The organism is Petrotoga sp. 9PW.55.5.1, assembly GCF_003265365.1.
Taxonomy (GTDB): Bacteria; Thermotogota; Thermotogae; order Petrotogales; family Petrotogaceae; genus Petrotoga.
On the sequence record NZ_AUPM01000047.1, the window covers coordinates 1 to 51,260 of the forward strand.

46 protein-coding genes, 2 tRNA genes and 1 pseudogene are annotated in these 51,260 nt (G+C 31.9%); 25 read left to right on the forward strand and 24 right to left on the reverse strand.

Annotated features, from left to right (window positions below):
• Positions 1-93: 93 nt before the first annotated feature.
• Genes speE through PW5551_RS07310 form a run of 3 tightly spaced genes read right to left on the reverse strand, consistent with a single transcriptional unit; the run spans position 94 to position 1,912 of the window.
• The gene (speE, locus tag PW5551_RS07300) at positions 94-963 is read right to left on the reverse strand and encodes a polyamine aminopropyltransferase (RefSeq protein ID WP_113075138.1); all 870 of its coding nucleotides are present in this window, start codon (positions 961-963) and stop codon (positions 94-96) included.
• A complete protein-coding gene (speD, locus tag PW5551_RS07305; protein ID WP_113075139.1) occupies positions 960-1,361 on the reverse strand; it encodes an adenosylmethionine decarboxylase in 402 nt (133 codons plus the stop codon). Before speD ends, speE begins: the two co-directional genes overlap by 4 nt.
• A 14-nt stretch (positions 1,362-1,375) precedes the next feature.
• Positions 1,376-1,912: a helix-turn-helix domain-containing protein gene (locus PW5551_RS07310; RefSeq protein ID WP_113075140.1), complete on the reverse strand. Its 537-nt coding sequence runs from the start codon at positions 1,910-1,912 to the stop codon at positions 1,376-1,378.
• 271 nt (positions 1,913-2,183) lie between these two features.
• Between PW5551_RS07310 and PW5551_RS07315 the strand changes: the two genes are divergently transcribed.
• The 4 genes from PW5551_RS07315 (at position 2,184) to PW5551_RS07335 (ending at position 7,294) form a co-directional block, all read left to right on the forward strand.
• Positions 2,184-3,203, forward strand: coding sequence for a rod shape-determining protein (locus PW5551_RS07315; protein WP_113075141.1), 1,020 nt, complete (start codon positions 2,184-2,186; stop codon positions 3,201-3,203).
• Complete coding sequence (locus PW5551_RS07320) at positions 3,196-3,876, forward strand: hypothetical protein (protein ID WP_146738342.1); 681 nt, start codon at positions 3,196-3,198, stop codon at positions 3,874-3,876. The genes PW5551_RS07315 and PW5551_RS07320 overlap by 8 nt, the downstream gene beginning before the upstream one ends.
• Before the next feature lie 451 nt (positions 3,877-4,327).
• Entirely contained in the window at positions 4,328-6,037 is a 1,710-nt protein-coding gene (locus tag PW5551_RS07330; protein ID WP_113075144.1) for a penicillin-binding transpeptidase domain-containing protein, read from the forward strand.
• An 18-nt stretch (positions 6,038-6,055) separates the two neighbouring features.
• Positions 6,056-7,294 carry a hypothetical protein gene (locus tag PW5551_RS07335; RefSeq protein ID WP_113075145.1) on the forward strand — a complete coding sequence of 413 codons (1,239 nt, stop codon included), beginning with the start codon at positions 6,056-6,058 and terminating at the stop codon, positions 7,292-7,294.
• On the opposite strand, the gene PW5551_RS07340 is transcribed toward PW5551_RS07335, so the two are convergent.
• Positions 7,269-7,682, reverse strand: coding sequence for a DUF123 domain-containing protein (locus PW5551_RS07340; RefSeq protein ID WP_113075146.1), 414 nt, complete (start codon positions 7,680-7,682; stop codon positions 7,269-7,271). The two genes, PW5551_RS07335 and PW5551_RS07340, sit on opposite strands and share 26 nt — an antisense overlap.
• Before the next feature lie 26 nt (positions 7,683-7,708).
• Between PW5551_RS07340 and PW5551_RS07345 the strand changes: the two genes are divergently transcribed.
• Entirely contained in the window at positions 7,709-8,254 is a 546-nt protein-coding gene (locus PW5551_RS07345) for a hypothetical protein (protein ID WP_113075147.1), read from the forward strand.
• Here PW5551_RS07345 and PW5551_RS07350 read toward each other — a convergent pair.
• A complete protein-coding gene (locus PW5551_RS07350) occupies positions 8,237-9,205 on the reverse strand; it encodes an alpha/beta fold hydrolase (RefSeq protein WP_113075148.1) in 969 nt (322 codons plus the stop codon). The genes PW5551_RS07345 and PW5551_RS07350 overlap by 18 nt on opposite strands.
• Positions 9,206-9,385: 180 nt before the next feature.
• Here PW5551_RS07350 and PW5551_RS07355 point away from each other — a divergent pair, with 180 nt between their 5' ends.
• Complete coding sequence (locus PW5551_RS07355) at positions 9,386-9,628, forward strand: glutaredoxin family protein (RefSeq protein WP_113075149.1); 243 nt, start codon at positions 9,386-9,388, stop codon at positions 9,626-9,628.
• 193 nt (positions 9,629-9,821) lie between these two features.
• Here the strand turns inward: PW5551_RS07355 and hpf are convergent, their stop codons facing one another.
• The 6 genes from hpf to PW5551_RS07385 form a co-directional block, all read right to left on the reverse strand.
• On the reverse strand, positions 9,822-10,415 hold the full coding sequence (hpf, locus tag PW5551_RS07360; protein ID WP_113075150.1) for a ribosome hibernation-promoting factor, HPF/YfiA family: 594 nt from the start codon (positions 10,413-10,415) through the stop codon (positions 9,822-9,824).
• A 64-nt stretch (positions 10,416-10,479) separates the two neighbouring features.
• Positions 10,480-12,774 (reverse strand): primosomal protein N', encoded by a 2,295-nt coding sequence (priA, locus tag PW5551_RS07365; protein WP_113075151.1) that lies wholly within the window; start codon positions 12,772-12,774, stop codon positions 10,480-10,482.
• A 15-nt stretch (positions 12,775-12,789) separates the two neighbouring features.
• Positions 12,790-14,781: an alpha-amylase family glycosyl hydrolase gene (locus tag PW5551_RS07370; protein ID WP_233488472.1), complete on the reverse strand. Its 1,992-nt coding sequence runs from the start codon at positions 14,779-14,781 to the stop codon at positions 12,790-12,792.
• A gap of 49 nt (positions 14,782-14,830) precedes the next feature.
• A complete protein-coding gene (locus tag PW5551_RS07375; protein ID WP_113075152.1) occupies positions 14,831-15,640 on the reverse strand; it encodes an Mrp/NBP35 family ATP-binding protein in 810 nt (269 codons plus the stop codon).
• Between the two features lie 73 nt (positions 15,641-15,713).
• Positions 15,714-16,130, reverse strand: coding sequence for an OsmC family protein (locus PW5551_RS07380; RefSeq protein ID WP_113075153.1), 417 nt, complete (start codon positions 16,128-16,130; stop codon positions 15,714-15,716).
• A gap of 132 nt (positions 16,131-16,262) precedes the next feature.
• Positions 16,263-17,645: a tryptophanase gene (locus PW5551_RS07385; RefSeq protein ID WP_113075154.1), complete on the reverse strand. Its 1,383-nt coding sequence runs from the start codon at positions 17,643-17,645 to the stop codon at positions 16,263-16,265.
• Between the two features lie 117 nt (positions 17,646-17,762).
• Here PW5551_RS07385 and PW5551_RS07390 point away from each other — a divergent pair.
• The 3 genes from PW5551_RS07390 to PW5551_RS07400 all read left to right on the forward strand — a co-directional run bounded on the left by PW5551_RS07390 (position 17,763) and on the right by PW5551_RS07400 (position 19,645).
• Positions 17,763-17,839 (forward strand) — tRNA-Thr (locus tag PW5551_RS07390).
• Positions 17,840-17,860: 21 nt separating this feature from the next.
• A tRNA-Gly gene (locus tag PW5551_RS07395) sits at positions 17,861-17,935 on the forward strand.
• A gap of 48 nt (positions 17,936-17,983) precedes the next feature.
• Entirely contained in the window at positions 17,984-19,645 is a 1,662-nt protein-coding gene (locus tag PW5551_RS07400) for a nucleoside kinase (RefSeq protein WP_113075155.1), read from the forward strand.
• 43 nt (positions 19,646-19,688) lie between these two features.
• Here the strand turns inward: PW5551_RS07400 and PW5551_RS07405 are convergent, their stop codons facing one another.
• From PW5551_RS07405 to PW5551_RS07430, 6 genes and pseudogenes are all read right to left on the reverse strand, one after another.
• A complete protein-coding gene (locus tag PW5551_RS07405) occupies positions 19,689-22,301 on the reverse strand; it encodes an ABC transporter permease subunit (protein ID WP_113075156.1) in 2,613 nt (870 codons plus the stop codon).
• Complete coding sequence (locus PW5551_RS07410; RefSeq protein WP_113075157.1) at positions 22,301-24,055, reverse strand: ABC transporter permease subunit; 1,755 nt, start codon at positions 24,053-24,055, stop codon at positions 22,301-22,303. The genes PW5551_RS07405 and PW5551_RS07410 overlap by 1 nt, the downstream gene beginning before the upstream one ends.
• A gap of 164 nt (positions 24,056-24,219) precedes the next feature.
• Entirely contained in the window at positions 24,220-25,422 is a 1,203-nt protein-coding gene (locus tag PW5551_RS07415; RefSeq protein WP_113075158.1) for a maltose ABC transporter substrate-binding protein, read from the reverse strand.
• A gap of 212 nt (positions 25,423-25,634) precedes the next feature.
• Positions 25,635-27,022, reverse strand: a pseudogene (locus PW5551_RS10855) (pyruvate carboxylase subunit B).
• A 5-nt stretch (positions 27,023-27,027) separates the two neighbouring features.
• Entirely contained in the window at positions 27,028-27,516 is a 489-nt protein-coding gene (locus PW5551_RS07425) for a QueT transporter family protein (protein WP_113075159.1), read from the reverse strand.
• 69 nt (positions 27,517-27,585) lie between these two features.
• Positions 27,586-29,262: a peptidylprolyl isomerase gene (locus PW5551_RS07430; protein ID WP_113075160.1), complete on the reverse strand. Its 1,677-nt coding sequence runs from the start codon at positions 29,260-29,262 to the stop codon at positions 27,586-27,588.
• Between the two features lie 175 nt (positions 29,263-29,437).
• Here PW5551_RS07430 and PW5551_RS07435 point away from each other — a divergent pair, with 175 nt between their 5' ends.
• Entirely contained in the window at positions 29,438-29,761 is a 324-nt protein-coding gene (locus tag PW5551_RS07435; RefSeq protein ID WP_113075161.1) for a hypothetical protein, read from the forward strand.
• A gap of 9 nt (positions 29,762-29,770) precedes the next feature.
• Here the strand turns inward: PW5551_RS07435 and PW5551_RS07440 are convergent, their stop codons facing one another.
• The 5 genes from PW5551_RS07440 to PW5551_RS07460 all read right to left on the reverse strand — a co-directional run bounded on the left by PW5551_RS07440 (position 29,771) and on the right by PW5551_RS07460 (position 34,276).
• Entirely contained in the window at positions 29,771-30,616 is an 846-nt protein-coding gene (locus tag PW5551_RS07440) for an N-acetyltransferase (RefSeq protein ID WP_113075162.1), read from the reverse strand.
• A 117-nt stretch (positions 30,617-30,733) separates the two neighbouring features.
• Positions 30,734-31,465 carry a triose-phosphate isomerase gene (gene tpiA / locus PW5551_RS10735; protein WP_113075163.1) on the reverse strand — a complete coding sequence of 244 codons (732 nt, stop codon included), beginning with the start codon at positions 31,463-31,465 and terminating at the stop codon, positions 30,734-30,736.
• A gap of 35 nt (positions 31,466-31,500) precedes the next feature.
• The gene (pgk, locus tag PW5551_RS10740; protein WP_113075164.1) at positions 31,501-32,700 is read right to left on the reverse strand and encodes a phosphoglycerate kinase; all 1,200 of its coding nucleotides are present in this window, start codon (positions 32,698-32,700) and stop codon (positions 31,501-31,503) included.
• An 80-nt stretch (positions 32,701-32,780) separates the two neighbouring features.
• Positions 32,781-33,785 (reverse strand): type I glyceraldehyde-3-phosphate dehydrogenase, encoded by a 1,005-nt coding sequence (gap, locus tag PW5551_RS07455; protein WP_113075165.1) that lies wholly within the window; start codon positions 33,783-33,785, stop codon positions 32,781-32,783.
• A 104-nt stretch (positions 33,786-33,889) separates the two neighbouring features.
• Positions 33,890-34,276: a YbaB/EbfC family nucleoid-associated protein gene (locus PW5551_RS07460; protein WP_113075166.1), complete on the reverse strand. Its 387-nt coding sequence runs from the start codon at positions 34,274-34,276 to the stop codon at positions 33,890-33,892.
• 181 nt (positions 34,277-34,457) lie between these two features.
• On the opposite strand from PW5551_RS07460, the gene PW5551_RS07465 reads away from it, so the two are divergent.
• From PW5551_RS07465 to trpA, 15 genes are all read left to right on the forward strand, one after another.
• Positions 34,458-35,189: a basic amino acid ABC transporter substrate-binding protein gene (locus PW5551_RS07465; RefSeq protein WP_113075167.1), complete on the forward strand. Its 732-nt coding sequence runs from the start codon at positions 34,458-34,460 to the stop codon at positions 35,187-35,189.
• A 52-nt stretch (positions 35,190-35,241) separates the two neighbouring features.
• On the forward strand, positions 35,242-35,913 hold the full coding sequence (locus PW5551_RS07470) for an amino acid ABC transporter permease (protein WP_113075168.1): 672 nt from the start codon (positions 35,242-35,244) through the stop codon (positions 35,911-35,913).
• Between the two features lie 2 nt (positions 35,914-35,915).
• The gene (locus tag PW5551_RS07475) at positions 35,916-36,683 is read left to right on the forward strand and encodes an amino acid ABC transporter ATP-binding protein (protein ID WP_113075169.1); all 768 of its coding nucleotides are present in this window, start codon (positions 35,916-35,918) and stop codon (positions 36,681-36,683) included.
• Complete coding sequence (locus tag PW5551_RS07480; RefSeq protein ID WP_233488475.1) at positions 36,680-37,354, forward strand: amino acid ABC transporter permease; 675 nt, start codon at positions 36,680-36,682, stop codon at positions 37,352-37,354. Before PW5551_RS07475 ends, PW5551_RS07480 begins: the two co-directional genes overlap by 4 nt.
• 19 nt (positions 37,355-37,373) lie before the next feature.
• A complete protein-coding gene (gene argS / locus PW5551_RS07485) occupies positions 37,374-39,029 on the forward strand; it encodes an arginine--tRNA ligase (protein ID WP_113075170.1) in 1,656 nt (551 codons plus the stop codon).
• Between the two features lie 13 nt (positions 39,030-39,042).
• Positions 39,043-40,392, forward strand: coding sequence for a 23S rRNA (uracil(1939)-C(5))-methyltransferase RlmD (gene rlmD / locus PW5551_RS07490; protein WP_113075171.1), 1,350 nt, complete (start codon positions 39,043-39,045; stop codon positions 40,390-40,392).
• Between the two features lie 20 nt (positions 40,393-40,412).
• Positions 40,413-41,570 (forward strand): aspartate aminotransferase, encoded by a 1,158-nt coding sequence (gene aspC / locus PW5551_RS07495; protein ID WP_113075172.1) that lies wholly within the window; start codon positions 40,413-40,415, stop codon positions 41,568-41,570.
• Complete coding sequence (locus PW5551_RS07500; protein ID WP_113075173.1) at positions 41,567-42,925, forward strand: GlmL-related ornithine degradation protein; 1,359 nt, start codon at positions 41,567-41,569, stop codon at positions 42,923-42,925. Before aspC ends, PW5551_RS07500 begins: the two co-directional genes overlap by 4 nt.
• Before the next feature lie 377 nt (positions 42,926-43,302).
• A complete protein-coding gene (locus PW5551_RS07505; RefSeq protein ID WP_113075174.1) occupies positions 43,303-44,802 on the forward strand; it encodes an anthranilate synthase component I family protein in 1,500 nt (499 codons plus the stop codon).
• The gene (locus tag PW5551_RS07510; RefSeq protein ID WP_199562251.1) at positions 44,783-45,382 is read left to right on the forward strand and encodes an aminodeoxychorismate/anthranilate synthase component II; all 600 of its coding nucleotides are present in this window, start codon (positions 44,783-44,785) and stop codon (positions 45,380-45,382) included. The genes PW5551_RS07505 and PW5551_RS07510 overlap by 20 nt, the downstream gene beginning before the upstream one ends.
• Positions 45,375-46,412, forward strand: a complete 1,038-nt coding sequence (trpD, locus tag PW5551_RS07515) for an anthranilate phosphoribosyltransferase (protein ID WP_113075176.1) — start codon at positions 45,375-45,377, stop codon at positions 46,410-46,412. Before PW5551_RS07510 ends, trpD begins: the two co-directional genes overlap by 8 nt.
• A gap of 27 nt (positions 46,413-46,439) precedes the next feature.
• Complete coding sequence (trpC, locus tag PW5551_RS07520) at positions 46,440-47,204, forward strand: indole-3-glycerol phosphate synthase TrpC (protein WP_113075177.1); 765 nt, start codon at positions 46,440-46,442, stop codon at positions 47,202-47,204.
• Positions 47,197-47,817 (forward strand): phosphoribosylanthranilate isomerase, encoded by a 621-nt coding sequence (locus PW5551_RS07525; protein WP_113075178.1) that lies wholly within the window; start codon positions 47,197-47,199, stop codon positions 47,815-47,817. The genes trpC and PW5551_RS07525 overlap by 8 nt, the downstream gene beginning before the upstream one ends.
• Positions 47,818-47,822: 5 nt before the next feature.
• The gene (gene trpB, locus PW5551_RS07530; RefSeq protein ID WP_113075179.1) at positions 47,823-49,001 is read left to right on the forward strand and encodes a tryptophan synthase subunit beta; all 1,179 of its coding nucleotides are present in this window, start codon (positions 47,823-47,825) and stop codon (positions 48,999-49,001) included.
• Positions 48,998-49,774 (forward strand): tryptophan synthase subunit alpha, encoded by a 777-nt coding sequence (trpA, locus tag PW5551_RS07535; RefSeq protein ID WP_113075180.1) that lies wholly within the window; start codon positions 48,998-49,000, stop codon positions 49,772-49,774. The genes trpB and trpA overlap by 4 nt, the downstream gene beginning before the upstream one ends.
• Positions 49,775-49,822: 48 nt before the next feature.
• On the opposite strand, the gene PW5551_RS07540 is transcribed toward trpA, so the two are convergent.
• Positions 49,823-50,092, reverse strand: a complete 270-nt coding sequence (locus PW5551_RS07540) for an acylphosphatase (protein ID WP_113075181.1) — start codon at positions 50,090-50,092, stop codon at positions 49,823-49,825.
• A 9-nt stretch (positions 50,093-50,101) separates the two neighbouring features.
• A complete protein-coding gene (locus tag PW5551_RS07545; protein WP_113075182.1) occupies positions 50,102-50,773 on the reverse strand; it encodes a zinc metallopeptidase in 672 nt (223 codons plus the stop codon).
• Between the last annotated feature and the right edge of the window lie 487 nt (positions 50,774-51,260).

Sequence of the window (51,260 nt, forward strand, 5' to 3'; positions counted from 1 at the left end):
GACAAAAAGCGTCACAGCCACCCCTTCAAAAAGGGGAATAAAAACAAACACCCCTCTCAAGAGGGGAATTAAAGCCAATTTTTGGGCTTTGGATTATTTTTCTATCATCTTTTTTACAAAGTTTGGAAGAGAAAAAGAAGCAACGTGAATCTCTTCGTTGTAATATTTAAGTTCTCTATCAAAATCTCTAACCTTTTCAGAATCAAAATCTTTGATGGGATCAATATTTTTAGAAGCAAATGTCCACGTCCAAACTCCTGGCAAGTATTGAGGAACATACCCCATATACAACCGTGCTAAGTTAAAAACGTTACTAATACGCTTATAAGCCCTTAACATCCATTCTTTTTTTAAGAAAGGTTCTTCTGTTTGAGCAGAAAAAACACCATTTCCAGTCAAAGCATCAAAACAATTCTTATAAAAGTCTTCAGTAAAGAGTAATCCCCCTTCACCTTCAGTTGGATCAGTTGAATCTATTATTATTACATCAAACTCATTTTTGAATTTTGAAACAAACTTACTTCCATCTTCATATACAATATCTACTTTAGAATTATTCAGTTCATAAGATATATTTGGTAAATACTTTAAAGAGGCTTCAACTACTTTTTCATCCAACTCACACAAAACGACCTTTTCTATTGAATCATGCTTTAAAACTTCTCTAACTGTGCCCCCATCTCCACCTCCAATGACTAATACTTTCTTTGGGCGTTCATGCAAAAACAAAGGAACGTGAGAAATCATTTCATGATAAACAAACTCATCGTAATCACGTGTCATAATAAATCCATCCAAGGCAAATAATCTTCCATAAGCAGGGGTTTCGTATATATCAATTATTTGATACGGGGTTTTTTCTGTGTATATAAGTTTATCTACCGCTGTGTATACCCCTGTCATATGAGATTTATCGAACTCATGAAAAAGGTGGTGAGGGAAAGAATGTTTATTTGAACTCATCCTTTCACCTCAACTTTATGTTTAGAGTTTTCTGGAACTCCTATTGATTCATATAAACCTCTTTTATATTCTTCTGTCTCTTGCCTTTTGGATCTAAAAACTTCTTTCAAATAATCAAATGCCATCCATGGATCTACTGAATCCCCGCAAGTATATATATCCAAAGATGCATAATTATATTCAGGCCAAGTGTGAATAGCTAAATGTGATTCGGAAATTATTATAGCCCCACTAACGCCATGTGGCAAAAATCTATGAAATGTAGATGTAACTATTGTTGCTCCACATTCTATTGCAGCTTTTTTCATATGATACTCTATCATTTGAACGTCATTCAAAATTTCTTCATCACATTCATACAATTCTGCTATTAGATGCCTTCCTAGGGATCTTGCCATTTCTCAATCCTCCTTTAATATATTTCTAACCAGAGTATTTTGGATCTACTTTTGCTACTTGGGTTTTTAATGAAATGTCTTTTATTAGCCAAATAGTAAAAACACTCTTCCTTTCTAACCAAATAAATTTCTTTATTGAGGTTTAATTCAATTTCTCCTTCTATAACATACCCAAACTCCATGCCTTCATGAGGTTTTTCCACGCTAGTTATGCTATTCGGTTCTAAAACAACTAAAGATGGCTCTAAATTCTTAGGGGTAGTGATAGTTAATAAAAGCTCTTCTTTTACCCCTTTTGGTGTGTCGTAAATAGGGATTCTATCTTCTTTGGTGAAAATTACTTTTTCTTTATTACCTAAATTCGAGAAAAAATCTTTCAAATCAGTTCCCAAAGCCCTTAAAATCATTTCTAAATTTTCAAGTGTTGGAGAGGTCAGATCCCTTTCAACTTGTGAAATAAAACCTCTTGTTAAATCAGAACGCGTTGCTAACTCTTCTTGAGTCATGTTTCTCATGATTCTTAAACTCTTTATCTTTTCTCCAATCCTCATAAAGCTCCTCCGAAGTTTTAAATGAACACTTAATTAAACAAGACGTTTAATATTATAAATTTTTATTTTATATTTGTCAATTACAATTATTTAAATTTATGTTTCTTAAACATCAAAAATTAACGTGATGTGTTATACTAATAGTTGGTAGTCAAGGTATGATTTAACAAAATACTTTGAAAAAACAATGCATTAAAGTAAAGCATTTACCCTCTAAAATTTTTATTTAAAAAATTCGAATTAGGAAGACGCTTAAGGAGGAAAGTTTCTTATGAAATCCTATCTAAGATCGTATCTCGGAATCGATTTGGGTACAGCAAACACTCTAGTATATATGAAGAACAAAGGAATAATTTTAAATGAACCCTCTGTCATTGCTATTAATAAAGATACCTCTGAATTATTGAAGGTTGGAAAAGAAGCAAAAAAAATGATCGGAAAAACTCCTTCAAACATTGTAGCGATTAGACCCTTAAAAGAAGGCGTTATAGCAGATTATAATGTAGCAATGACAATGTTAAAGTATTTCATCAATTCTTCTATCGGTGGTGTAAGCTTCTTAAAACCTGTAGTTGTTGTAGGAATTCCAACAGATGCCTCCCAGGTTGAAAGAAACGCTTTAAAAGAAGCAGCTTTAGATGCAGGAGCTAATAGAGCGTTTTTAATAGAAGAAGCTATGGCTACCGCAATAGGCGCCGGTTTAGATGTTGAAGAACCATCTGGTAATATGATCGTTGATATAGGAGGAGGGACTACTGAAATTGCAGTAATTTCATTAGGCAATATAGTTGTTTCTAAATCTATCAGAGTTGCGGGAGATATGATTGATCAAGAGATTGTCAACTATATGAAATCTAGGTATAACATGATTATAGGAGAAAAAACAGCTGAAAAAATAAAAATAGAAATTGGAAATGCCTTTGATAGCCCTGAATACAATGAATTATCTATGGAAGTAATAGGCTTGGATGTTTTAACAGGACTTCCTAGATCTTTAATCATTAGTGGTTCTGAAATTAGAAATGCCATTAAAACTCCTATCAATAGAATTGTTGAAAATATAAAATCAGCAATCGAAGAAACTCCTCCCGAACTGTTGTATGATATTGTCAATAGGGGCATCTTTCTAGCAGGCGGAGGTGCAATGATTAAAGGAATAAAAGATCTTCTTGAAAAAGAAACTCTCATAAGGGTTGTAGTTGCAGATGATCCTATAACTTGTGTAGCTAGAGGAGCTGGAATGGTTATTGATAAAATAAATCTGTTAAAAACCATTTCTAACCATGGATAAAATGAAAGAATCAGCAATATTATACTTAGTAATTTTAATTTTTTTCTCAGTTTTTACCAATCTTTTTCAAGGCTTAGAAAATTTCTTGATTACTCTAACGTATCCTTTTGATATAGCGTTTTCCCAATTGCATGCTAAAATAGAATCGAGAAATTTCAACGAAGAATCTTTGAATAATATATTGGATAACTTAGATAAAAAGCCTATTTTTATTGTTGAGAGTAAAAATATCGATAATATAAATCTTAAAGTACCCTATGGAATAATTCTTACTGAAACTAATCGCAATTTCACTGTACTTTCTAATGACAATGATATAAAAAAAGATTGGTTAGTAGTTTCAGAAGATGGTACTCTTTTAGGATTTGTAGAAAATTCTTATTCAAATAAAATTATTGTTAAAAAATTAGGTTGGGGGAATCAAGAGTTTTTTGGAAAAACCGGAAATGTAGATGTTTTAGTTAAGGAATATAACGGAAACCTGTTGGTCGAATTACCAGAAGATTTTCATTTAACTGATAGTTTTTTAGAAATAGATTTTCCATTTTATATAAAAGCTTTAGAAGATAATAACGCCCTTATAACTGGAGAAATAGTATCAAAATTTGGGGATTTTTATCTTTTTAATACAATGAAAAATGAAAATTTCTTAGTATATTTTTTCCCTTTTTAAGAATATAAGTTTAGAATATATCTAAGAAATCCCTCAAAGGTGAGTTGTATAATGTATTTTTTATATTTTGTATATTTTCTTTTATCGCTTGCAACAGCATCTTTTGATATATGGCTTGGAGAAACCTTATTTTTTGTTTTCCCCATAGTTTTACTTTATATCTATAATATTGAGAAAAATGAAAATAGAATTTTCTTTTATGTCCTGTTGTATACTATTTTTTATTTCGTTGCAAGATTTAGTTTAAATTTTTTAGGCATAATCTTCTTCATTTTATTCTTACTTATTCATTTTATTTTAAATCATATGAAATTCTCATTAATTAAAGCAATAATATTTGCGGGAGTAATTAGTTTTTACCTAAGTTTTATAACGTCCTCTTATTCTTCTTTCATTGTAGATCTAATATTAGTAACAGCCTTATATTTCATTAATATGAGGGTGGTCTTTTATGAAAGAAAAGAGAGTTAAATTACTTTTTGCCTTATTTTTTCTAGGGATGGTAGTTCTTTTTTCTCGATCTTTTCATTTGCAAATATTAGATCACCACAAATATACTTCAGAAGTTCAAAATTTAGCAACAAGAATAATTCGAATTTCACCCAAAAGGGGTAATATTTATGATAGAAATGGTAAGTTATTAGCTTGGAATCAACGAATTTATAGAATTACTAACCTTGGAAGCACTTTAGATCAAGAAATAGAAGATGAATTATATTATATATTGAAAGATTTCGTAGATAACCCTTATACAGTTATAGATAGATTGAATTTTCAAAAAAGAGTAAATCTAGAAATTAACTCAATTGCTGCACAAAAAATAGCTAATTTAGATAAGAATCTTATAGTTGAAGAAAGATACGTGAGAAAATACGCTCATGAGTCTTTGTACCATTTATTAGGATACGTCGATAACGAAGGAACTGCGAGATCTGGGCTAGAATTGGTTTTTGATAAACAATTAAGAGGTTCTCCAGGATTTAGTATGATCAATACAGCATTCAATAAATCTCTGAATCCCTCTTTACAAAATGTTCCACCAATAAATGGTAACAACATATTTTTAACCATAGATTTGGATTTACAAATCAAAGCATACGAGTATTTAAATGAAAAAGAATATAAAGGAACAGTTATCCTATCTAATCCTAATAACGGAGAAATATTAGTCTTTGTTAGTGCCCCTTCGCCTGATCCTAATGCCTTTTCTCAAGGTATGACTAATTTAGAGTTTCAAAATATTTTAAACAACAGTAATAAACCTTTATTGAATAGAGTAACTTCATCCTTGTATCCCCCAGGTTCTATATTAAAACCTTTTGTAGCTTACGGTGCTCTTGAAGCAGGTATATCTCCAGAAGCCACAATATTATCTACAGGAAAATATTATTTAAGAAATTCTCAAGGAACTATTATAGGTTCTTATTCAGATTGGAAAAACGCTGGGCATGGTGAAACTAATCTCGTAAAATCTTTAAGGGCTTCAGTTAACTCTTACTACTATTGGTTAGGGGAGGAGTTAGGTATAGAACACCTTAAAGTAATTGCAGATAAGTTTGAAATTGATAAAAAAACAGGAATAATTGTTCCAAACGAAAAAAGTGGGATTTTCCCTGATCCAGAATGGAAAAGGGCAAATTTCAACACTATTTGGTATCCAGGAGAAACTTTATTAACCTATATAGGACAAGGTTATGTTACTCTTACTCCGCTTCAGGTATTAAGAATATATAATATCTTTGCAACAAAAGGAGATTATTATCAGTTTGATTTGTTTTTAAAAGAAGAAAACATTTTCGGCGAGACAGTCAAAAAAAGAGAAAGTATATTACAAGATTCATACCCGATGAATGAAGAATATTTGGAGTACATATATCAGGGAATGATAGAAGTAACAACTTTTAGAGGAAGCCAAGTAGAGGATGCTGGAACTGCTTACAATTCTTTTTATGATTTCCCTTATGTTGTAGCAGGAAAAACTGGAACTGCAGAAGTATCTGGTGGAAAATTATCACATTCTTGGTTTGCAGGGTTTTTACCAGCTGATGATCCTCAATATTCTATTGTTGTTTTGATTGAAAACGGCGGGCAAGGCTCAACTGCTGCTGCTCCGATAGCAAGAAAGATACTTGATGATCTAGCTAGCAAGTATCTAAATTAAATTTTGGAGATGATCGCTATGAAAAAAGCAACTTTATTTGTTTTCTTGTTAATTAGTTTTTTTGCTTGGTCACAGAATTATACATTTATCTTTAAAGATACTCAATTACATTATGTAACCACGAATGAAAATTCTTTTACCATTCCAGAAAGGTTTCAAGTTTTATGGGTTAGTAACGCTGATTCTTGGAAATTAGATAAGGTATATAAAACCTTCCCCTTTAGAATTATTTCGCTAGAAGACTATAATCAAAAGTATATACAAGAAATTGGAGAAAATATTTACAAAGTTTTAAATACCAATGAAGTTATATTTTATAACTCTCAAATAGGCGAATGGTGTGTTACAAACGAACAAAACTTGGATAAAATCGCCCCCACCACCAAAGTGCAATTAGAAAATCCAAAGAACGCAGTTATTGCTTTAATGTCTGAAGGATCCTGGAAAATAGTGTACGAAATGAGAAAAGATGGAACTTTCATCAAAAACGTTGAAATTAAAGCTACTCCCGTTGGTTTGACAAACTTATATTTAGTTAACGAGTATCTAAATTTATCTTTTAGAAATTATATTGAAAGTACAAAAGTTCTTAGCAGCACAAGAATGGAGGATACAAGTAGCTTTCAAATTGTAGCAGAAGAAGCAATACTAAGTCAGACTTATACTATGAATTTTGGGAAAATAGATCTTAATTCCAATTTATTTAATTTCAGAATCTCTCAAAACGATATATTATCTTATGAAGACAGAAACGTCATAAATTTTTCTCTCAATTCCAACACAAAGAACTTTTTAAAAACCAATATAATTAGGTATGTTGAAAACGATAAATACAACGGAATGGGAATAGAGCTTCCTTCGGGAGAAGTATGGATACACGAAGAATTTGACAAAGAAAGTTTTCCTATAAAATTAGCTTATATCAACGACACTCCTATAGGTGATACCCTGCAAATAAATTTAGGCCAAAGTTGGGATATACAGTACAAGATAGAAAAATTATCTGACATTGAAGTTAAATCTGCTAAAAGTAGAATCGTTGATTTCAATATAACAGTTAAAAATTTTAGCGATGAAACAAAAATTGTTAATCTAATATCGACCGTTCCGAATATAGAAATAGAAAATATAAAAATAGACGGTAATTACAGAAACTTAAAAAATAAGTCGGAAAAGGGTAAAATAGATATAGTTTTTGATATAATAGATGAAGTAAGTATTAGATTGACAGTCAAAACTGTGCTTTCACAACAATAGTTTTTATTATTTGAAAAAATGCGTCTATATCGTCAATAATGTAAAAATTAGATTTTACTCTTAAATCTGTCGATCCAAAATTTTCTATATAATCAAAACTCAAAGAAAATTTTTTTGATATTCGTTCTTCAAGACGATTAAGTGAAGGAACCATGGAAACAAAAATTATCTGGCTTTCCTCTTTTTCTAATATTTTATCTATATGCCAGTGCTGTTTATTTTGTTTTTCTTTGAAGGTTAAATGTCTGCCAACTCTTTGATGAAGATTTTTCATAGCTGAACCAATATATGCATACAAACCTTCTTTGATTAAAACTTTTCTATGTCTGATATCAATCTCAAAATCATCCTTAACTTTTATTAATAAAATATAACTCCCAGTATTCATTTTAATCTCCTAATGAGGTGGTTTTTATGATTAACTCAGTGAATCCTCAGGATTATAACCCTTATTTAGGATACAAATTAGACCCTGGAGAACCGGGGTTAGCCAACAGTGCTCCTGCTTCTTTAAGTATATTAAGGGTAGCAGCTCATGAAGTAGGAAACATTAATCAATTTAAATCTGAGGCAATGAAAAAAGGCGGTATCGTAATTCATACCGATATCGATCTAAACCTTCAAAAAAGAGGTGGATTCTTAGCTGCGGTTGGCGGCAAATCAAAAGCTGTAATTCTATATAAAAAAGAAGCTGAAGACCTTAGCGAAGAACCATCCTCTTTAATTTTAAATGAATTTTCAAATCCCACTGAAAAAACTGAAAAAGATGAAAAAGAAAAAGTCAAAGAAAATATTGAAAAAGAGATTCAAAATATAAAAAAAGAATTATTAACCGAAAATGACCCTAAAAAATTAGAGGAATTACTGATAAAATTACAAAACCTTGAATTGGCAAAAAATAACAGTTCTTCTTTGGCTTCTGAATTCTTTTTAGGATTGAACTTAGACTTTTCCGCTTGATTCAAAAGCTTCTTTCCTATATTCTTTGTCTTTTACTTGTTGCTCAATCTCTTCTTTTTCAAGAAAATTAATTACCCACTTTCCTACAAATCTTTTTAGAAAATAACTCGATTTATGACCTGCTGGTATTCTTCTTACTATCTTATTTGAGATCAATTTTTCCAGATCTCTTGTCGCCTTGTGTGGCATTATCTTATCAAAACTTCCTTTAACAAAAAATACAGGTTGTTTAACAAATTTAGCATAACTTAATGAATCATAATGATAACAAGTAATAGGTGTCTTTGAAAATATATCTTCAATAGAATTAATATTATCTTTTACAAAAGTTGCAGCATCACTGCGAAATTTTTTACAAAACTCCTCAGAATCGCATCCAAAAGAATTTTTTTCTTTAGCATACCTCTCTCTTACCTTTTGAGTATATGGGGAATAAAAGTTAATCCATCTCCAATTTCCTCCAGTTATCATCAAAATACCCTTTTTGATTCTTTGATCAAGTGCTAAACTCATTGTACCAATTATCCCTCCAAAAGATACCCCCATCAAATAAAGATTATCCTCGGAAAAATCATCAAACGTTTCTAACAAATCAATGCTTCTTCTAACGTCCTTAACAGCATTGTGAAAAAGGACGACACATTCTTTAGGTTCTGGAGAATAATATGGATCACCATCTTCAACATCTTTTGGTTTTCTCTCTAAATGATAAGGCAATATAACAACGCTGGTTCTATAACCAAATTTCTTAAAAAACCTTCCATACCATTCAAGATAAGGGATATTGTTAGGACCTATTCCATGTAAAAATACGATATCTCCTTTAACCTTTCCTTGAGGCTGAAAAACATGTACTATTTGGGTTTCATTTTCTTCGTAGATTGGATCTATATAAACCGTATTGAAAGTATAAACTAAGTAATCTTCTTCGTCTCTAACTTCGTAATTTATTGGGGTTTTTTCATAATCAAATATGTAACCCGTATCTTCTCACCTCTCTTTCATTTAATCATTTATCTAATATAAATAGTAACATAATTATATTAACTTTTTTTTAAACAAAATATTATAAAATCCTGCTAATATAAGAATTAGAATACCTATATAGGGTATAGGAGGTGAGGAGAATAGATGCAACATTTGAAAGTTAAAATTTATACAACTCCCAGCTGTCCGTGGTGTAGAAAAGCAAAATCATATTTTAAAGAATTAGGAATTCAATTTAAAGAAATTGATGTATCCAAAGATCAAAAGGCTGCTGAAGAATTAGTAAGAAGAACTCATCAAATGGGAGTTCCTGTTATTCAAATCGGAAGTCACTATATAGTGGGTTTTGATAAGAACCGAATCGATAAATTAATAGGCGTAAACTAAAGACAGAATGATAAAAACTTTTAAAAGAGACGTTCTTAAAAGAACGTCTCTTTTAATTTTATTAATTTATCTTTATTAGAATATCATCTATTATCTTTGGAATACCTAAATTTCCTCCACCAAATTCCCATTACGCACCTTTAGGTGTCAAAGGGCTTAATCGGGCATCCCAATAGTTAATTTGGTGCTTATATTATTCGTTGAATTCAAGCATTCCTAAATTTCCATCTTTTCTTTCATACAATACAGATATGGAATCATTTTCCGAATTTCTAAATACAAAAAATGAGTGTCCTAATAATTGCATCTGCAAAACTGCTTCTTCTACATTCATAATAGTAAGATCAAAGTTTTTTGTTCTTACAACTTGAGGAATATCGGGTTTTTCTTCTATCTCCTCTTCTTCATTAGTATCTAAATGTTCTATAGCAGGGTTATGAATATTTTTCTCTATTTCCATACGTGCTTTTTTATCGTTTTTACTTTGTTCTTGTAATCGATTTTTTAATTTTCTAATTTTTCTTTCAAAAGTGTCTGTTACCTTATCAATAGCCTCATACAAATCGTTGCTTCTTTCTTCTACCTTTATGATTTTGTTTAAAGCTTTTACATGAGTTGTTATTTCAACTTTGAACATACCTCTTTCCTTAGTTATTCTCACATCCGCTGGTGATACAATTTCATTGTGTTTTTTAAGTAAATGATCCGGTTTACTCATTCTTTTTTCAATATAATTTTCCAATGCTTCTGTAAGATCTACGGTTTTTGTAAAAACTTTATACTCCATTTAAATCACCTCCAGAAAAGTTTGATGTCGAATATTTAGTTAACTTTCTTGGTAAATTATGCTACTAGACTAACGTTGTGGGGGGATTGATATAAATTCTTATATCTTTATAATATTTTTTTAGTTTAGATAGAAGAAACTCATTTTCATCTTGCTTACTCTTAATAATAATTTGATATCTATAATTACCTCTTAATTTAAAAATAACAGGTGTAGTTGGCCCTAAAATTTCAAAATTTTTATCCTTTGCCTGTTCCTTAAACTCTGAAATAATCTCTTCTGATTTCATTTTCGCATTATTTTGAGATCTATTATTAACCATAATTAGATATAAATTTAAAAATGGTGGATAACCAAATATTTCTCTCTGCTCCAAATCATTACTTGCTATCAAATTATAATCATGTACTACTAGAGATTTATAAATTTCATTATCAGGTTCAAATGTTTGAATTATAACCCTTCCTTTTTCTTTTCTACCTGATCTTCCAGCAACCTGCATAAGTAGTGATGCAGTATTTTCCTTAGCGTTATAATCAGGAAAATTGATATATCTATCAGCATCAAGTATTACAACGAGATCAAGATCCTGAATGTCTAAGCCTTTAGTAATCATTTTTGTACCTACGATTATCTTCTTGCCTGGTTCTTTCATAAAATTGAAAGTTTTGTTCAAATCCTGGAAAGTTTTTATAACTGTTCTATCCACTCTAACAAGAGGTTGAGACGGAAACAATTTGCTTAACTCGTTAATTACCCTTTCAGTACCGTAACCTCTACTTTGTAATTTAAAACCTCCGCATTTCGGACAAAAATTAGGTAATTCACTTTCTTTTCCACAATAATGACAAATTAAACTTCTATCTTTTTTGTGAAAAGTCATGGAAACATCACAATTTTCACACTTAAAAATATATCCACAATCGCTACAAACAACGTAATTAGCGTATCCTCTTGTTGGTGTGAAAACGATAACCTTTTTATTTTTCTTTAGACTTTCACCTATGCTTTGAATTACTTTCTTACTGAAAATCCAATTGAACTTTTCTTCTTTTTTCATATCGACTAAATTAATTTCGGGCATTTCTGTATAATATCTTTCTTTAATAGTATCAAGGTAAATTGATCCGGCTTTTGCTTTATAAAGATCAACAATTCTTGGAGTTGCCGATGAAAGTATTAATTGAGTAGCTTCTAATTGTTTACGATACAATGCTACTTCTATTGCATCGTAAATAACATTTTCAACTTGATAATATGACTGATCGTGCTCCTCATCTATGATGATCATCTTCAAATTCTTTATTGGCATAAAAATAGCGCTTCTTGTTCCTATTACTACGTCTAGATCTCCATTCACAGCTTTATACCATGTTTGAGCTCTTTGAGAGCTACTTATTGAAGAATGATAAAATGCAGCTCTGTACCCTGAAAAACTTTTTTTTAATCTATTCATTAGTTCTGAAGTCAAAGATATTTCAGGAACTAACAATAGAATTTTACCGCCTTCTTCTAAAATGGGTTTTGCAACTTCAAAAAAAACCTCTGTCTTTCCACTCCCCGTAACTCCGTACAACAAGTGGGGTTTATCAGGATATTCTTGAATCAATTTGGCAGCTTTTTTTTGTTCTTCAGTTAATGAAATTCTTATTTTAGACTTACTGTTTTCAGTATTTTTAGATAATTCTATTATACCCTTTTTCTTCAAAGTATTCAAAACTGATGATCCTTTTTTTAAAATTTCTTTCTCATATAACTCGCTTTCAAAAGTTTCTCCATTAATAGAAAGAAAATTTACAACTTCTCTTGCAGCCTTCGAGATATTATAATTCCAAATCTCTTTTAAATCTTTATTTAATTTAACAACATTATCAATTTTATCTTTTATCTCTTTTTTATATGGTTCAATTTCAACTAAATGTGAATCTAAATATTCTCTTAACTGCTTATTTGCTTGAGTATTATTTTTAAACATTTTCAAAAATTGCTTGTAGAAAATAGGCTTTTGAAAAGGAACAACGCTATTTTTTGGGATTATTCTTAATTTAAATACATCTGAAGATGCAGGCGGAAAAAACAACTTTGCAACTTCACCTATTGGAGCCATAAACTTTTTACTCACTTTTTCTAGAAGTTCTATATGGTTTTTGTTTAAATAACTATGGTTATCTAAAACAAATTCTATTTCTTTTATTTTATTTACATCTCGGTATCCTGATTCTTCGTATACCAATCCAATAATAAAATTCCCTCGTAAATTTATTATCACTCTTTGGCCTATTTCTAATTTTTTTTCGTTTTTGTAAGTAAAACCATTGAAAACTAATTGTCCAATAGGTATAACTTCATAGTAAAACATGAAAATCCTCCATTTTTACTTTTTACGTAATACATAAAAAGATTTACCTTTAATTTCTTCTATCTTATTAAGAGTTTTACCTGTAAAAATATCTACAAATATATCTTCAAGTTGATAATCTATATCAATATCTGAATTTCTAGAATTAATTGCAACAACAACTTTCTCTGATTGATATGTTCTTTCATATATTAAAACACTTCCTTCATCGTATAAAACTTTGTAATCCCCTTTCCTTATGGCAAGACTATCTTTTCTTAATTCCGATAAATATGCATATAGTTCGAAGATTTCCATATTCCATTTACTTTCATCCCAGTAAAAAGGAACTCTACAAAATGGATCTGTAGCCCCTGCCATACCAATTTCATCTCCATAATAAATTAATGGAGAACCTATAAAGGTCATTTGAAGTACAACAGCTAATTTCATTCTGTCAACATCTTCACCCAATGCAGTTAATATTCTTTCAGTATCATGAGAACCCAATAAGTTCCACAATCCATGTAAAACTTGAGGTGGATACTTTTCAATGTAAGCATTAGTAGTATTCACGAAATTACGGGAACTGCCTCCTCTTGCATAGGCAATAACGGCATCCCTGAAAACGTAATTCATAACAGAATCAAAACTAGGGTCTTCAAAATATGTAGTAGAGTCTCTCCAAAATTCTCCTACTATTAAACTCTCGTTATCGATATTTTTGAAATTTTGATAAAGAGATGACCAGTAACTCTCAGGAAGTTGATCAACGGCATCTAATCTCCAGCCATCTATACCATAACTCATCCACTTACCAATAACTTGGTTAATATAAGCTCTTACTTTTGGATTATCATTATTCAGTTGAGGTAAATCTGCATATCCATGCCAACTCTCATAACTCTCAGCAGACTTTCTAATAGGGAATGATTTTATGTAATACCAATCCAAATAATCTGATTTTTCTTGTCTTTCAAAATTTTCTTTCATTGCAAAAAACTCTGTTCCTGTATGATTAAAAACCCCGTCCAAAATTACTTTTATGTCAGTTTCGTGCAAAGTTTCTAGCATATCAGAAAAGATTTCTTCATCACCAAATGAATCATCTATTTTTAGATAGTCATTTGTATCGTATTTATGAGGAGTATTAGCCTCAAAAATAGGATTAAAATATATCCCTTCAACACCTAAATATTCAAAATGATCAATTGAATCTATGACCCCTTGTAAATCACCACCATAAAATCCGAATGAAAGAGAATTTCTATTATGAGGCCCATCCCAAGAGTATGTATTTTTTGGATCATTAGTATCATCACCATTTCGAAATCTATCAGGAAAGATTTGGTAAAATATTCTTCCTTTAGACCATTCGGGAATATCAAAGTAAGCAATGATAGGATTATTAAAATCAAATTCAAAAAATTCTTCTGTTCCATTGTAGCCATATACAATTTCTTTTCCATCGTTAATTAAAAACCTGTACTTTAATATATCTGCTTCTGATAAAACATGGAACCTATATAAAATTGTTTTATCATATTCAATAACGTTTTTTTGAATATAAGAAGCATTGGCTTGTAAATCCACATCTATAACATCATTTTTATCAAACTCAATAGATAAATATATTTCTCCTTTTTGAACTGGATTTATATACCTTCGTTGATTTTGAAAATAAATGTTTCTTACTTGTCCGTCTCCAACTTTTGGAACTATCAAAGATTCACTAACAACTCTAATATTAAATATTTCATTGTTATGAACGGCTATATCATTGTTAGAAAAATCTATTATTCTTTCTCCATCAACTATAAATTTATATAAATATTCCCCAGGATCTAAATCAACATTATATCGCCAAAGGCCTGTAAAACTTTTTTCCATGACAAGAGGTTCAAAATCGTTAAAACTTGCTATTAAATAAACTGACGTTGCTTCTTTTGAATACAAAAAAGTGGTCCTTACAGCAAAAGTCATAGAAAAAAGCATCAGTATCACTAAAAATATAAATACTTTTCTCAATTTTCCAACCTCCAATATATATATATGACTTAGGCGCTTTTAGAATGTATTATTTTTTTGTTTCTACTTTCTCAATAATTTTTTTAGCTAAAATTGAATATGCGCCAGTTATCTCAGAAGAGCCGAAATATGCTACAGGTTTCCCATTATCCATGTTTTCTCTTATAGTAGAATCCAAAGGTATTTGGGAAAGTAACTCTAGATTGTATTTTTCAGCTAAAACTTTTCCCCCATCTTTTCCAAAGATATAATGCTTTGTTTTGCAATTTTGGCATATAAAATAAGACATATTTTCAACGATTCCTATGATTTCTTTATCCATTTTCTTAACAAAATTAATAGCCCTTTCTACATCATCTTGAGACACCGTCGATGGTGAAGTAACTATTAAAGCCCCTTTTAACTTTGAAATGTTTTGGATAACTGTAAGAGGTTCATCCCCCGTTCCTGGAGGTGCATCGATAATTAAGTAATCAAGATTTTCCCAAGCTACATCAGAAATAAATTGCATTATTGCGCCTGTTTTAAGAGGACCTCTCCATATAACAGCTTCATTTTCTCCATTTAGAAATTGTGATATTGAAATTACTTTTACACCATTAATTTCAGGTGGGATTATCTCTCCGCCAACAGCGGATATTTGGGACTCCCTTCCGCCAAGCATCCTAACTACATCTGGTCCGTGTAAATCGACATCCATAAGGCCGACCTTTTTTCCTTCTAAGGCTAAAGATACCGCCAAATTAACTGCAACTGTAGTTTTTCCAACTCCACCCTTACCACTCATAACTAAGATAATGTTATCAATATCTTCAAGACGTTTAGAAATTTTTTCTTTTCTTTCTTGAATATTTGCCATCTTATTCCTCCTGCTATGTAACCATATATAAAGTTTGCTTTTTTTATATTCACCAATCATCTTATGAAAAATCTTATTCTACGACTTTCACCTCATAAGTTATATCAACAGATCCTCTAAAAGTAGCGGTTGCACCACAATATTTTTCTTGGGAGAGTTGAGCCGCTCTTTCTAACTTATCCATAGGTAAGTCCTTACCTTTAAATTCATAAATAACATGAATTTTGGTATACTTCTTAGGATGTTCTTCGCTTCTTTCTGTTTGCAACCTCAAATTAAAACTATCATAATTGACTCTCATTTTATTAAGAATTGTAACGGCATCTATACCGGTACAACCTCCCAAACCAGCTATTAAGTATTCCATTGGTCTTGGTGCGGAGTCATAACCAAGATTCTCTGGACTTGCATCAACATGAATATCATGCCCTGAAGGTGTTTTCATATAAAAATGACTACCATGAGTGTTTTGTAGTAAAAATTCTGTCATACATTTTCCTCCCTATAAGATTATTTATTTTACTTCATACTTTAATTATATCATGAAAAAAAAATACCTATTTGTGTGTATGTTAATAACGTTTATTCTTTTTTTGATTATTAGCTTATTTAAAAATTCGGATTAATCAATAGGTTTCATTTTTGCCATAAAATGTCTTAAAATTTTTGGTTCATATACGAATTCTAAACCTTTTAAGCTCTTCGCAATTTTTTTTACGGCTATCAGCCCTTCTGCCACATAATCCAGATGATTGTTTGTATAAACCCTTCGTGGAATAGCTAACCTTAAAAATTCAAAAGGTGATTCAATCTGTTCCCCTGTTTCTGGATCTCTCCCCATCATTAATGAACCAATCTCCACACTTCGCACCCCAGATTCTAAATACAAGGCGTTTGCCAAAACTTGAGCAGGAAACTGATAATAAGGTATATGGGAAAGCATCCTTTTCGCATCAACAAAAACAGCGTGTCCCCCTGTAGGGTATTGAATAGGTATAGAAACTTCTCTTAATTTTTCACCTAAATATTCTACTTGAGATATCCTATAATCCAAATAATCCAGCTCAATTCCTTCTTTTAATCCCCTTGCAATAGCTTCCATATCTCTGCCAGCTAAACCTCCATAAGTAGGAAATCCTTCCAAAGGAACTAGTGCAGCTTTCACTTTGTTGAAAAGTTCTTCGTCATCTTTAATTCCAATTAATCCCCCAATATTAACTATCGCATCTTTCTTTGCACTCATTGTAAATCCATCAGCATAACTGAACATCTCATATACAATTTCTTTAATGGACTTGTCCTCATAGCCTTTTTCTCTTTTTTTAATAAAATATGCGTTTTCAGCATACCGAGCGGCATCAATGAAGACAGGAAGATTATAATTCCTAGCTATTTCACTAACCTTTTTTATATTTTCCATAGAAACAGGCTGCCCGCCAGAACTGTTGCATGTGACGGTTATTATTATAAAGGCTATATTCTCTCTACCCTTTTCCTGTATAAAAGATTTTAATTTTTTCACATCAAAGTTTCCTTTAAATGGATGGTAATTATCTATATCGAATGCTTCCTCTATAACTAAATCTTCAGCTTTACCTTTAGCTAATTCTACATGAGCCTTAGTTGTGTCAAAATGCATATTACTTAAAACATACTGACCTGGTTTTATTAACAATGGGAATAATACCTGCTCTGCACCTCTTCCCTGATGAGTTGGGACAAAGTAATCGTAACCAAAAATTTCTTTAGATGTATCCCACAAATTTTGAAAGCTCTTACTTCCTGCATATGCTTCATCACCAAGCATTAAACCAGACCATTGATAATCACTCATTGCACCAGTACCGCTGTCTGTTAAGAGATCTATGTACACCTCTTCTGATCGTAAAGCAAACAGATTATAACCACTTCTTTCTAATGCTTTCTCTCTTTCTTTTCTTGAGATCTTTCTTATAGGTTCTACCATTTTGATTTTAAATGGTTCAGGATTTGACTTTTTTCCCATATGGCTATCTCCCTTTAAAAAAAGATTTTTATTCTTTCATTCTAATTTATTTTAACACATTTAACCCCTCTTTACTTGACGAAAATAATTAAATATAGTATAATTATCTTGTGAATTGCAGGTGTAGCTTCAGTCGGTAGAGCGCCGCCTTGGTAAGGCGGAGGTCATGGGTTCGAGCCCCATCACCTGCTCCATGTTTATAAAAAACCAAAAATGCGGATATAGCTCAGCGGTAGAGCACTTGCTTGCCAAGCAAGGGGTCGTGGGTTCGAATCCCATTATCCGCTCCAAATCCCGGGATAAGCCCGGGTTTTATTTTCTAAAGGGGAGATTTAAAAATGTCCTTTATCTTAAGAGATATCAACACCGAAAAGACTTACCAAGTAGAAAAAGGTACAAAATTTATAGATATTGCTAAAGAATATGAGAAAATTAGCAGAAAATCTGTTTTGTACGTTAAATTCAACAACGATATAAAAGAACTTTTTGAGAATATCCCTAAAAGTGGAGAAATTGAATTTTGCGACATTACAACTCCTGATGGTATTCGTATATATAGGAGAGGGCTTTTTTTCATCTTATACATGGCCTTGAAGCAAATTAATAAAAATGACAAGTTTTTTGTGAACAACACCTTGAATGATGCCATGTATTGTGAATTTTCTTCAGGAGTGCCCACTCAAGATTATCTAAATTTAATAGAAAATAAAATGCATGAAATAGTTGAGAAAGATATAGTTTTTCAAAAAAAAACTATTGATAAATTTGAGGCAATTGATATGTTTTCCAAAATAGGAGAAATAGATAAAGCACTCCTTTTCAAATATAGGAAAAAGAGTTCGGTAAACGTTTATTTTGCAGGTGAATATTTTAATTATTTTTATGGATATCTTCCTTATTCGACGGGGTACTTAAGTAAATTCAAATTGAAAAAAGTTGAAAATGGCTTTGTTATTATTCATCCAACGCCTAAATCCCCTGATAAAATCCCTGAATTCAATTATTCAAAAAAACTATTTGTTGCTTTTGAAGAGTATAAAAATTGGCTTGACATAATGGAAATTAATACCGTAGGAGAATTAAACTCTTTAATTTCACAAGGAACTGAAAAAGTTAGAGAATTAATAAGAATAGCGGAAGTTCTTCATGAGAAGAAGTATTCTATTATCACAGATGAAATTGTTAGAAGAAAAGAAATAAGGTTAATAACGATTGCTGGCCCTTCTTCATCCGGTAAAACAACAAGTGCAAAAAGAATAGCCTTGCATCTAAAAGTCCACGGATTAAAACCTGTGCCTATATCTTTGGATGATTTTTTCTTAGAAAGAGATAAAACTCCAAGAGATGAAAAGGGAAACTATGATTTTGAATCGATAAAAGCCCTTGATTTAGATCTTTTCAACCAAACAATGAACGAGCTGATAAAGGGAAAAGAAGTAAAACTCCCGAAGTTTGATTTCAAATCTGGGAAAAGGTTATGGCATGATGAACCTTTACAAATTAAAGAGAACCAACCTATAATAATAGAAGGCATTCACGGTTTAAATGAAATCCTTACCGCTTCTATTCCAAGGGAAAAAAAGTATAAAATATACGCTAGTTCGTTAACTCAGATGAACTTAGATAGAATGGATAGAATTCCAACAACTGATACAAGGCTTATAAGGCGTATGGTAAGAGACTATAATTTCAGAGGATACTCTGCTTCAGATACTTTAAATATATGGCCTTCAGTTGTCAAGGGCGAACACAAATATATTTTCCCGTTTCAAGATGAGGCTGACATTATGTTCAATTCTCATCTAGTCTATGAATTAGCGATATTGAAATTATTCGCCGAGCCACTCTTACTTTCAATAGACAAAAGTCATCCTCATTACACAGAAGCAAAAAGATTACTGAGATTCTTAGATTATTTTCTACCTATTACAGAAATCGAAGAAATCCCAAGAACATCCATTATAAGAGAATTTATAGGTAAAAGTGCCTTTAAAACGTAAAAAACGCCCATAGAGGGCGTTTTTTGTTTTTGCCAAAGTTTTTTTAACCTTTTACAGAACCTTGAGTTAAACCCCCTATTATCCATCTTTGCAGCGAAAGGAACAATACAATCATCGGTATCGCTCCCAGCAAGGATGCGGCGGTAAATAACCCCCATTCTGTTTCGTACGGTCCTGATGAAAATGATTGTAAGCCAACTGCGTATGTATAATTAGACTCACTTTGAAGTATAATTCTTGCTATTACAAATTCATTGAATATATTCATAAAAGTCAATATCATAACTACGGCTATTATTGGTAAAGATAGTGGCAATACTATCCTCCAAAAAGTTTGAAACCTTGTTGCTCCATCTATCATAGCTGATTCTTCTAACGAGTCTGGAATCGTATCATAATAACCTTTGAATAACCACATGTTGTATGCTACGTTTCCCATATATGCAAATATTAATCCATCTAGAGAATCTAAACCTAATATCCCAAAGTAGTCTCCCATGAATTTTAAGATTCCATATATTGCTATCATGAACATTATTGCCGGGAACATTTGGATGATCATTAAAAAGAATAATCCTTGTTTCCTTCCAGCAAATCTCATCCTTGAGAAAGGATATGCTCCTAATGAAGTCATCATTACTGTCAATATAGCTGTTATTCCTGCTACTATTATTGAATTTAGTAACCACCTCGTAAATGGTTTCCTTATCTTAGCTGACCAACTTTGTTGTAAATTGTATAAGTTTTTATCTATCGCTCTCAGTTTACTTTTTAATTCCCTGTACTCTGTGTGATTTGATAAATCACTTGCCAATCTTGAAGCTCTAGCTATATCAGCAGAAGCTTTGCCATATTGAGTGTTATATAAACTTTGCATTTCTGATAGCGGGGTTATTCGTGTAACATTCCCTCCATGATTCAATGAGAGATAGCTATCTAAATTTACCTTAAATATTTGCAAATTTTCTTCCATCTGTATTTGTATTTCTGTTAACTTCTGTCTTCCTTCTTCAAAAAGATTTCGCGATTCCAATAAGTTGTTGTACCATCGCATTATTATGTATCTGTTTCTGTCAGGGATAAAACCCGGATAGTATTTTGAACTCATAAAAGACGCATAATTTACGGATTCATAGTTATTAGTTATTTCTTGTTTTGTGTTTTCAACATAAACTATCAAGAAAGGCAAATTTATTATCTTTTCTATATTACTGAGCGTTTCTTCATTTTCACTTATTAATATATTTAATTCATTTTCTAGTTTTTGTCTACTTTCTCTTAATTGACTTAATTGTTCACTAAATTGAGCTAATTGAATTGTGTTACTGCTGTATTGTTGAGTTAACGGCACCAATTCGTCTATAGAGGCTGACATTTTTAATGTAGAACTTTTTACTGCCTGGTAACTTGGCAAAATAGCGTTTTTATCTTTAATAGCGTATATCTTATCAAAGTTCGCATTTAAGAATTGGTATACTTCTGCATAGAGCCCAACTGTATCAACAAGACCATTTTGCAAAAAACTGTCAATAGCATTTAGATTTTCGTATGCTATATTCATTACCTGTGAAAACTTTTGTACATTATCATAGAATAACTTGTCTTCTCCAAATAAAGGTAATTTGCCCTCTACTTGAGTTAAATTTTGATTTTTTAAAATTTCATATGAAGATTTAACTCTTTCATGTTCAACTTTTAATATATCTCCCAGATTCATTAAATTATTATAAATTATCTTATTTTGTCTTTCTAGTGTTGATTGATGTAGATTTAATTGAGATATTTGATTTTCTATATTTGTTAATTCGTTCTGTGTTTCGTTTATTTGGTTGTATGTTCCTGAATATATTTCACTTATTTGATTTTGGATATCCTGCTGCATAAGTTGTATCTCTTCTTCTGTAGCTTTCCAGCTTTCCCCTAATTGTAAAATACTTTCCCCATATTGCTCGATTTCCGGTTCTTCATTTATCCATCTCCTATACGTTCTAACTCTCCATACGTTTGTATTTAACGGTATTTGAAGTATAGTGTTCATAGTTTCTATGTAATATTCGCTTTGTTTGTTCAAATTACTTTTTTCAAGATTATTTATGATTTCTTTTCTCAAGGTAAAATACTCTTGCATCATTGTTTGTAAATTGGTGAAGTTTACTGTTATCCCCATTTCCTGAGATAACTCTAAAATGTTGTTTAGTTGTTCTTGCAATAATTCAGAGTCTTCGAGCCTTATTTCATTGATATCTTTGTAGAATTGTTCTTTGTATTGTGTTTCGTACAAAACAAAGATTTCTTCGTAAGCTTGTTCTAACTCTTCAAATTCTTTTTGCGTTTGCAAAAAATATTTTTCTAAATTATTTACATAACTGTTTGTTTTTTTCTGTGCTTCTTCTATAGTTAGATCACTATATTTACCTATATAAGAGGTTATTGAGTTGAGTTCATTTATTAATTCTGGTACATTTGGAGTCTGTAGTATTAAGTCTTTGTAGTTTTCAGCTGTTAACCTGTTTGAAAATAATTTTGGTGAAAATGCAGCATTGTCCCTTCTTATAGATGTTGAGATTAACCATACCAAAGGGAATAGTATTATTACTATACATATTATTAGTACTATGTGCCTTAATATATAATTTTTCTTTTCGATCATGGCCATTATCTGCTCACCTCTTCAAAAGAACCTGAAAATCTGAAGTTAAAATAACTAAATACTGCTATTATTCCAAATATAATCATTGATATAGCAGAGGCAAACCCAAAGTCTTGCCCTTGTGAGCCTTCAAAGGCTAATTTGTAAACATACGATATCAATATGTCCGTAGAACCAGCAGGTGTATTCGTTCCTGGCATCGCCGGTCCTCCACCTGTTAATAGGTATATTAAAGTAAAATTGTTGAAGTTGAATGCAAAACTCATTACAAGTAATGGCACTACTGCCACCATTAGTAATGGGAAAGTTATTTGCCTAAATTGTTTCCAACGTGTAGCCCCATCTATTACAGCAGCTTCATACAACTCTCCTGGGATACTTTGCAAGGCTCCTAAAGTTATTGTCATCATGTAAGGAAAACCAAGCCACGTATTTGTTATTAGTATCGCTACTTTTGCCCAGAATGGATCGTTTAACCATCTCACAGGATTTATCCCAAGATTTCCTAATATGAATCTGTTTATTATTCCATATGTTTCATTGAAAAAACCATTCCTCCATACTAATACTGAAATAAATGCAGGAATCGCCCACGGAATTATAAGCAAAGTCCTGTATATAACCTTTCCTTTTAAGTTTGGATCATTTAAAACTAAAGCAAATATTAATCCTAATATAAAGGTTAATAAGACACTTAGTCCTGCATACACAAAGTTCCATCCAAGTATTTTAAAAAATGGCCCTGATATTCTTGGATCATTTATTATCTTCGCAAAGTTTTCACCACCAACATAATCTTTGTAACCTATAAGTCTTGTTAGTTGCCCATTTTCGTTGTAATCCCAAAATGCTGAATCCCTTTCAATTAATTCTTTGTTTGTTAAAGTGTTTACTACAACGGTTTTGTATATTTCCCTTTCACCATCAACTATCACTTTTACAGCGGTGTCGTATACTCTGTATGACTCAGAAAATTTTCTGAAAATAGTTGAACTTGATAGTCTAAAGTTTTGATCATCTAATTTTAAATTTAAAGATTTAAGATAATTCTGCCTTAATACAGAGTTGTAATATGCAGAATTAGTTGATGTTAGAGGGTCTATTGGGGAATAGAAATACTGATATCTTTCTTCTCCATTTTTTTCTATTGCTATTATGGATGAACTCCCATTAGTTCCTAAACTTTCTGTAGGTCTTATGATTCTATATGTGTTGTTATTAATACTTATTTCTTCATTAGTTATCAGATATAATTCAGATTCAGCATATATTAGATTACCTCTTGAGTCATATTCTAAAGTTGTGGGTTTTTCTGAGAGATACATGTTTTCTTGATCATATAGAAGTAATAGAAAGTCTTCTGTTGGCTGGTACTGTTCATTGTACTTCACAAATACTTTAAAGTCATATGTTTTAGGGTTTTCAGGTTCAAAGTAATATGTAGGATCAATTAGAAGAGTGTCTATTGCATTCGTTCTAGTGAATAAATGCCCCGTCCCATAATTCGTAAAAGATGTTTCTATGGTGTAATAGATAGGATATATAGTCAAAATAAATAAAAAGAACAACGCTGGTAAGGTATATCTGTAAGGGTATCCCTTCTTGGAAAATATCGCCCAGTTAGTTATTACTAAAAAAACAGTTATCGTTATTCCTAAACCATAGTTGGCTAGTATGAATAAAAGAAATATAGCCCATATTAAAAGGGCGTCCATTACCGCAATGAATAGCCACATTAGAAATGTTCGAAAACTTTTCATTATCTACCCTCCTAAATTATGATCGATCGTCCTTTAAGCATTTATTTAAATTATACCTCAATATTCAAAATTTTAATTTAATTAAAGAAAGGAGAGGTTTTAACCTCCCCTCTTCCTTAAACTGATTTTTGGGCGAGACATTTTCTTTAAAATATTAATTAAATTTATAAGGCTGCTTTTATCTTTAATACAGCATCATTCAATGCTTCTTCAGGTGTTTGCGTTCCGCTTATTATGTTGTTTAGAGCGTCATTCATCGGTTGCCATACTGACTGCATAGCTGGAATATTTGGCATAGGTTCTCCACCAGCTGCACTTTCAGTAAAAGCTGCAACTATATCTGCGGGGATTGGCCCGCCTTGCTCTTCAATAATCTGAGATACATCAATTCTAGCAGGCAATCTTGGATCAGCTAAGTAAAATTCATATATTCCTTCTGGAGTTGCTAAGTAATTGATTACGAATTCCATAGCAAATGCCTTATTTTGAGATCTAGAATTGATCATTAATCCTTGTACTCCTACAAATGGCTTCATAGTTTTACCAGGTTCAACTTCAATACTTGTTAAAGGTATAACACCAAAATCTATCCCTGCGTCTAGATAATTTTTCGCAGCCCAAGGACCATTAATTATCATAGCTGCTAATCCATCCATGAACATCGAATCCATTATACTATAGTTCATACCTTGTGGCATTATACCTTCGTCAAAAAAGCTTTTTAATAGATACCCTGCTTTTATTGCACCTTCATTGTTCAATCCAATATCAGAAATATCGTATCCAGTTCTTTCATCATAATTAAATACGTATCCTCCATAACCAGTGAAGAAACCATAAGTATGGTAAAAATCAGAAGGTGTAACAGCAAATCCAACAGTTTCATCGGTTGTGAATTCTTTTGCCAAAACTTTAATGTCTTGAATGTTTGTCGGGACTTCTTCATCGCTTATATAATCTCTGTTATAGAAAAGAGCGACAGCTTCTATAGCATAAGGCAAACCATATAATCTTCCTTCATATGTAAAAGCTTGTAATCCAGAATCCCCAAATTTATCTGCTTGAAGTGCAGATCTTGGAATTGGTTCTAAAAGTCCATTCAGTGCTAATTCTCCAACCCAATCGTGAGCACCAATTATTATATCTGGTCCTTCTCCAGCTTGGGCAGCTGTAAGGAACTTTGATTTAATATCTCCAAAAGGAACCATTTGCACTTCAACATTTATTCCTGTATCCCTAGTAAACTCCTGGCCTATAGTTCTTATAAAATCTACCTGCAGTTCAGATGACCAAATGGTTATACTCTGTGAAAATAAAGAAACTATACCAACCAGCATCACTAATGTCAAAATCAAAACTTTTTTCATCTTATTACCCCTCCTCATTTTTTTGTTTTATAATGGAAACGTTTTACCTATAAAATATTATATCAAAAAAGAAACAGTTTTCATATTCTAATTATAGGTATTTATTAAGGATTATGGGCGATTAGGCGGAATTATTTGGGATTACAAGCTAAATTCTCAATTTTTCTTGTTTTTTCTAAAAAATATAACCCCCAATTCTATGGGGGTTATATTTATACGGGATATATCGCTGTATCTTCATTTTTGAAATTTTCTGCCAAGCTGAAATCTATATTAAGTGATTTAATATATTTATCTTTTAAGAATTTTCTCCCCACTTCCTTAAATAATGTATAAGTTAATAAATCCTCCTCAGTTTTTGCTAATATCCCTATTTCTTTTTTTGCATTTTCTAACTCAGCTTCCAAATCATCTGCTGGTCTATGATTAATTGACTTTGTACTTCCTAAGGCTTTTTTATACAGCTCTTTATCTACTGCTGCTGGTGATCTTCCATAAAGCCCTTTCAAATAGTTCTTCACTTCGTTAGTTATCATTGAATATCTTTTACCTGTTAAAACATTTAAAACTGCTTGAACCCCAACTATCTGACTTGTAGGTGTAACCAGCGGAGGATACCCAAGATCTTTACGAACCCTTGGTACTTCTTCCAAAACTTCTTCTAATTTATTTTCTGCTTTTTGTGCTTTTAATTGTGAAACTAAATTAGAAAGCATTCCACCAGGTATTTGAGCATTCAATATTCTTGCATCTATAGATTTCATACTCATATCATATTCACTATATTTTTCTCTGATTGTCCAAAAGTAATCAACAAGTTTCATTATTATTTTGTTATCCAAATCTAAATCATATGCATACACAAATGGTTCAACAGCGGGTTCTGATGTCCCGTTTGCAAAAGGCTCAATGCCACGTCTATAATATCAGTTCCTGCTTCAATTCCAGCATAATAAGCCATTGGAGCAAGTCCAGTTGTATTATGTGAGTGAATATTAACTGGGATATTGAATTTCTTCTTTATTTCTTTCACTAAGTTATACGCATCTTTAGGTTTTAATAAACCTGCCATATCCTTTATAACTACGGAATCAACGTCTCTTTCTACTAACTCTCTAGTATATTCTAAATAATATTCTACGTTATGAACTGGACTTACCGTATAAGAAATCGAACCTTGAACGTGGATATTTCTCTTTTTTGCTACTTCTATTGACTTTTCTAAGTTTCTGATATCGTTTAAAGCATCAAATACTCTTATGATATCCATTCCATAGTCGGCAACTTTATTCACAAATAATTCTACAACATCGTCAGCATAGTTTCTGTATCCCACAAGATTCTGTCCTCGTAGCAACATCTGAATTTTAGTGTTTTTCAATTTATTTCTGATAATTCTTAATCTTTCCCAAGGATCTTCATTCAAATATCTAATACAAGAATCGTAAGTTGCCCCTCCCCAAACTTCCATAGAATAAAAACCCGCTTTATCAAACTCTTCTAAGTGATCCTCAAAATCTTCTAATTTTAATCTTGTAGCAATTAACGATTGTTGACCATCTCTAAGGGTTGTATCAACAATAAATGGTTTTTTCTTCATTTATTTCACCTCTTATTATTTTTTATTTTTTTCTGCCTATTTATATTATATATGTTTTTTTGGAACAATTTCAAGATGGGTAATCCAATTGCATAAGTAGCTATTGTTTCTCCAATTCCTATCCAAAGTACAGATAAAAAGTAAGGAAATCCATATAATGGCGCAACATAAGCAGATACCCCAAAAGCGTTTATTAATATTGGAGGTATGGGAGCCAAATATGATTTAGGCATCTTCCACGTTAATATACCAGCTACCAATGTCAAAAAACTTCCAAACCATATATCCCAAGCACCAAGTCCCCCTATCATATTAGCCAATAAAACACCAATGTAAATTCCTGGAATAAACGCAGGATCAAGAAAAGGAAGAACAACAAAAGCTTCTGCAATTCTAACTTGAATCGGTCCAAAACTTATAGGTTGAAAAACAATGCACAAAACTACATATAACGCTGCAACTAAAGCGGCTCTTACAATTCTTTTTGTATCCATTTTTCCTCCTCATAAAAAAATCTGGTAAAGCTGTTATGACTTTACCAGATTATTTTTAAAGCAACGTTTTTATTGATTTAAAAGTCGATCTATCTCATCAAGCATATTCGTTAATTGGTTTACCTTTTCTTCTTCCATATTGGAGGTATCCAATAAATTTAGAACACTTTTTAAACTTTCTAAATCTCTTTTTATACTTTCAATATCACCAGTTTGATTATAATAATCTTCAATATAAGTGTATATTAAAGAATAATAATCAAAGGCTACATTTGGATCGTTTGGATTATTTTGAAAAAGTTTAGAAATAATTTCAATAGAATCTGGATTTATTTCTCTTAAGGAAAGAAGAGAACTTTCTAATGCTGAATTCATTTGTTCAATATTGCTATTTAACTCGTTATACCTTTTTTCCACCTCTTCATATGACATAACTCCATATGTATTTTGCAAGTAGGATAATTCTTGTAAGGTATAAATTATCTGAGTGGCTTGGTTACGAACATCGGTTGCTGGTGATGTTTGTTGAAGCTCTGAATAATGTTGAAATTGTTCATTTAATTCTTCTTCTGATAATTCAATAAAATCAGGATAAGTTTTAGCTATATTCAAATAACTTTCAATATCGTATTTCTCAATAATTTTGGGCTGTAGCGAATTTTCTGCAGCAAATATATAAGCAATGTACCATTCTTCAGGTAATTCTTCATTTGAGAGAATAATTTCTCTATACTTTTTTTCTATTTTTGATAAATCTTCCCAAGTTTGTGAAAAATAAATGTCGTAGGCTAATTCCAATGGTTCATAGGAGATTACAAAACTATAATTTGGAATGTATTCATTATACCAATTCTCTATTAGAAAAGAAATATAATTATTTTCAATTTGAATTCTAACTTGCTCTTCTTTCAACAACTCTTCGGATGTGTTGTAGACTTTTTTATCCTCAACCTGGATTATTTGGTATCCTAATGGAGTATTAATCGGTCCGATTATCGTTCCTGGAGTTGCTTCAATTGATGCTTCAAAAACACTATTAGATATCTCTCCACGTTTCACCCAATCTAACGATCCTCCAGTTGATGCTGTTTGTGTGTCAATTGAATTTTCGAAGGCAGCTTGAGAAAAAGAAATAGAATTGTTCAGGATTTGAGATTTTATATTGTTAGCAGCGGCTTCATTGTAAGTAACTATTCTACTAATTTTTACTGATTCAAACTGCTCTTTTAAATTCTGAAAATTATCAGAAACATAAGTTGATAAATCTTCTTCACTGAAATTTGAAAAATAATTTCTTAATTCGTTAATTAACTCAGTTCTATATACTAAACTCTTGGCAAATCCATAAAAATACTCTTCTTTTTCGAAAAACTGCAAGAATATCATTTTAGTGTTCTCATTTCCCATGTATTGATTGTACAGATCTTCAGTTTGTTGAGATATTTTTTCTGAATCCAACGTAATTCCATTATCGTTCAAAAACTTTTCCATAGATTTATACTCCATAAGTGCATCGGCAATACTTACCAAATCAATTGGTTTGTTAAAATACTGATCATACTGAGGATTTTGACTTAACATATTCAACAAGATATTATAATATTCACCCATTAACTCATCTTGCTCTAGAAAGTATGATTCGTAAACTTCTTCCCCATCTTTGGAAGTTACATACGCAACACTTTGTGGAAAAATAACCAATGAAAATACTGAAAGAACCATGAATAACACTAATAACTTCTTCATTTTTTTCCTCCTAACATTAATTTAGTTTCAGATTATATAGTAAAACCCTTTAATTAAAATAAGCTTAAAAACTTAATTTATGGAAATTTGACTGAATATTTTTAGCATGGTATAATAAAAACAACTTAAATTTCTTGTTAATATATTGTTCAGCAAAATTAAGGAGGCTAAAAAGTTGATCTCTTTAAAAGAAAAAATAATAATGAAAGCTATTTATTATAAATCCAACAAAAAAAGGCCCTATTTAACAACAGAGGTTGGAACGAAAAGAAAAAAAAGATATCTTTTTTTCGTATTATATAACAACCATACACAAAATGAAAGTGAATACTCCTTTGATATAAAAAAGAACTCTACTTCTTTGACTTTCATCGCAAAAGATGAAGAAAAAGAATATAAAAAAGATGTGGAAAATTACAGTAAGTACAATTCATATTTTTTTGTTTCAATTTCTGATGAATATAAGATAAATAAATTTGTTGAACTGGAAATCGATTAAAAAAACTATTTAGTGAAGCTTTCTCTCCATCTCGTTTTGTTTAATAAACACAGAATAACCATTATTCAACAAAGCTTTGTTTAGTGGATCATCTTCTGGAACTGAAACCAAAATAATCCTTTCTTTTATTTCTAAAAGTTTTGAAGTAATATCTTTTATTAGCTCATCATAAGAACAATATTTATCCAAAGGTGCTGCATCAACTATATATGCATTATCTTTATTGAACCCCCAAACGACGTATCCGATTAGCTTCCCATTTATTTTTATTGTTTCATAATTGTACCTATTTTCACTCAATTTTATTGTTATAGGTTCTCTCTGCCAATTTGGATTTCTTCCCAGCTCAAACTTTGCCTGTGTGGCTAATTCATATACAACATCCGACTTTGTAGATTCGTATTCAAATTGGTTCCTTCGGTTCTCTTTTTTTTCAACAACAAAAGAGTTTAGCTTTCTTATAATTCTAAAACCATGCTTTTTATAATACTTTATAGATCTTTCATCTGATTCTGCCACTTCTAAAATAATTCTTGTTATATCTTTCCATTTTAATGTTTCAATTGTTCGATACATAACTTCCGAGGCCAATCCTTCTCCTCTATATTCTTTCTTTACCCCTATAGAATCTATTCTTCCAATATCTTTTCTCAAGGAGATAATACTAAAACCAACCGGTTCTTTATCTGAAAAAACCACAAAAGAATCTTCCAAGGATATTGAATTTTCTTTCACATCTTTTTCAAAGGTTTCTAAATTCCAATTGACAGGTATTACATAATCTTTGAATACTTCGTTCACTAATTCTATTACAACACTAATAGATACTTCTTTTAAAGGTTTATAAACAAACATAATTATCCTCCTCTCAAGCAAGTAATCCCTTATAATAACATTTTAACATAAATGAAGTTATTTTTGAACTAAAAAACCACCCAAAAAGGGTGGTCTTATTCTATATTACTTTCATATTTAATTTATTAACGCTAGCATTATATTTGAAAGCTCTATAAAATCTTCTTTTAACGATGCACCACCAACTAATCCTCCATCAATATCAGGCTTACTAAATAAACCAAAATAATTATCTGGCTTTATACTTCCACCATACAATATTGATATAGATTCCGAAAATTCTTCATCGAAAAGTTCTTTTAGTAAATTTCTTATGAAATTATGAACCTCTTGTGCCTGTCTGGGTGTTGCAACTTTCCCTGTTCCTATAGCCCAAACTGGTTCATAGGCTATTATAACCTTTTTTGCTTCTTCTTCTGTTAATCCATAATAACCTTCCTTTATTTGCCTTTCAACAACGTTAAAAGTTAAACCTTTTTCTCTTTCTTCCAACTTTTCACCAACACATAGTATAGGTGTCAAACCAGAACTAATAACCTTTTTAACTTTCTTGTTTATACTTTCATCGCTTTCGTTGAAAACATGTCTTCTTTCAGAGTGACCTAATATTACATATTTAACACCAATATCTTTCAACATGTCAACAGAGATTTCTCCGGTGAATGCTCCCTTATCTTCAAAATATACATTCTGAGCCCCAACTTCTATTTTAGAACTACTTGCGATATCGCTAACCTTTTCAAGGGCAGTAAAGGGAGGACAAATAATAACGTCAAATTTGTTATTTGTCTTTATTCCACCTACAAGTTTAGAAACAAACTCTGCTGCTTCTTTGTTAGTTTTATTCATTTTCCAATTTCCGGCAAGAATATACCTTCTACTACTCAGTTTTTTTTTTCAGTTATTGAAGCTATTCCAGGAAGTTCTTTTCCTTCAAGTAATTCTAATGAAGCTCCCCCACCTGTAGAAACGTGAGAGAATTCGTTTGCTAAACCAAATTTCTCAGCTGCTGCTGCAGAATCTCCGCCACCAATAATGCTGGTACAACCTTTTTTGGTAACCTCTGCTATAGCTTTAGCTACTTCTTTTGTACCTTCTGAAAAGTCATCTATTTCAAAAACTCCCATTGGTCCATTCCAAACTATTGTTTTTGCGTCCGAAATTTTATCTTTAAACAAAGATACCGTTTCAGGACCGATATCTAGTCCCATCCAACCTTCTGATATGCCGTCATCCATCTTCACAGTTTTCTTTTCAACACCAGCTTCTATTTTTTGGGCTATAACAGCATCTACAGGTAGTACTATTTCAACACCTTTTGCTTTTGCATTATCTAATATCTCTTTAGCAACATCTAATTTATCTTCTTCAACCAAAGAAGAACCAACTTTCTTACCCAATGCTTTTAAGAAAGTAAACATCATTGCTCCACCAATTAAAATTCTATCGGCATTGTTGAGCAAGTTGTTTATAACACCTATTTTATCAGAAACTTTTGCACCACCTAAGATAACAACGTATGGTTTTTCAGGATTTTCTACAGCCTTTTTCAAAAATTCAATCTCTTTTTTCATCAAAAATCCAGCTACACTTGGTATATATTCAGCAATCCCAACGTTTGAAGCATGCGCTCTGTGAGCTGTTCCAAAAGCGTCGTTTACGTGAATATCAGCTAAACTCGCCCAGTATTTAGCAAGTTCAGGATCGTTCTTTGTTTCACCTTTTTCAAACCTTGTATTTTCAATCAATAAAACCTCTCCATCTTTTAACTCAGATACAGCTTTTTCAACTTTTTCTCCTCTTGTTTCATCGACAAAGTAAACATTACTATTTAAAATCTCATTCAATCTATCAGCTACGGGTTTTAAGGAAAACTCTGGCTTCTTTTCGCCTTTTGGCCTTCCTAAATGTGAAAGAAGAATGACTTTTGCACCTTTTTCTAAAACGTATTCAATTGTAGAAAGCGCTGCTTTAATCCTAGTTTCATCAGTTATCTTGCCATCTTTTAATGGAACATTAAAATCGACTCTCATTATTACTTTTTTACCTTTTAAATCAACATCTTTTACAGTGAGCTTTTCCATTTTGACACCCCCTATATTTCTTTACTAAACAAAATTAAATTTTCAAATAAAAAGGGGATTCACATCCCCTTTTATCTTTTTTATAACATCTTAGCTAACTTTTCAGCTAATTTAACAACCATAGTTGAGTATCCATTTTCGTTGTCGTACCAAGCACAAACCTTTACTAAGTTACCATCGATAACATTTGTTAAAGTAGCATCAAATATTCCTGCATATTTACTACCAATTACATCTGATGATACTATAGGATCTTCGTTGTATCCAAATAGACCTTGTAGCTCATTTTCCACAAACTCTTTTACCATCTTATTCACTTCTTCAATAGTTGTTTCTTTTTCTACTTCAACCGTCAAATCACTTATAGACCCATCTGGAGTTGGAACTCTTAGTGCCATGCCGTCTAATTTCCCTTTTAGTTCAGGAATTACCAAACCAACAGCTTTTGCTGCCCCAGTTGTTGTTGGAATAATATTAACAGCTGCTGCACGAGCCCTTCTCAAATCACTGTGTGGTAAATCTAATACTCTTTGATCATTTGTATAAGAGTGAACTGTTGTCAATAAACCTCTTTTAATCTTTAAGTTATCGTTTAAAACTTTGATAATTGGTGCAATAGAGTTAGTTGTACATGAAGCGTTTGAAATAACTTCCATATCAGGCGTTAAAATATCGTCGTTTACTCCCATAACAATTGTAGCATCAACTGCACCTTTAGCGGGAGCGGTTATTATTACCTTCTTAGCACCTGCTTTTAAATGAGCAGAAGCCTTCTCTTTATTTCTAAAAACACCGGTAGACTCGATAATTAATTCTGCACCTAAATCTTTCCATGGAAGATTTGCAGGATCTTTTTCAGCATAAATCTTGATTTCTTTACCGTTTACTATAAGACCGTTTTCAGTAACTTCTACTGTACCTTTGAATTTTCCATGTACAGAATCATATCTCAATAAAACACCTAAGGTTTCTGGATCAGTAAGGTCATTTATTCCAACAACATCGAAGTTTGAGTTCTCTACCAATTGTCTAAAAACTAATCTACCTATCCTTCCAAAACCGTTAATCCCAACTTTTACTGCCATTAATACAACACCTCCTGGTAATATAGTTTGTTATTTTTTTCTCTTACTTTTATTATATCGATAAAATTATGCTTTTATGAAAATAAAAAGTTAATTTTTTTGTTTCAAGCTCCAAAATTTGGTAATGTACCTAGATACTTTTGAGAAATCTCATTAGTTTTTTCTTCTTTAAGTTCAACAGCCTTTTGTATAGCTTCATTTGTAGCTGCTATTATCAAATCTTTCAATGTATCCATGTCCTCATCTTCAAGCTCTTGAGAAATTTGTATATCTTTTATTCTCATATCTCCAGTGGCTATAACTTTAACAAAACCACCTCCAGATGTAGCTTCCACTTCAACATTAGATAATTCTTCATCTAATTTGTTCATTTCTTCTTCCATCAAAATTTGTGCCTTCTGAGCTTCTTCAAGCATCTTACTCATATTGTTCTTACTTCCTGATTTTTTTGAAAGAGATCTTCCTCCCAAACTTTTCATCTTTTTTGCCATAGAAATCCTCCTATAAAATAATATGCACCCTTCTATTATAACATAAAAAATTCCCCCTTTAAGATTTTAATAGATTACCAGTATATGTTATAATATTTTGGACAACTATAATTATTTTTAAAATTTTTCTTCATTTAATGGGCTACACTGGAAGTTTATCTTTATTGGGAGGTGACATCGTATGGTTAAAAAAGTTTTTTTAGTTTTTTTAATGTTAGTTTTTTCTTTACTGAGTGTGTTTTCTGTTACTTATGTAGTTGGAACAGAAGCTTCCTTCCCCCCTTTTGAATACGTTGAAAATGGCAAATTCGTTGGTTTTGATATGGATTTAATAAGAGAGATAGGTAAGCTTTACGGGTTTGATGTTGAAATTAGAGATATCAGTTTTGACTCCCTTATACCATCTTTGATGACAGGAAACATTGACATTATAGTAGCAGGAATGACGATAACTGAGGAGAGAGAAAAGGTTGTAGATTTTACAATTCCATATTTTAGTGCAGATCAAAGTATATTAGTAAGAAAAGGAGAAGGGAAAAATATTTCAGTATTGTTTGAAAAAAGAAAGATAGGAGTTCAAACTGGGACTACCGGAGACCTCTGGGTAACAGAGAATCTTGTTGATAAAGGTTTTTTACCCAAAGGGAACTTAACAAGATACGATACCTTCAACTTTGCAGTAAGAGATCTCATCAATAAAAATATAGACGCTATAGTTTTAGATAACCCTGTTGCTCAAAGATTCACAAAAACAGACCCTGTAGAAATAGTAGGAATTATAAAAACAAACGAAAATTACGGAATGGCTGTTGCACCGGGAAATGAAGAGTTGCTAAATATGTTAAACGAAGGGATAAGGCAGTTACAAGAAAATGGAAAAATTGATGATCTAATTCAAAAATACTTCGAATAAAAAACAAACAAAAAAGGGGGCTTAGCCCCCTTTGTAAAAAGTAGGGAGATAAATGAGTGAATTAAAAGTAATTATAAACTCTTTTCCTTTTTTGTTACAAGGGCTCCTTGTGACAGTCGAACTAACTGTTTTCAGTTTAATATTAGGTTTTATTGTAGGAGTGGCTATTTCTTTTGGTCAGTTGTATGGAAACAAAATTTTACAATTTATTTTGTTAGTATATGAAAGAATCTTTAGGAGTATACCTTTATTGGTTATTCTTTTTTTGATATTTTATGGATTACCTTCTTTAGGAATAAGATTGGATCCTTTTGTCGCATCTGTAATAGGATTAGGATTGAGGAGTTCCGCTTATCAATCTCAGATTTTTAGAGGGGCAATATCTTCTATTCCAAAAGGGCAGGTCGATGCTGCATACTCTCTTGGAATGAATAATATTCAAACTTTTTTTTACATAATTTTCCCACAAGCAATTAGAATAGCATTATCTGGATGGACTAATGAAGCCGCTGTTGTTTTAAAGGATACTTCTTTGGCATACGCTTTGGGTGTTGTAGAACTTTTAAGACAAGGTACTTATATAATTGCTGTAACAAACAGACCCTTGATTGTTTATTTGATTTGTGGAATAATATATTTTGTTTTAACCTTCAGTTTGAGTCGAGGTTTAGGTGCTTTAGAACGGAGATTATCTATCCCAGGATACGAAGTGAGGAAAATATAATTATGAAAAACGAGAATAAGATAATACTAAAAGTTGAAGACCTTCATAAAAGTTTTAATACTACTGAGGTGCTAAAAGGAATTAGTTTTGATGTAAAAAAAGGTGAAACAATAGTAATAATTGGCCCCAGCGGAACCGGAAAAAGTACTTTACTTATGTGTATAAATAGATTGGTAGAACCTAATTCTGGAAAAGTTTATTTGGAAGATCAAGAAATAACCTCTTCAAAAAATGTTCACCTAATTAGGCAAGAGATAGGATTTGTATTTCAGCATTTTAATTTATTTGAACATTTAACAGTTTTAGAAAACGTAAAAATCGGTCTAATCAAAGTTAAAAAGATACCCAAAAACAAAGCAACAGAGATAGCCTTACAAGAACTTGAAAGAGTGGGTTTAAAAGACAAGGCTGAACTATATCCTGCTCAACTTTCGGGTGGGCAAAAGCAAAGGGTAGCAATAGCAAGGTCTTTAGCCATGAACCCGAAATTGATGTTGTTCGATGAACCTACTTCAGCATTGGACCCTGAATTGATAGGTGAAGTTTTAAATGTTATGATTGATCTTGCAAAAAGTGGAATGACTATGGTTTGTGTAACTCATGAAATGGGTTTTGCTAGAGCTGTTGCTGATGAAATTATATTCATGGAAAAAGGGGTAATCGTTGAAAAAGGCTCACCGGAAATGATGTTCAAAAATCCGCAAAAAGAAAGAACAAAGAGCTTTTTAAACAAATTATCTCAGTTGTATGGAGAGGAAGAGAAGAAATGAGTTTTATTGAAATCGTTCAAAGTTCTTGGTCTTATATGGTTCAGGGCATATGGGTTACATTATTCTTAACCTTAATTTCTGTATTTATAGGTCTTATTTTTGGTGTGTTACTGGCTATTGCAAAAACTTATGGAAATAAATTTTTCTATTATTTCAGTTATATCTACATAGAAATAATAAGAGGCACCCCTTTGTTGGTACAACTATTTATCCTTTATTATAGTTTACCTGTCATAGGAATAAGATTATCCCCACTAGCCGCATCAATTATCGCATTTTTCTTAAACTCTTCTGCTTACCAAGCTGAGTATTTAAGAGGATCGATCCAATCTATTAGTTCTGGGCAAATGGACGCTGCACTCTCTATAGGAATGAAAAAATGGCAAGCAATAAGATTAATAATTTTACCTCAAGCCTTAAGAAGGTTTATACCTTCCTGGACCAATGAGTTCATATATCTATTAAAATATTCTTCACTTTCCTATATAGTGGGGGCTCCAGAAATAATGGCACAAGCCAAATTTGTTGCAAGTCGTAATTTTGAATTTTTCAAAGTATATTTATTTGCTGCAATTATATATTTTGTGTTAGTAACTATATTCAGTGAAATTTTTAAATACATAGAAAAAAGATTAAAGATTCCGGGAACATTAACCTATGCAAGGCAGTAAAACACAGGAGGAAAAGCGAATGGAGATAATTAACCTAGTAAAAGAACAAATAAAAAATGAACTATCTAAATTGCAAATACAAACAGAAGATAAAGAGAATGACTTCACCGTTGAAACACCACCAAAAGATGAAATGGGTGATTTTTCATCTAACGTGGCATTTCTACTAGCTAAAAAGATGAGAAAATCCCCAATGATAATAGCAAAAGATTTAGCTCAAGAGCTGAATAACAACTCATTTTTTTGTAAAGTTGAAGATTTAAATGGATTTTTAAATTTTTTTATTTCACCAGAAATTTACCAAAGAATTTCTTCTCATATAATAAGTAACCCTAGAACATATGGTAAATTCGATATTGGGAAGGGAACAAACATACAGTTTGAATTTGCAAGTGTAAATCCCACAGGTCCAATGACTGTAGCCCACGGTAGACAGGCGGTTATGGGAGATGTTATGGCAAATGTATATGAAGAAGTGGGATACAATGTCCAAAAAGAGATGTACTTAAACGATGCCGGAAGACAAATAAAACTCTTAGCATACTCTCTGTGGGTGAGATACAACGAACTATTAGATTCAAACTATGAAATACCTGAAGATGGATACAAAGGGGAATACTTAATTGATACCGCTAAAAAGGTTTTAGATAAGTATGGAGACATTTTCAAAGATAAATGGAACGAAGAGATAGAAAATACCTTTAAAAAAGAAGTATTAGAAGACATGGTTAAATCTATGCTTGAAACGTTAAACAAAATAGACGTAAAGTTCGATGTAGTCTTTAGTGAACAATTACTCTTTAAGAATAAGATGGTTGAAAAAACTTTAGAACAGTTAAAATCAAAGAAAATGGTATATGAAAAAGAAGATGCTCTGTGGTTCAAGGTATCGGAACTAATAGACGAAGACGACAAAGTACTCATAAGATCCAAAGATAAAATGCCGACTTATTTTTGTGATGATATCGCATACCATTACTACAAGTATTTTAGAGGCTTTGAAAAGGTAATAGATATAATGGGATCAGACCATCATGGTCATATTCCAAGAATGATGGCATCGATTAAGGCCTTAGGTTTACCTGACGATTTTCTAAAAATAATATTGCACCAATTTGTTAATATAAAAAAAGGTGAAGAGATTTTAAGAATGTCAACAAGAAAAGGAGAATTTTTTACGTTAGACGAACTCATAGATAACGTAGGAAAAGATGCTGTTAGATACTTCTTTGCCATGGTTGACCCAGATACAACCATGAACTTTGATATAGATTTAGCCATAAAAAAATCAAATGAAAACCCCGTTTTTTATGTACAATATGCACACGCAAGAATATGTAGTATATTCAAAGAAGCAAAAAAAAGGAATATAGAATTTGAAAAATTCCTAGGTTTAGATCTTTTAATAGAAAACGAAGAAAAATTACTGATAAGAGAGTTGTCTTTATTCTCTAATGTTTTGGAAAGTTCAGCAAGTCAATTTAAACCAAACTTATTAACACAATACCTAGAAAGAATAGCTTCAAGATTCCATCAGTTTTATAACAAACATTCCGTACTTAACGCAGAAAACTCTCAATTAATACAAGGGAGATTGAACCTATGTTTTGCTACAAAAATAGTTTTGCAAAGAGGCCTATCCATTTTAGGTGTTACAGCTCCAGAAAGTATGTAATTGAGGTGTTTAAATGAATACAGAAGAATTTAACGATGAGATTAACGTAGTAATAGAAAAGCTAGTGTACGGTGGGTATGCATTGGCAAGATATGCAGGAAAAATTTACATGGTTAAAAATGCTTACCCGGGTGAATTTATCAAAATTGTACCCAAACAGGTAAATAAAAATCTTATATTCGCTGATTTAAAAGAAGTAATTCAACCTTCACCACAAAGGGTAAACACTCAGTGTAGTCATTTCCCCAATTGTGGAGGTTGTCAATGGCTAGATTATGATTACAACGCTCAAATAGAAGCTAAAACAGAAATCATTAAAGAGCAACTCACAAGAATAGGTAAAATAGATAACTCTCTTGTTCGAAATACCATAGGTAGCGATATAAAATATGGTTACAGAAACAGAATGGAGTTCGCTTTTCAAAATTATCGTTCTTTAAAATTAGGATTAAAAAAAGCTGATTCAAATGAGGTATTAGATATTAAAAAATGCCCAATCTCTCCCAATCCATTTGATAATATAAAAAACAGATTTAAAGACTTAGTTGAAAAATTAGAATTACAAATATACAACCCTAAAAGCAAAAAAGGCATCTTAAAACACTTAGTATTAAGAAGGTCTTTTTCAAAAAATCAGAATATGATAATACTGGTAACCCATACAGAATATTTACCTTACGAAAATGAGATAAAACAGTTCTTCAAGAAAAATTTTCATCCATATTCTTTAATTCACCTTATGAACAGTTCTGACAAGATAGTCCTCAGAGGTCCATATAGAACACTTCTTGGTGAAGGGGTTCTTTTAGAAGAGTTTGATAACTTTACATTTCAAATACCTCCCATATCTTTTTTTCAAAACAATTACAATGTCACAGATAAACTTTTAAAATCGATAGTTTCATATTTAAAAGATAAAGTAAATAACCAAGCCACTCTTTTGGATCTTTATTCAGGAGTCGGACTTTTTTCTATCTATCTTTCCCCTCTTTTCAAGCATATAGAAGCAGTAGAAAATTCTAAGATCTCTGTTAAAGCTGCAATATCAAACTCTCATATAAACTCTATAAACAACATAAGATTCATTCTAGCTAATTCAAAAAAGTATTTACAAAACAATGTGAGCAAAAAATTCGATTTTGCAATCGTTGATCCTCCGAGAAAAGGATTAGAAAACAAAGAAATAGAACTTTTGTCTTCTGCTATAAAAAAATCACTAATATACGTTTCTTGTGATCCATCGACCCTAGCTAGAGATTTGAAATCATTTGTTGAAAAAGGATTCAATATAAAAATTGTTCAACCTTTTGATATGTTTCCTCATTCTTATCATATTGAAAGTGTTGCAATTTTAGAAAAATAATATAGAAAGGGAGAGATTCTGTGGAGTTATCTAAAAAGGTATCATCCATTCAACCATCTGCAACTATTGAATTAAACTCAAAAGCCTTGGAGTTACAAAACAAAGGAAAAAAAGTAACAAGACTAACAGCCGGAGAACCAGATTTCGACACCCCAACTCCAATAGTTGAAGCGGCCTATACCGCAATGAAAGAAGGAAAAACAAAATACACAGACAGCAAAGGTATAAAAGAACTTCGATCCAAAATAGCTGAATACATAAACCAAAAATATATGTGCGAGTACGATTATAACAATGTATTAGTCACTAATGGGGGGAAACAAGCTCTATTCAATGTATTATTACTACTCATTAATCCCGGCGATGAAATAATATTATTTGATCCGTCGTGGGTAAGTTATGAGGCCCAAATAAAAATGGTTGGTGGAACACCTATCCATGTTAAAACCTTTTCAAAAGATAATTATGTTCCAAATACTAAAGAATTAGAAACTGCTATAACAAACAAAACCAAAGCGATTATTCTAAACTCTCCAAACAATCCAACAGGAGCAATTTATGATAAAAACTTCCTATCTTACATTTCAAAATTATCCATAGAAAAAGACATAATAATAATAAGCGATGAGGTATATGATACTCTTGTATATGATGATGAATATATATCCATGGTAATGTTCAAAGAATCAATAAAAAACACAATATTAGTAAACAGTTTTTCAAAAAGTTGGTCTATGACGGGATGGAGAGTAGGCTATACAATCGCAAGTAAAGAACTCATCTCACAAATGGCAAAAATTCAATCTCATTCAACTTCTAACGTCAACACGCCTTCTCAATATGCTGCTTTAAAGGCTTTAGATATAGATAATTCATACATGGTTAAAGAGTTCAAAAAGCGAAGAGACTATCTATTTGAAGAATTCAGTAAATTGGGGTTAAAGTTCATCAAACCAAAAGGAGCTTTCTATTATTTTTTAGATATATCTGACTTTGGATTATCTGATAAAGAATTCTGTGATAAATTACTTAACTATGGTCTAGCAGTTGTACCCGGATCAGCCTTTTATTATGATGGATACATAAGATTATCTTTTGCTGCTTCTATGGAAGACTTAAAAAATGCCGTAGAAATCTTAAAAACTTTTATAGACGATTTGGAGAAAAAAACAATATGAAAGTAGACCTTTTAGTTGCTGAAATAGGGAGTACAACAACCGTAATAACTGCATACAAAATAAAAGAAAAAAATATTGAAATAATCTCCCAAAGCGAAAGTTACACAACAATAGATGAAGGAGACGTTACAATAGGCATCGAAAAAGCCATAAAAGTTATGAAAGAAAAATTAAATGAAGAAATAAGCTGGAACAAATTTCTTGCCACATCTTCTGCAGCAGGTGGATTAAGTATGACTGTACATGGACTCGTCTATGATATGACTGTAAGAGCTGCAAAAGAAGCAGCATTAGGTGCCGGAGCGATATTAAAGTACATAACAGCAGGGAAATTAAGAGAAAAACAATTAGAAAGAATAGTTAAAATAAATCCAAAATTAATACTACTATCAGGTGGTGTTGACTATGGAGAGGAAGAAACTATCCTACATAACGCTGAAAAACTTTCAGAACTTCCACTTAATGCTCCAATAATCTATGCCGGAAACCCAGCAATCAAAGAAGAAATTAAAGAAATATTCAAAGAAAAAAACAAAAAGATTATCTTAACAGAAAATGTTTACCCTAAAATAGACCGATTAAACGTAGAACCTGCAAGAAAAATAATTCAAGAAGTATTCTCAAAACATATAATCCACGCTCCTGGAATGGAAAAAATATACAGTATTGTAGATGAAGAAGTAATACCAACCCCAGCTGCTGTGATGAACACAACAGAACTACTAAACGAAATATATGGGGACGTATTAACAGTAGACATAGGAGGAGCAACAACAGATATAGACTCAGTAACAGATGGATCACCTGAAATACAAAAGATACTAATCTCACCTGAACCAAGGTCAAAAAGAACGGTAGACGGAGATATGGGGATATATGTAAACGCACCAAATGTTGTTGAAATGATAGGTGAAGATGATGTCAAAAAATCATTTCCTAATTACCCTGAAATAATGAAAAATCTCACTGCATATCCCAAAAATGAACAAGAAGAAAAATTTGCAGCATATCTTGCAAAATACTGTTTTATAACCTCTTTAAAAAGGCATGCCGGAAGAATCGAATATATGTTTACCGCAACAGGAAGAAAAAAAGTAGCATACGGAAAAGACTTAACTAATGTGAAGATCATCTTTGGAACAGGTGGAATACTATCTAGATCAAAATATAGAAAAGAAATATTTCAAGCTCTAAAACAGCTAAAAAACTCAGAAGATCTGTTAATACCTCCTAAAAATGTGGCTTTTGGATACGACAAAAACTACATATTTGCTAATATAGGAGTAATCTCTAAACTAGACAAAGAAATCGCGAAAAGAATACTAAAAAACAACATAGACATTAGCTCTCTTTAGATCCATCTCTTAAGAGGGAATTAGGAACAATTTCAAAGACATTTAATATGATCTAACGCGGCGAATTGACAAAATATAAAAATTATGCTAGAATATAAAAAATTAATAATGGAGTTTGACTGTTATGAAAGATGAATATATGAAAAAAATGGTCTCAAAAAACCCAAATAATATTAATATAATCAATTGGTGGTGGCATCTCTGACGGGGATGCCTCATAGTTGATGCCATAGTTTTTAAAAGGGCATCCCTGTTAAAGGGGTGCCCTTTTTTAATTAGGAGGTCTTTTTCCTTTTAAAAAAGGGACGAAGGCCTCCTTTTTATTTTAATTTTATAAATGTAAGTAATGAAAATTATTTAAGTGTGAGGAGGTTAATATGTATACTCAAAAAAACAATAGTATCCAAACGATTTTACCCATTATAGAAAAAATCAAAGTTAAAGATATCGATCCTGCAAATATATATAAAAAAGTAGCCTTAGAAAATAAATACTCTTTTCTTTTAGAAAACTTAAAATCGAATGGCAAAAGTTACTCTTTAATTGGCGTTTCACCACAAAAGATTGTGAAATTAAAGTATATATCAAAAAACAACACTTGTATTGAATATATAGATAATACAAAAGGTTTTTTGAAAATGAATAATAAAGATTATATAGATTTTCTTAAAGAAGAATTATCGAAAATAAACTACAAAAGTATACATAAGATACCTGATTTTTTTGCAAGTTTTGTTGGATACTTTGGATACGAGATGGTTTCTCTTTGGGAAGAAGTTTATCACATAGAAAAAACCAAAGATTTGAAACACGGAGATTTACCTTTGTCTTTACTAGTCATGCCAAAAATTTTATTAATAATAGATCAAAACGAAGATATAGGTTATTTAATAAACGTTATAGATCTTAATTCAGAAATGAACCAAGATGACTCAATCTACTTAGCCAAATTGGAAAATAAAAGGATTATAGAAAAGATAAAAAATAAAACCCCCAAAATCTGTAAAGATAAAATCTACAATCAGAAAATCAAAATAAAAAATCATACAAAAAAAGAAGATTTCATTAAAAAAGTAGCGAAAGTCAAAGAATACATAAACACAGGTGAAGCTTTTCAAATAGTTCTATCTCAAAAGTTTTCATGTGAAATGGAAGAAGATCCTTTTGAAGTTTATGAAAGTTTAAGAAATATAAACCCCTCACCTTACATGTTTTACCTTAACTTTGATGAAGTAAAGTTAATAGGATCTTCACCTGAAATGCTTGTTAAAGTTGAAGGACAAAGAGTTATAACAAGACCTTTGGCAGGAACAAGGCCAAGAGGCGAAACTAAAGAGATTGACCAAGTAATAGAACAAGAATTACTAAGTGATGAAAAGGAAAGAGCTGAACACATTATGCTTGTAGATCTTGCTAGAAACGATCTTGGAAGAGTTTGCGAAAAAGGAACGGTTCATGTGACAAAACTATTTGGAGTTGAGAGATATTCTCATGTTATGCATATTTATTCCCAAGTTGAAGGAAAAAAGAAAGAAGAGTTATCTTCGCTTGATGTGTTAAAGTCTGTATTTCCTGCAGGTACAGTATCAGGTGCTCCAAAGATTAGGGCGATGGAGATAATAGATGAATTGGAAGATGAGCCACGAGAAATTTACGCAGGAGTTGTAGGTTATATAGATTCAAAGGATGATTTAGATACCAGTATAGCTATAAGAACGATGGTATACAAAGATAAGAAGTTGATAATTCAGGCGGGTGCAGGAATAGTGTCTTATTCTGATGCTGAAAAAGAATACTATGAAACAGTAAACAAATCGATGGCAATGTTCAAATCAATTAAAAAGGGGGATTTCAAAGATGATTCTTTTGATAGATAACTACGATTCTTTTACATACAACGTTTTCCAAATGGTTAGTGAGTTCGATAACGTGAAAGTGTATAGAAATGACAAAATCGCTGTTGAAGAGATAGAAACATTAAACCCTTCACATATAATAATTTCCCCGGGTCCAGGTACTCCAAAAGATGCAGGTATATCTTTGGAATTAATAAAACGTTTCAAAGATAAAATCCCTATCTTAGGTATATGTTTGGGGCATCAATGTATCGCGGAGGCATTTGGCGGCGAAGTGGTTAGAGCAAAAGAGATTTTTCACGGCAAAACTTCAAAAATTTACTTAAAAGAAAAAGATGAGTTGTTTAAAGATGTAGGAACTCCTTTTGAAGCAACTAGATACCATTCTTTGATGGTGTCAAAAGAAAATTTTCCTGAAGAATTAATGATAACAGCTACCACAAAAGATGGAGAAATAATGGGGTTAAAACATATAAATTACAAAATATATGGTGTGCAATTTCATCCAGAATCAATACTAACAACCGTAGGACATAAGTTAATAGAGAATTTTATAAACATAAAAATAGAAAATAGAGAAAGGAGTGTCAGCTATGTTTAATTACTATCTTCAAAAGGTCGTTAAAGGGGAAGACCTTAATTTAAGTGAGACGGAATCTGCAATGGAAATGATAATGGATGGGAAAGTAACCCACAGTCAACTTGCTGGCTTTTTAGTTGCACTACACATAAAGGGAGAAACAGTTGATGAGATAACAGCTAGTGCAATGGTTATGAGAAAGAAGGCATTGCCTCTGAATCTTGAAAACGACAGTCTCATCGACACATGCGGAACAGGTGGAGATGCCAAAGGAACATTCAACATTTCAACGGCAGTAGCTTTCGTATTAGCAGCCGCAAATATTCCTGTTGCTAAACACGGTAATAGATCTGTTTCAAGTAAAAGTGGAAGTGCCGATGTATTAGAAGCTTTCGGAATAAATATATCACTTCCTACTTCTTTAATTGAAAAGTGTTTAAAAGAAATAGGTATTGCATTTCTATTTGCACAAGATTTTCACAGAGCGACAAAACATGCAGCCGTTCCAAGAAAAGAATTAGGTATAAGAACGATATTTAATGTATTAGGGCCCCTCACAAACCCTGCAAACGTAAAGTACCAACTGATGGGGATATACGATCCTAACCTTGTTTATCCAATAGCTGAAGTTTTAAAAAATTTGGGGGTAAAAAGAGGGATGGTTGTTCATGGAGCTGGAGGAATAGATGAACTCTCACTGTCAGGAAAGAATAAAGTAGCCTTTTTAAAAGATGGAAAGATAGAAGAGATAGAGATATCTCCACAAGATCTCGGACTTAAAGTTTCCCCTTTAGAAGAAATTCAAGGAGGAAGTGCACAAGAAAACAAAGATATTATTTTAAATATATTTGAAAACAAAGAAAAAGGCGCAAAACGGGACATCGTTGTTCTAAATTCAGCTGCTGGTTTGTATGTAGCGAACAAAGTTAACTCTTTAGAAGAAGGCATCAAATACGCTCAAGAAATTATCGAAAGTAAAAAGGCGTTGAAAAAACTGAATGAGATGATTGAGTTTACAAACCTGTTATCGGTGGAAGAAAAAAGCTCTTGACTATTATAGCTCAGAAAGGAGATCAAAATGTTCTTAGATAAGATAGTGGATAACAAGAAGAAAGAAATTGAAAAAATAAAAAGTAAAAAAAATTCGCTCAAAAGTTCTCTTGAAAAAGAAGAAATAACCCTAATCGCTGAAATAAAAAAAGCGTCTCCAAGTAAAGGTATAATCTCCAAAGATTTCGATCCAGATAGTCAATTAGAAGCATATATAAAAGGAGGGGCTGATGCAGTTTCTATATTAACAGATGAAGAATACTTTCAGGGAAGTACTGAATTACTTCAGAGGTTGAAGAAAAAAACTACTCTACCCATCCTAAGAAAAGATTTCATAATAGATGCTGTGCAGATTTATCAATCCTTATTCTTAGGAGCCGATGTTATCTTACTTATAGCTTCAATTCTTTCACAAAAAGAATTAAGAGAATTTTTACACCTTACAGAAGATTTGGGTATGGAAGCACTCGTTGAAGTTCATAATTTAGAAGATTTAGAAAAAGTTTTAAATACAGATACACAGATTCTAGGGATAAACAACAGAGATCTCACTGATTTCTCTGTTAATATTAAAAATACAGAAAAGATTTTAGATAAATTGGCGAAAAAAAGTAGAAGAAAAGATTTTTACATAATTTCAGAAAGTGGTATAAAAGAGAAAAAAGATATAGATTATCTAAAGAGTTTAGGGGTGGATGGGGTTTTAATAGGAGAGGCATTAATGAGAGAAAACAACCCAATTTCAAAGATTAGAGAACTCTTTCCAGAAAAGGAAAAGATCCTAAATGGTTAGGGTAAAAGTTTGCGGAATAACAAATAGAGAAGATGCATTAAAAATATCCAAAATGGGTGTTGACGCAATAGGATTTATCCTTTCAAGTAAGAGCCAGAGAATGGTGAGTTTATCGAAAGTTTCTGAAATTGTCAAAATTCTGCCTCCATTTTTAAGCAGGGTAGCAGTAGTTGTAGATCCTACAATAGAGCAATTAAATGAAATTGAAAACTCTAAATTCTTCGACTACATACAATTTCATGGATCTGAAAGTATTGATTTAATAAAAAGAAGTAAGTTAAAAACAATAAAAGCTATAAAAATTGAAAACGAACAATCTTTAAAGGCTATATCTACATACGAAGAAGATGTAGATTATTTTCTCTTTGATACAAAAGTTGGGGAAAAAGTTGGTGGGACTGGAAAAACTTTCGATTGGGGGTTTTTAAAGCAGATTAATTTACAAAAGCCATTCATATTAGCAGGTGGAATAGGTCCAAACAATGTGATTGAAGCCATAAAAGAAGTAAAACCAGATGCGATAGATTTAAACAGTAAAGTCGAAGAGAAACCTGGTAAAAAAGACATTAAGTTAATTAAGGAAGTTCTTTCAAAGATAAAAAGGGAGGAATAGATACCATGAAAAAAGGATACTACGGAGAGTATGGTGGACGTTATGTTCCTGAAACATTGATACCAGCATTGGAAGAATTAGACGAAGCGTATGAAAAATACTCAAAGGATCCTGAATTTATAAACGAATTCCATGGATTGCTAAAAGACTATTGCGGAAGGCCAAGCCCATTATACTACGCAGAAAATTTAACCAAGCACTTAAATGGAGCTAAGATCTATCTAAAAAGAGAAGATTTAAATCACACAGGGGCACACAAAATAAACAACGCCTTAGGTCAAGTGTTACTAGCTAAAAGAATGAACAAAAAAAGGATAATAGCTGAAACGGGTGCTGGACAACACGGCGTTGCAACAGCAACTGCTGCAGCGAGATTCGGTTTAAAATGCATAGTTTATATGGGAGCAGAAGATGTAAAAAGGCAGGCTCTAAACGTATACAAAATGCAAATGCTGGGGGCAGAAGTGATTCCGGTTTACAGTGGAAGTCAAACGTTAAAAGAAGCGATAAATGAAGCGATTAGAGACTGGGTCAGTAACGTTGAAAACACTCACTATGTTATAGGTTCAGCTGTTGGGCCTCATCCGTACCCAAAGATAGTTAGAAATTTTCAAAGAATAATAGGTGATGAAGCTAAAAAGCAGATAATAGAAAAAGAAGGAAAACTACCAGATTACACAATAGCATGTGTTGGAGGGGGAAGTAACGCAATAGGCATATTCTATCCATTCATAGAAGACAAAGAAGTAGAATTAATAGGAGTTGAAGCTGCTGGTAAAGGTTTGGAAACAAAAGAACACGCCGCCACTTTAACTGCTGGAAAAGTCGGTGTTCTCCACGGAAGTAAATCTTATGTTCTTCAAGATGAAGACGGGCAGATACAACTGGCGTACTCTATATCTGCAGGATTAGATTATCCAGGTGTTGGACCAGAACACAGTTATTTGCACGATATAAAAAGGGCGAAGTACGAATCAGTTACAGATGATGAAGCGATAGAGGCTTTTGAATTATTAACAAAATTGGAAGGGATAATTCCTGCTTTTGAAAGTTCCCATGCAATAGCTTATACGATGAAGTTTGCCCCAACACTTCCAAAAGATAAAATTATTCTAATAAACTTATCGGGTAGGGGAGATAAAGACGTAGACTCCTACAGAAAACTCAAGGGGGTGAAACAATGAGCAAAATTTCAGAGGCCTTCAAAAACAAAAAAGCCCTTATAACGTATATATCCGCAGGAGATCCGGATTTAGAAACAACCAAAGAAATAATATTGGAGTTAGATAGATCTGGTGTTGACATAATGGAAGTAGGGATACCTTTTTCCGATCCTCTAGCAGATGGACCAGTTATTCAAGAAGCAAGTCAAAGAGCTTTAAAAAATGGAACAAACTTAAAAAAGATACTTCAAACTCTAAAAAACATAAAAGATCGAATAAGTATCCCAATAGTATTAATGGGTTATTACAACTCCATATTAAATTATGGAATAGACAAATTTATAAAAGATTCTAAAAAATCAAACGTTTCTGGAGTGATAATACCTGATCTTCCTTTTGATGAGGAAGAAGAGTTTTATAGCAAATTAAAAGAAAACGGAATAGACCCTATACTATTAGTTGCCCCAAATACTTCAGAAGAAAGATTAAAACAGATTTCAAAACATTGTTCTGGATTTCTCTACTGTGTCTCACTAATGGGCGTAACAGGAGATTCAAAAGGGCCCACAGAACATTTAAAAGAATACTCTCAAAACGTAAGAAAGTATGTTGATATACCTATAGCAATAGGATTTGGGATAGATAGCCCAGAAAAAGTTAAAAATCTTATTGACTATTTTGATGGAATAATAGTTGGAAGTGCGTTGATAAAAATAATTGATAATAACAAAAATAACAAAAGCAAAATGCTTCAAGAAGTTGGTAATTTCTCAAAAAGTTTAAAAATTTGGTAAAAAAAGAATAGGGAAAAACCCTATCTTTTGATTTATCTTTAAATACTATTAATATTCGATATGAAAACTCCCGTAATTACTAATAGGGAAGTCGTCCTCCTCAATATCCTCTAACCTACTGAATCCATTGCCTCTAATTAACAATTTTTTCAATTCTCTAACTTTGTCTTCTTCACCTTGTGCAACAACTTCAACAGTACCATCGGGTAAGTTTCTAACGTACCCTTCTAATTTAAACATTAAACCAATGGTTTTAACAAAATGCCTGAATCCTACTCCTTGAACTCTACCTGATAAGATCCATCTTTTACAAACCATAACTTAAAATTAGTTTCTAGATCTTGCCAAAAGTAACATTCTCAACAATTGAGCTATTGACATCAATGCAGCAGCAACATATGTTAAAGCTGCAGCTGATAAAACTTTTCTTGCACCTACTACTTCATCCTTAGACATTCCCATAACAGGAAGCAGCTTCAATGCTCTTTTGCTGGCATTAAATTCAACGGGTAATGTAATAACAGAAAAAAGAACCACAAACAAGAACAAGAAAATACCGGCATTTAACAAAAATGGTGTAGAAAAGATCAAACCAACAAAGAAAATGATCCACGCCATATTAGACCCAAATCCTGCCAAGGGAACAGATAAATTTCTCAACACCAAAGGTTTATAACCCTTAGCATGCTGAATCGCATGACCAGCTTCATGAGCAACCACTCCTAAAGCAGCTATAGAAGAACTGTTATATGTAGCATCTGATAATCTTAATACCTTTTTAGTAGGATCATAGTGATCTGTGAGGTTCCCTCTAACTCTCTCAATATTCACATCATACAGTCCAACTGAATCAAGTAATCTTCTTGCGAACATGTATCCCGGTTCTCCTACTGAAGATTTCACCCTTGAATATTTATTAAATGTTGAACTAACCCTACTTTGAGCCCAAATGGCTAAAATTAACGGCGGTATCAAAAGCAACAATGTAGAATAAAACACTTCCTTTCACCTCCACTATTTAATCTATAAATTTATCAAATAATATCACTAAAAAAATTCTAACATGAATACATTTATTCTATTTTACAGATATGTTTACATTTGAGCTAGTAAATCAAAGAAAAAAAGCTCAATTTTTTGATATGATACCTCCAAAGTAGACACGTAATTAATAAAAATTAAAAAACTACTTTGGAGGTCTATTGGTTTTTATTCCCCTTTTTGAAGGGGTGGCTGTGACGATTATTGTCACAGACGGGGTAGTTGCTTTTGATTTACCTTCACAGAAGCAGAATTAGTTTAAATTCACCTCTGATGAGGTCTATTGGTTTTTATTCCCCTTTTTTCTGTCTACTATCTTGACTTAAGTCCAAATTTGCTAAAAGCAAATTAAAGAGTGACTACCCCGTCTGCAGCATAAAGCGCTGCATCCACCCCTTCGTAGAAGGGGAATTAAAATGACTACCCCGTCTGCAGCATAAAGCGC

Bases quoted from the DNA above. Each gene is read 5' to 3' on its own strand.
- PW5551_RS07505 (WP_113075174.1), top strand. From the start codon at position 43,303: ATGTATACTCAAAAAAACAATAGTATCCAAACGATTTTACCCATTATA.
- PW5551_RS07375 (WP_113075152.1), bottom strand. From the start codon at position 15,640: ATGGCAAATATTCAAGAAAGAAAAGAAAAAATTTCTAAACGTCTTGAA.
- argS (WP_113075170.1), top strand. From the start codon at position 37,374: ATGGAGATAATTAACCTAGTAAAAGAACAAATAAAAAATGAACTATCT.
- PW5551_RS07310 (WP_113075140.1), bottom strand. From the start codon at position 1,912: ATGAGGATTGGAGAAAAGATAAAGAGTTTAAGAATCATGAGAAACATG.
- PW5551_RS07480 (WP_233488475.1), top strand. From the start codon at position 36,680: ATGAGTTTTATTGAAATCGTTCAAAGTTCTTGGTCTTATATGGTTCAG.
- PW5551_RS07440 (WP_113075162.1), bottom strand. From the start codon at position 30,616: ATGTTTGTTTATAAACCTTTAAAAGAAGTATCTATTAGTGTTGTAATA.
- PW5551_RS07510 (WP_199562251.1), top strand. From the start codon at position 44,783: ATGATTCTTTTGATAGATAACTACGATTCTTTTACATACAACGTTTTC.
- trpA (WP_113075180.1), top strand. From the start codon at position 48,998: ATGAGCAAAATTTCAGAGGCCTTCAAAAACAAAAAAGCCCTTATAACG.
- PW5551_RS07465 (WP_113075167.1), top strand. From the start codon at position 34,458: ATGGTTAAAAAAGTTTTTTTAGTTTTTTTAATGTTAGTTTTTTCTTTA.
- PW5551_RS07380 (WP_113075153.1), bottom strand. From the start codon at position 16,130: ATGACAGAATTTTTACTACAAAACACTCATGGTAGTCATTTTTATATG.
- rlmD (WP_113075171.1), top strand. From the start codon at position 39,043: ATGAATACAGAAGAATTTAACGATGAGATTAACGTAGTAATAGAAAAG.
- trpB (WP_113075179.1), top strand. From the start codon at position 47,823: ATGAAAAAAGGATACTACGGAGAGTATGGTGGACGTTATGTTCCTGAA.
- tpiA (WP_113075163.1), bottom strand. From the start codon at position 31,465: ATGAATAAAACTAACAAAGAAGCAGCAGAGTTTGTTTCTAAACTTGTA.
- speE (WP_113075138.1), bottom strand. From the start codon at position 963: ATGAGTTCAAATAAACATTCTTTCCCTCACCACCTTTTTCATGAGTTC.
- gap (WP_113075165.1), bottom strand. From the start codon at position 33,785: ATGGCAGTAAAAGTTGGGATTAACGGTTTTGGAAGGATAGGTAGATTA.
- PW5551_RS07470 (WP_113075168.1), top strand. From the start codon at position 35,242: ATGAGTGAATTAAAAGTAATTATAAACTCTTTTCCTTTTTTGTTACAA.
- trpD (WP_113075176.1), top strand. From the start codon at position 45,375: ATGTTTAATTACTATCTTCAAAAGGTCGTTAAAGGGGAAGACCTTAAT.
- PW5551_RS07410 (WP_113075157.1), bottom strand. From the start codon at position 24,055: ATGAAAAGTTTTCGAACATTTCTAATGTGGCTATTCATTGCGGTAATG.
- PW5551_RS07385 (WP_113075154.1), bottom strand. From the start codon at position 17,645: ATGGGAAAAAAGTCAAATCCTGAACCATTTAAAATCAAAATGGTAGAA.
- PW5551_RS07430 (WP_113075160.1), bottom strand. From the start codon at position 29,262: ATGAAGAAGTTATTAGTGTTATTCATGGTTCTTTCAGTATTTTCATTG.
- PW5551_RS07525 (WP_113075178.1), top strand. From the start codon at position 47,197: ATGGTTAGGGTAAAAGTTTGCGGAATAACAAATAGAGAAGATGCATTA.
- priA (WP_113075151.1), bottom strand. From the start codon at position 12,774: ATGTTTTACTATGAAGTTATACCTATTGGACAATTAGTTTTCAATGGT.
- PW5551_RS07405 (WP_113075156.1), bottom strand. From the start codon at position 22,301: ATGGCCATGATCGAAAAGAAAAATTATATATTAAGGCACATAGTACTA.
- PW5551_RS07355 (WP_113075149.1), top strand. From the start codon at position 9,386: ATGCAACATTTGAAAGTTAAAATTTATACAACTCCCAGCTGTCCGTGG.
- PW5551_RS07400 (WP_113075155.1), top strand. From the start codon at position 17,984: ATGTCCTTTATCTTAAGAGATATCAACACCGAAAAGACTTACCAAGTA.
- pgk (WP_113075164.1), bottom strand. From the start codon at position 32,700: ATGGAAAAGCTCACTGTAAAAGATGTTGATTTAAAAGGTAAAAAAGTA.
- trpC (WP_113075177.1), top strand. From the start codon at position 46,440: ATGTTCTTAGATAAGATAGTGGATAACAAGAAGAAAGAAATTGAAAAA.
- PW5551_RS07340 (WP_113075146.1), bottom strand. From the start codon at position 7,682: ATGAATACTGGGAGTTATATTTTATTAATAAAAGTTAAGGATGATTTT.
- PW5551_RS07475 (WP_113075169.1), top strand. From the start codon at position 35,916: ATGAAAAACGAGAATAAGATAATACTAAAAGTTGAAGACCTTCATAAA.
- PW5551_RS07500 (WP_113075173.1), top strand. From the start codon at position 41,567: ATGAAAGTAGACCTTTTAGTTGCTGAAATAGGGAGTACAACAACCGTA.
- PW5551_RS07335 (WP_113075145.1), top strand. From the start codon at position 6,056: ATGAAAAAAGCAACTTTATTTGTTTTCTTGTTAATTAGTTTTTTTGCT.
- PW5551_RS07320 (WP_146738342.1), top strand. From the start codon at position 3,196: ATGGATAAAATGAAAGAATCAGCAATATTATACTTAGTAATTTTAATT.
- PW5551_RS07345 (WP_113075147.1), top strand. From the start codon at position 7,709: ATGATTAACTCAGTGAATCCTCAGGATTATAACCCTTATTTAGGATAC.
- PW5551_RS07330 (WP_113075144.1), top strand. From the start codon at position 4,328: ATGAAAGAAAAGAGAGTTAAATTACTTTTTGCCTTATTTTTTCTAGGG.
- speD (WP_113075139.1), bottom strand. From the start codon at position 1,361: ATGGCAAGATCCCTAGGAAGGCATCTAATAGCAGAATTGTATGAATGT.
- hpf (WP_113075150.1), bottom strand. From the start codon at position 10,415: ATGGAGTATAAAGTTTTTACAAAAACCGTAGATCTTACAGAAGCATTG.
- PW5551_RS07425 (WP_113075159.1), bottom strand. From the start codon at position 27,516: ATGGATACAAAAAGAATTGTAAGAGCCGCTTTAGTTGCAGCGTTATAT.
- PW5551_RS07415 (WP_113075158.1), bottom strand. From the start codon at position 25,422: ATGAAAAAAGTTTTGATTTTGACATTAGTGATGCTGGTTGGTATAGTT.
- PW5551_RS07460 (WP_113075166.1), bottom strand. From the start codon at position 34,276: ATGGCAAAAAAGATGAAAAGTTTGGGAGGAAGATCTCTTTCAAAAAAA.
- PW5551_RS07315 (WP_113075141.1), top strand. From the start codon at position 2,184: ATGAAATCCTATCTAAGATCGTATCTCGGAATCGATTTGGGTACAGCA.
- PW5551_RS07540 (WP_113075181.1), bottom strand. From the start codon at position 50,092: ATGGTTTGTAAAAGATGGATCTTATCAGGTAGAGTTCAAGGAGTAGGA.